Annotated in this window: 54 protein-coding genes; 32 read left to right on the top strand and 22 right to left on the bottom strand. The window is 69.7% G+C overall.

Going from position 1 to position 52,561, the window contains the following annotated elements; genetic code table 11:
- Positions 1-108 precede the first annotated feature (108 nt).
- Entirely contained in the window at positions 109-1,110 is a 1,002-nt protein-coding gene (locus VGZ23_07435) for a DUF4325 domain-containing protein (protein ID HEV2357427.1), read from the top strand.
- 45 nt (positions 1,111-1,155) lie between these two features.
- Here VGZ23_07435 and VGZ23_07430 read toward each other — a convergent pair whose 3' ends face one another.
- Both VGZ23_07430 and nifJ read right to left on the bottom strand, forming a co-directional pair.
- Positions 1,156-2,172: a dihydroorotate dehydrogenase-like protein gene (locus VGZ23_07430; GenBank protein ID HEV2357426.1), complete on the bottom strand. Its 1,017-nt coding sequence runs from the start codon at positions 2,170-2,172 to the stop codon at positions 1,156-1,158.
- Between the two features lie 11 nt (positions 2,173-2,183).
- Positions 2,184-5,825, bottom strand: a complete 3,642-nt coding sequence (gene nifJ / locus VGZ23_07425) for a pyruvate:ferredoxin (flavodoxin) oxidoreductase (protein HEV2357425.1) — start codon at positions 5,823-5,825, stop codon at positions 2,184-2,186.
- Between the two features lie 200 nt (positions 5,826-6,025).
- Between nifJ and VGZ23_07420 the strand changes: the two genes are divergently transcribed.
- Positions 6,026-6,535 carry an intradiol ring-cleavage dioxygenase gene (locus tag VGZ23_07420; GenBank protein ID HEV2357424.1) on the top strand — a complete coding sequence of 170 codons (510 nt, stop codon included), beginning with the start codon at positions 6,026-6,028 and terminating at the stop codon, positions 6,533-6,535.
- On the opposite strand, the gene VGZ23_07415 is transcribed toward VGZ23_07420, so the two are convergent.
- Complete coding sequence (locus tag VGZ23_07415) at positions 6,532-7,401, bottom strand: NAD(P)-dependent oxidoreductase (GenBank protein ID HEV2357423.1); 870 nt, start codon at positions 7,399-7,401, stop codon at positions 6,532-6,534. The genes VGZ23_07420 and VGZ23_07415 overlap by 4 nt on opposite strands.
- 161 nt (positions 7,402-7,562) lie before the next feature.
- Here VGZ23_07415 and VGZ23_07410 point away from each other — a divergent pair, with 161 nt between their 5' ends.
- From VGZ23_07410 to VGZ23_07335, 16 genes are all read left to right on the top strand, one after another.
- A complete protein-coding gene (locus tag VGZ23_07410) occupies positions 7,563-7,772 on the top strand; it encodes a hypothetical protein (GenBank protein HEV2357422.1) in 210 nt (69 codons plus the stop codon).
- Positions 7,773-8,151: 379 nt separating this feature from the next.
- Positions 8,152-8,985 (top strand): pyrroline-5-carboxylate reductase, encoded by an 834-nt coding sequence (proC, locus tag VGZ23_07405; protein HEV2357421.1) that lies wholly within the window; start codon positions 8,152-8,154, stop codon positions 8,983-8,985.
- 289 nt (positions 8,986-9,274) lie between these two features.
- A complete protein-coding gene (locus tag VGZ23_07400) occupies positions 9,275-10,885 on the top strand; it encodes an ABC transporter substrate-binding protein (GenBank protein HEV2357420.1) in 1,611 nt (536 codons plus the stop codon).
- A 69-nt stretch (positions 10,886-10,954) separates the two neighbouring features.
- The gene (locus VGZ23_07395) at positions 10,955-11,959 is read left to right on the top strand and encodes an ABC transporter permease (GenBank protein HEV2357419.1); all 1,005 of its coding nucleotides are present in this window, start codon (positions 10,955-10,957) and stop codon (positions 11,957-11,959) included.
- Positions 11,956-12,834, top strand: coding sequence for an ABC transporter permease (locus VGZ23_07390; protein ID HEV2357418.1), 879 nt, complete (start codon positions 11,956-11,958; stop codon positions 12,832-12,834). The genes VGZ23_07395 and VGZ23_07390 overlap by 4 nt, the downstream gene beginning before the upstream one ends.
- Positions 12,835-12,942: 108 nt before the next feature.
- A complete protein-coding gene (locus VGZ23_07385) occupies positions 12,943-13,368 on the top strand; it encodes a thioesterase family protein (GenBank protein HEV2357417.1) in 426 nt (141 codons plus the stop codon).
- 67 nt (positions 13,369-13,435) lie between these two features.
- The gene (locus VGZ23_07380) at positions 13,436-14,746 is read left to right on the top strand and encodes a S1 RNA-binding domain-containing protein (GenBank protein HEV2357416.1); all 1,311 of its coding nucleotides are present in this window, start codon (positions 13,436-13,438) and stop codon (positions 14,744-14,746) included.
- Between the two features lie 69 nt (positions 14,747-14,815).
- Positions 14,816-15,583: an enoyl-CoA hydratase/isomerase family protein gene (locus tag VGZ23_07375; GenBank protein ID HEV2357415.1), complete on the top strand. Its 768-nt coding sequence runs from the start codon at positions 14,816-14,818 to the stop codon at positions 15,581-15,583.
- Between the two features lie 28 nt (positions 15,584-15,611).
- Positions 15,612-15,803 (top strand): hypothetical protein, encoded by a 192-nt coding sequence (locus tag VGZ23_07370; protein ID HEV2357414.1) that lies wholly within the window; start codon positions 15,612-15,614, stop codon positions 15,801-15,803.
- On the top strand, positions 15,804-16,073 hold the full coding sequence (locus tag VGZ23_07365; protein HEV2357413.1) for an OsmC family protein: 270 nt from the start codon (positions 15,804-15,806) through the stop codon (positions 16,071-16,073).
- 87 nt (positions 16,074-16,160) lie between these two features.
- The gene (locus VGZ23_07360; GenBank protein HEV2357412.1) at positions 16,161-16,397 is read left to right on the top strand and encodes a zinc ribbon domain-containing protein; all 237 of its coding nucleotides are present in this window, start codon (positions 16,161-16,163) and stop codon (positions 16,395-16,397) included.
- Between the two features lie 99 nt (positions 16,398-16,496).
- Positions 16,497-17,891, top strand: coding sequence for a flagellar biosynthesis protein FlgA (locus VGZ23_07355; protein HEV2357411.1), 1,395 nt, complete (start codon positions 16,497-16,499; stop codon positions 17,889-17,891).
- Positions 17,892-17,900: 9 nt separating this feature from the next.
- Complete coding sequence (locus VGZ23_07350; GenBank protein HEV2357410.1) at positions 17,901-18,413, top strand: thiamine pyrophosphate-binding protein; 513 nt, start codon at positions 17,901-17,903, stop codon at positions 18,411-18,413.
- A gap of 188 nt (positions 18,414-18,601) precedes the next feature.
- Entirely contained in the window at positions 18,602-19,207 is a 606-nt protein-coding gene (locus VGZ23_07345) for a thiamine pyrophosphate-dependent enzyme (protein HEV2357409.1), read from the top strand.
- An 18-nt stretch (positions 19,208-19,225) separates the two neighbouring features.
- Positions 19,226-20,143, top strand: a complete 918-nt coding sequence (locus VGZ23_07340; protein HEV2357408.1) for an acetamidase/formamidase family protein — start codon at positions 19,226-19,228, stop codon at positions 20,141-20,143.
- Between the two features lie 25 nt (positions 20,144-20,168).
- Positions 20,169-21,278, top strand: a complete 1,110-nt coding sequence (locus VGZ23_07335; GenBank protein ID HEV2357407.1) for a mandelate racemase/muconate lactonizing enzyme family protein — start codon at positions 20,169-20,171, stop codon at positions 21,276-21,278.
- Here the strand turns inward: VGZ23_07335 and nth are convergent.
- Entirely contained in the window at positions 21,262-21,954 is a 693-nt protein-coding gene (gene nth / locus VGZ23_07330) for an endonuclease III (GenBank protein HEV2357406.1), read from the bottom strand. The genes VGZ23_07335 and nth overlap by 17 nt on opposite strands.
- Before the next feature lie 294 nt (positions 21,955-22,248).
- Between nth and VGZ23_07325 the strand changes: the two genes are divergently transcribed.
- The 4 genes from VGZ23_07325 to VGZ23_07310 all read left to right on the top strand — a co-directional run bounded on the left by VGZ23_07325 (position 22,249) and on the right by VGZ23_07310 (position 24,815).
- A complete protein-coding gene (locus VGZ23_07325; protein ID HEV2357405.1) occupies positions 22,249-22,530 on the top strand; it encodes a hypothetical protein in 282 nt (93 codons plus the stop codon).
- Positions 22,470-23,069: a hypothetical protein gene (locus VGZ23_07320; protein ID HEV2357404.1), complete on the top strand. Its 600-nt coding sequence runs from the start codon at positions 22,470-22,472 to the stop codon at positions 23,067-23,069. Before VGZ23_07325 ends, VGZ23_07320 begins: the two co-directional genes overlap by 61 nt.
- On the top strand, positions 23,027-24,397 hold the full coding sequence (locus VGZ23_07315) for a dihydroorotase family protein (protein ID HEV2357403.1): 1,371 nt from the start codon (positions 23,027-23,029) through the stop codon (positions 24,395-24,397). The genes VGZ23_07320 and VGZ23_07315 overlap by 43 nt, the downstream gene beginning before the upstream one ends.
- Before the next feature lie 226 nt (positions 24,398-24,623).
- The gene (locus VGZ23_07310; GenBank protein HEV2357402.1) at positions 24,624-24,815 is read left to right on the top strand and encodes an SRPBCC domain-containing protein; all 192 of its coding nucleotides are present in this window, start codon (positions 24,624-24,626) and stop codon (positions 24,813-24,815) included.
- On the opposite strand, the gene VGZ23_07305 is transcribed toward VGZ23_07310, so the two are convergent.
- The 8 genes from VGZ23_07305 to VGZ23_07270 all read right to left on the bottom strand — a co-directional run bounded on the left by VGZ23_07305 (position 24,775) and on the right by VGZ23_07270 (position 33,362).
- The gene (locus tag VGZ23_07305) at positions 24,775-27,558 is read right to left on the bottom strand and encodes a GNAT family N-acetyltransferase (GenBank protein ID HEV2357401.1); all 2,784 of its coding nucleotides are present in this window, start codon (positions 27,556-27,558) and stop codon (positions 24,775-24,777) included. The two genes, VGZ23_07310 and VGZ23_07305, sit on opposite strands and share 41 nt — an antisense overlap.
- 24 nt (positions 27,559-27,582) lie before the next feature.
- A complete protein-coding gene (locus VGZ23_07300; protein HEV2357400.1) occupies positions 27,583-28,272 on the bottom strand; it encodes a CBS domain-containing protein in 690 nt (229 codons plus the stop codon).
- Between the two features lie 98 nt (positions 28,273-28,370).
- Complete coding sequence (gene cydB / locus VGZ23_07295; GenBank protein ID HEV2357399.1) at positions 28,371-29,387, bottom strand: cytochrome d ubiquinol oxidase subunit II; 1,017 nt, start codon at positions 29,385-29,387, stop codon at positions 28,371-28,373.
- Complete coding sequence (locus VGZ23_07290) at positions 29,387-30,724, bottom strand: cytochrome ubiquinol oxidase subunit I (protein ID HEV2357398.1); 1,338 nt, start codon at positions 30,722-30,724, stop codon at positions 29,387-29,389. Before VGZ23_07290 ends, cydB begins: the two co-directional genes overlap by 1 nt.
- A 34-nt stretch (positions 30,725-30,758) precedes the next feature.
- Positions 30,759-31,577 carry a response regulator transcription factor gene (locus tag VGZ23_07285; GenBank protein HEV2357397.1) on the bottom strand — a complete coding sequence of 273 codons (819 nt, stop codon included), beginning with the start codon at positions 31,575-31,577 and terminating at the stop codon, positions 30,759-30,761.
- 92 nt (positions 31,578-31,669) lie between these two features.
- A complete protein-coding gene (locus VGZ23_07280) occupies positions 31,670-32,359 on the bottom strand; it encodes a CBS domain-containing protein (protein ID HEV2357396.1) in 690 nt (229 codons plus the stop codon).
- Positions 32,360-32,371: 12 nt separating this feature from the next.
- Positions 32,372-32,878 (bottom strand): universal stress protein, encoded by a 507-nt coding sequence (locus VGZ23_07275; protein ID HEV2357395.1) that lies wholly within the window; start codon positions 32,876-32,878, stop codon positions 32,372-32,374.
- A gap of 94 nt (positions 32,879-32,972) precedes the next feature.
- On the bottom strand, positions 32,973-33,362 hold the full coding sequence (locus VGZ23_07270) for a DUF202 domain-containing protein (GenBank protein HEV2357394.1): 390 nt from the start codon (positions 33,360-33,362) through the stop codon (positions 32,973-32,975).
- A gap of 140 nt (positions 33,363-33,502) precedes the next feature.
- On the opposite strand from VGZ23_07270, the gene VGZ23_07265 reads away from it, so the two are divergent.
- Positions 33,503-33,940, top strand: a complete 438-nt coding sequence (locus VGZ23_07265; protein HEV2357393.1) for a universal stress protein — start codon at positions 33,503-33,505, stop codon at positions 33,938-33,940.
- Positions 33,937-36,279, top strand: a complete 2,343-nt coding sequence (locus tag VGZ23_07260; GenBank protein ID HEV2357392.1) for a plasma-membrane proton-efflux P-type ATPase — start codon at positions 33,937-33,939, stop codon at positions 36,277-36,279. The genes VGZ23_07265 and VGZ23_07260 overlap by 4 nt, the downstream gene beginning before the upstream one ends.
- A 17-nt stretch (positions 36,280-36,296) precedes the next feature.
- Here VGZ23_07260 and VGZ23_07255 read toward each other — a convergent pair whose 3' ends face one another.
- From VGZ23_07255 to VGZ23_07235, 5 genes are read right to left on the bottom strand one after another with little or no spacing between them, the layout of a single operon-like run.
- Entirely contained in the window at positions 36,297-36,581 is a 285-nt protein-coding gene (locus tag VGZ23_07255; protein ID HEV2357391.1) for a metal-sensing transcriptional repressor, read from the bottom strand.
- Between the two features lie 27 nt (positions 36,582-36,608).
- The gene (locus VGZ23_07250; protein HEV2357390.1) at positions 36,609-37,079 is read right to left on the bottom strand and encodes an OsmC family protein; all 471 of its coding nucleotides are present in this window, start codon (positions 37,077-37,079) and stop codon (positions 36,609-36,611) included.
- Between the two features lie 2 nt (positions 37,080-37,081).
- Positions 37,082-37,792 (bottom strand): thioredoxin family protein, encoded by a 711-nt coding sequence (locus VGZ23_07245; GenBank protein HEV2357389.1) that lies wholly within the window; start codon positions 37,790-37,792, stop codon positions 37,082-37,084.
- A 51-nt stretch (positions 37,793-37,843) separates the two neighbouring features.
- On the bottom strand, positions 37,844-38,056 hold the full coding sequence (locus VGZ23_07240) for a DUF2892 domain-containing protein (GenBank protein ID HEV2357388.1): 213 nt from the start codon (positions 38,054-38,056) through the stop codon (positions 37,844-37,846).
- A gap of 17 nt (positions 38,057-38,073) precedes the next feature.
- Positions 38,074-38,499, bottom strand: coding sequence for an Hsp20/alpha crystallin family protein (locus VGZ23_07235; protein ID HEV2357387.1), 426 nt, complete (start codon positions 38,497-38,499; stop codon positions 38,074-38,076).
- Positions 38,500-38,831: 332 nt separating this feature from the next.
- On the opposite strand from VGZ23_07235, the gene VGZ23_07230 reads away from it, so the two are divergent.
- From VGZ23_07230 to VGZ23_07195, 8 genes are all read left to right on the top strand, one after another.
- The gene (locus VGZ23_07230) at positions 38,832-41,129 is read left to right on the top strand and encodes an NADP-dependent malic enzyme (protein HEV2357386.1); all 2,298 of its coding nucleotides are present in this window, start codon (positions 38,832-38,834) and stop codon (positions 41,127-41,129) included.
- Positions 41,130-41,145: 16 nt separating this feature from the next.
- Complete coding sequence (locus VGZ23_07225) at positions 41,146-42,471, top strand: citrate synthase (protein HEV2357385.1); 1,326 nt, start codon at positions 41,146-41,148, stop codon at positions 42,469-42,471.
- 83 nt (positions 42,472-42,554) lie between these two features.
- Positions 42,555-43,841, top strand: a complete 1,287-nt coding sequence (locus tag VGZ23_07220; GenBank protein ID HEV2357384.1) for an outer membrane protein transport protein — start codon at positions 42,555-42,557, stop codon at positions 43,839-43,841.
- Positions 43,842-44,003: 162 nt separating this feature from the next.
- On the top strand, positions 44,004-45,218 hold the full coding sequence (locus VGZ23_07215; protein ID HEV2357383.1) for an ABC transporter substrate-binding protein: 1,215 nt from the start codon (positions 44,004-44,006) through the stop codon (positions 45,216-45,218).
- A 23-nt stretch (positions 45,219-45,241) separates the two neighbouring features.
- Positions 45,242-46,108 carry a branched-chain amino acid ABC transporter permease gene (locus VGZ23_07210; protein HEV2357382.1) on the top strand — a complete coding sequence of 289 codons (867 nt, stop codon included), beginning with the start codon at positions 45,242-45,244 and terminating at the stop codon, positions 46,106-46,108.
- Complete coding sequence (locus VGZ23_07205; GenBank protein HEV2357381.1) at positions 46,105-47,094, top strand: branched-chain amino acid ABC transporter permease; 990 nt, start codon at positions 46,105-46,107, stop codon at positions 47,092-47,094. The genes VGZ23_07210 and VGZ23_07205 overlap by 4 nt, the downstream gene beginning before the upstream one ends.
- Before the next feature lies 1 nt (position 47,095).
- The gene (locus tag VGZ23_07200) at positions 47,096-47,806 is read left to right on the top strand and encodes an ABC transporter ATP-binding protein (GenBank protein HEV2357380.1); all 711 of its coding nucleotides are present in this window, start codon (positions 47,096-47,098) and stop codon (positions 47,804-47,806) included.
- Positions 47,807-47,814: 8 nt separating this feature from the next.
- Complete coding sequence (locus VGZ23_07195) at positions 47,815-48,519, top strand: ABC transporter ATP-binding protein (protein HEV2357379.1); 705 nt, start codon at positions 47,815-47,817, stop codon at positions 48,517-48,519.
- Between the two features lie 70 nt (positions 48,520-48,589).
- Here VGZ23_07195 and VGZ23_07190 read toward each other — a convergent pair whose 3' ends face one another.
- The 5 genes from VGZ23_07190 to VGZ23_07170 form a co-directional block, all read right to left on the bottom strand.
- Positions 48,590-48,928, bottom strand: a complete 339-nt coding sequence (locus tag VGZ23_07190; GenBank protein HEV2357378.1) for a retroviral-like aspartic protease family protein — start codon at positions 48,926-48,928, stop codon at positions 48,590-48,592.
- Positions 48,929-49,007: 79 nt separating this feature from the next.
- Positions 49,008-49,859, bottom strand: coding sequence for a succinate dehydrogenase iron-sulfur subunit (locus VGZ23_07185; GenBank protein HEV2357377.1), 852 nt, complete (start codon positions 49,857-49,859; stop codon positions 49,008-49,010).
- A gap of 1 nt (position 49,860) precedes the next feature.
- The gene (locus tag VGZ23_07180) at positions 49,861-50,223 is read right to left on the bottom strand and encodes a hypothetical protein (GenBank protein HEV2357376.1); all 363 of its coding nucleotides are present in this window, start codon (positions 50,221-50,223) and stop codon (positions 49,861-49,863) included.
- 18 nt (positions 50,224-50,241) lie between these two features.
- The gene (gene sdhC, locus VGZ23_07175; protein HEV2357375.1) at positions 50,242-50,721 is read right to left on the bottom strand and encodes a succinate dehydrogenase, cytochrome b556 subunit; all 480 of its coding nucleotides are present in this window, start codon (positions 50,719-50,721) and stop codon (positions 50,242-50,244) included.
- Positions 50,721-52,433, bottom strand: a complete 1,713-nt coding sequence (locus VGZ23_07170; GenBank protein ID HEV2357374.1) for a succinate dehydrogenase/fumarate reductase flavoprotein subunit — start codon at positions 52,431-52,433, stop codon at positions 50,721-50,723. The genes sdhC and VGZ23_07170 overlap by 1 nt, the downstream gene beginning before the upstream one ends.
- Positions 52,434-52,561 lie beyond the last annotated feature (128 nt).

Raw genomic sequence — 52,561 nt, 5'->3', positions numbered from 1 at the left:
CTCGTCGCTCCCCGTCGGGGGTGGGGGAGCCGGCTGGCCGGCGGGCGGCGTGCGCTTTCGGGTCGTGGCCATGGATAGCGTCCCTCCCGTGTGCCGTCCGGAGAGTTCGTGACCCGCGTGCGCCAGACCTCGGACGTGGTGGCTGCGCTTCGCGGAGAGGTGTCACGCCAGTACGTCCATCGGACGATCCGCGACCTCGCGGCGGCCGGCCTCCTGGTCAAAGCAGGGGCCACCCGGGGTGCCGCATACGCGCTCCCGCAGCACGCCGCGGAGCTTGGGCTAGTGGTCAAGGCGCGTCTGAGGAACGACGCCCTGCGAGAGCACGAGGTGTTCGATGCTCTCCGCGCCAAAGCCCCTTTCCTTCGCGCCTTGCGGGACAATGTCGAGCGGATTTTCGCGTACGCGTTCCAGGAAATGCTGAACAATGCGATCGAGCACTCCGCCTCCCCGACGATTGACGTGGAAGTCGGCAAGGCCCGGGAGACACTTCAATTCATCGTGAATGACGTCGGCGTCGGCGTCTTCGGCAATATCATGGAGAAACGCGGCCTTTTGTCGGAGTTGGAAGCGATCGAAGATCTCCTGAAGGGCAAGACAACGACTCAGCCGGCCCGGCACTCGGGAGAGGGAATCTTCTTCACGTCAAGAGTCGGAGACCTGTTTCTCCTCGACAGCCACGCCCATCGTCTGCGGTTTGACAACGGTATCGAGGACGTGTTCCTGGAGACGCTCAAGCCGTTCAAACGAGGAACGCGGGCAACTTTCTCGCTCGCCACGGCGTCCCCGCGTCGCCTCGACGAGGTCTTCAACAAGTTTCGCGTCAACAGCGCAGAGCCGGCTTTCGATCGAAGCGAAGTCAAGGTCAAACTCTACCTGGCCGGAGCAGCATACCTTTCCCGGTCTCAAGCGCGGCGGATCCTGTTTGGGCTTGAGAAGTTTCGCTCGGTCACCCTGGACTTCGAGGGCGTCGACGGGATTGGTCAGGCGTTCGCCGACGAGATCTTTCGCGTCTACCGCACGGCGCATCCCGGGGTGGCCGTGAATCCGATCAATATGAACGATGCCGTCCGCTTCATGGTGGATCGGGCCGCACGACCCGCCCGCGATTGACGGCCGCGACGACGTGGGCCGAGCCTACCAGACGAACAGGACGGATCAGCGCCCGGCGGCTCCGAGGGACACCGGTTTCCAGCCCTGCAGGACCCGCACGTAGTGGGCCCGCTCGAACGCCGCGGGATCGGGACAACGGGCGAGGTTCATGCTGCCCTGCATCTGACGCAGCGAGGTATACTCGTGCGCGTCCATCCAGCCTTCCATCTCCCGCCGGACGGTGCGCAGATACATCGGGCCCCGGAGCAGCAGCGCGGAGACCATCTGGACCGCGTGCGCGCCCGCCATGACCGCTTTGATCGCGTCGAGGGCCGTGTGGACGCCGCCGGAGACCGCGAGCGACGCCCGCACGTGGTGTGAGAGGACGGCCAGCCAGGGGAGCCGCTGCCGCAGCTCCGCGCTGGTCGACAGCTGCAGAGTGGGGACGACCTCGAGGCTCTCGGCGTCGATGTCGGGCTGGTAGAACCGGTTGAACAGCACCAAGCCGTCCGCGCCCGCCGCGTCCAACTCGGCCGCGGCGTGGGCCAGCGCGGAGCAGGAGGGCGACACTTTCACCGCGACCGGGATCGTGACCGCCCGCTTCACCGCCCGCAGGATGCCGAGGGCTCGGCCCTCCACGATCTCGGCCGTCTCCTCTGGGTCGGTCGCGAGGTGATAGACGTTGAGCTCGAGGGCGTCGGCGCCGGCCTCCTGGATGCGGCCCGCATAGTCGATCCAGCCGCCCGGAGTGGTCCCGTTGAGAGAGGCAATCACCGGGATACGAACCGCGGCCTTGATCCGGGCGATCTGGTCCAGGTACTGCCCGGGGCCCAGGGTGAGCTCGCCCGGGCGCGGGAAGAACGAGAGGGCCTCGGCAAACGATTCCGCGTGGCGTTCCAAGTGATGCGCGCCGGCCAGTTGTTCCTGGAGGATCTGCTCCTCGAAGAGGGAGTGCATGACGATGGCGGCGGCGCCGGCCTCTTCCAGCCGTTTCACCTTGTCCAGGTCGTCCGCCATCGGCGAGGCGCCCGGCATCAGCGGGTGCGGCAGCGGGAGTCCGAGGTACGTCGTGGAGAGGTCCATGCGCTGCTCCCTCAGTCCGTCTTCGGAGCCCCGTCCCCGGGCGCCGCCGCAGTCGTGTCCGTGGCGGTCGCGCCGTGCAGGTGCGCCAGTTGTTCGTAGAGCCGGTAGCGCTGTTGGACGTCCCGTCTTGCCCCGTCCACCAACTCCCGCGCCCGCTGCCGGTCGATGCTTTCCACCATGCGGAAGCGCGTCTCGTTGTAGAGGAACCGGGTCAGATCGACCTTCGGCGGCGGTGAGTCGAGCACGAGGGGATTCTCCCCCGCGGCTGCCCGCCGCGGATCGTAACGGAGCAGCGGCCAGTAGCCGGAGTCTACGGCCAGTTTTTGCTGCTCCGCCCCGTACGCCAGGTCGTACCCGTGCGCAATACACGGACTGTACGCCAGAATCAACGACGGTCCCGGGTAGGAATCCGCTTCGAGGAGCGCGCGCACGGTCTGCGTATCTTTCGCGCCGAACGCCACCCGGGCGACGTAGACGTTGCCGTAGGCCATCGCCAGGAGCGCGAGATCCTTCTTGGCCGTGGCCTTGCCTGCCGACGCGAACTTGGCCACGGCGCCCCGCGGCGTGGCCTTGGACTGCTGCCCGCCGGTGTTCGAGTACACCTCGGTGTCCAGCACTAGGATGTTGACGTCCCGCCCCATGGCCAGGACGTGGTCGAGGCCCCCGTAGCCGATGTCGTACGCCCACCCGTCGCCGCCGACGATCCACACGCTCTTGCGCACGAGGTAATCGGCGATGCTCACGAGCCGGCGCGCTTCGGGCCCGTCGAGCGCCGGGAGTTGTCCGCGCAGCCGGGCGACCCGCGCGCGCTGGGCGGCGATGCCGGCCTCGTCACGCCGGTCGCCGTCCAGCAGGCCGGATGCCAGGTCGGCCTCGAGCCGCGGGGCGAGCCGGCGGACCAGCGCGCGGGCTTCGTCGGCGAGCTCGTCCACCGCGAGCCGGAACCCAACCCCGAACTCGGCGTTGTCCTCGAACAGCGAATTGGACCACGCCGGGCCGCGGCCGTCCCGGTTGACCGTCCACGGCGTCGTCGGCAGGTTGCCGCCGTAGATCGACGAGCAGCCGGTCGCATTCGCGATGAGCACGCGGTCGCCGACCAGCTGGCTCAGGAGTTTGAGGTAGGGGGTCTCGCCGCATCCCGCGCAGGCTCCGGAGAACTCGAACAGCGGGGCGCGGAACTGCGATTCCTTGACGTCGGACTTCAGGCGGACGGGGTCGGGCTCCGGGAGCGTCCGGAAGAACGCCCAGTTTCGGCGCTCCGCCTCCCGCAGCGGCGCCTGTGGCGCCATGTCGATGGCTTTGTGCTTCGGGTTCGCCTTGTCCTTGACCGGGCACACCGCAACGCACAGACTGCACCCAGTGCAGTCCTCCGGGGCGACTTGGAGAGTGTACCGGTGGTCCTTGAAGTCCAGCCCCCGGTAGGCCGCGGATTTGAAGGTGGACGGCGCCCCGTCGAGGTGCCGCGGCTCGTAGACGGCCGCGCGGATGACCGCGTGTGGACAGACGAACGCGCACTTGTTGCACTGGATGCAGATCTCCGGATCCCAGACCGGGATCTCCTGGGCGATGTTGCGCTTTTCCCACTGCGCGGTCCCGACCGGCCACGTGCCGTCGGGCGGGAAGGCGCTGACGGGGAGGAGATCTCCGTTCTGACTCAGCATCACGGCCGTCACGCGCCGGACGAAGTCGGGTGCGTCCGCGGACACCCGCGGCGGTCGATGCCGCGCAGCGCTCGCCGCGGCCGGCACGTGGACCTCGTACAGGTGGGCCAGCGTGTCGTCCACCGCCAGCCAGTTCCGCCGGACGACCTCGTCGCCGGCGCGGCCGTACGTCTGCTGAATCGCCGCCTTGATCTTGGCGACGGCCTCCTCGCGCGCCAGCACGCCGGAAATCGCAAAGAAGCAGGTTTGCATGACCGCGTTGATCCGGCCGCCCATGCCGGCCCGGCGCGCGACGTCCAGCGCATCGATCACGTAGAATCGCAGGCGCCGCTCGACGATCTCGTCCTGCACCTCGCGGGGGAGATGGCGCCAGACCTCCTCGGGGCCGTGCGGGGCGTTCAGGAGAAAGACCGCTCCCGGGGCGGCGTACCGCAGCATGTCGTAGCGCTCGACGAACGCGAACTGGTGGCACGCAACGAAGTTCGCCCGTGCGATCAGGTACGCCGACCGGATCGGCCGCGGTCCGAACCGCAGGTGCGAGACGGTCATCGCGCCCGACTTCTTGGAGTCGTAGACGAAGTAGCCTTGCGCATAGTGCGGCGTCTCTTCGCCGATGATCTTGATGGAGTTCTTGTTCGCCCCCACCGTGCCGTCCGACCCGAGCCCGAAGAAGACCGCGCGCGTCACGTCGTCCGGTTCGATGTCGGCGTCCGGGTCGAACACAAGCGAGAGGCCGGTGACGTCGTCCGTGATGCCGATCGTGAAATGCCGCTTCGGCCGCGGCGCGGCCAGCTCGGCAAACACCGCCATGACCATGGCCGGCGTGAACTCCTTGGACGACAGACCGTAGCGTCCGCCGATGACGGTCGGGCCCGGCGAGAGCGCGCCGCCGGTGTCCTGCGCCTCGTTGAGGGCCGCGAGGACGTCGAGGTAGAGCGGCTCGCCGAGCGCGCCCGGCTCCTTGGTCCGGTCGAGCACCGCGATGGCCCGCACCGTTCGGGGGAGCGCCGCCAGAAAATCCTGCGCCGAGAACGGCCGGAAGAGCCGGACCTTGACCACGCCGACCCGCTCGCCGGACCGCAGGAGCCAGTCCACCGTCTCGTCGACGGTCTCGGCCCCGGATCCCATGAGCACGATCACGCGCTCCGCCGCGGGGTGGCCGCGGTAGTCGAACAGATGGTACTGCCGGCCGGTCAGACCGGCGAACCGGTCCATCTCCTCCTGCACCCGCTGGGGGCAGGCCAGGTAGAAGGGGTTGGCGGCCTCGCGGGCCTGGAAGAAGGTGTCGGGGTTCTGCGCCGTGCCGCGCAGGACCGGATGATCGGGCGTGAGCGCCCGCCGGCGGTGGGCCTCCACCAGGTCCTCGGGGATCATCGCCCGGAGGTCGTCGTCGGCGAGCAGCTCGATCTTGGCCAGTTCGTGGGAGGTGCGGAACCCGTCGCAGAAGTGCAGGAACGGGACGCGCGTGCCCAGGGTCGCGGCGTGCGCGACACAGGCGAGGTCGTGGGCTTCCTGCACAGAGGCGGACGCGAGCATCGCGAAGCCCGTTTGCCGGGCGGCCATGACGTCGGAGTGGTCGCCGAAGATCGACAGGGCGTGCGCGGCCACCGTTCGGGCCGCGACGTGCATGGCAAATGCCGTCAGCTCACCCGCGATCTTGTACATGTTGGGGAGCATCAGGAGCAGGCCCTGGGACGCGGTGAACGTGGTCGAGAGTGCCCCGGCCTGCAGCGCGCCGTGCACGGCGCCGGCGGCGCCCCCCTCGGATTGCATCTCGACGACCCGGGGCACCGCGCCCCAGATGTTGACCCGCCCCTCCGCCGCCCACTCGTCGGCGAGTTCGCCCATCGGCGAGGCGGGGGTGATCGGGTAGATGGCGATGAGTTGGTTGACCCGGTAGGCGACGGAGGCGATCGCTTCATTGCCGTCGATCGTCGCGGCCGCCCGCGGCGACGTTCGGTTCAGACGCTCGATCGACTCACTCAGCAGCACCGGAGCGTTCCCTTCTCCGTCGCGCGCGCGACGCAGTTCGATTGTGTCGTCGTGCTGGCGTGATGATAGGAGTCGGGGCGACCGGACACTATCGGATGGGGAGTCTATCCGCCATCCGCTCGCGCACCGATGGCGCCTCGCCGGCGGGTGGAGGGGTGGGCGGCACCGACGTCGGAAAGGGACATGGGGTGATCCGGATCATGCGTGCGCGGAGTCGCCGGTCGTGGATCGGGTACCTGGGAGGACGGATCGGCGCGGCCCTCGCCGCGTGTGCCGTCGCCGCCCTGACGGCGTGGAGCGGGGGGCCGGCCGGGGCGGCGACGGCGCCCAAATGCCCCGTCACCTCCACCGGTTACATGGACCCCAACTATACGCCGAACCCGCCGCTCCGGTCCCACGTCGGCAACGGCTTCGTGCTGATGGGCGTCATCCGCTCCGGGATCGATTGCGCCGTGCTGCCGCGGGTGCGCGTCGAAATCTGGCACGCGGGCCCGACCGGCGTGTACGATGCCATCCACCGCGGCACGGTGATCACCGACGGGGGCGGGCGGTATCGGTTCGAGACCGACTTCCCGGGCTCGAGCTTCGGCCAGCCGCACATCCACGTGCGCGTAGCCGTGCCGGGGTTCAAGCCGACCGTGGCCGTGTTTCTTCCGAAGCCGGGGACCAAGACCGGCGAACTGGATATCGTGCTGGAACCGGAAGTCTAGCCGTCCCCGATCACCTTGGCGAGCACGGAGTAGTCCATCTCGCCGAGCCCCTCGTTCATCGCGATCTGATAGAGCTGGGCGGCGAGTCCGGCGCCGAGGAGCGGCATCCCGAGTGCCCGGCCGGTCTCTGTGACGATGCCCATGTCTTTATGGTAGAGGCGCGTCCGGAACCCGGGCGCGTAATTTCCGTCGAGCATGCGCTGCCCGTGCAGCTCCAGCACCCGGCTCTGGGCAAACCCGCCGAGCAGCGCCGAGCGTACCTTCGCCGGGTCGACCCCGGCCTTCCGCGCCAGGTGGATCGCCTCCGCCACGCCGAGGATCGTGAGCGACAGGACGAGTTGGTTGCAGGCTTTGGTGACCTGGCCGGCGCCGTGCGCCCCGATGTGGACGATGTTCTTGCCCATCCGCTGGAACGCGGGAAGGACGCGCTCGAAGATCTCCGGCTTGCCGCCGACCATGATGGACAAGGTCGCGTCGATCGCGCCCTTCTCCCCGCCCGAGACGGGCGCGTCCAGCATCTCGATGCCCCGCGCGGCCAGGGCCTCCGCGATCTCGCGCGTCGCGACCGGGGAAATGGTGCTCATGTCCACGACCACGCCGCCGCGGCGGGCACCTTCGATGACGCCGTCCGCGCCGAGAACGACCTGCCGCACGTCGGGCGTGTCGGCGACCATGATGACCGTGATGTCGCTCTGCGCGGCGACGTCTTTCGGCGAGGTCCCCTGCCGGGCGCCGGCCTGTACCAGATCGGCCGTCTTCGACGGTGTACGGTTCCACACGGTCACGGGGTAGCCGGCCTGGATGAGATGTCCGGCCATCGGCTTGCCCATGATCCCGAGCCCGATGAAGCCGATCCGTTCGCTCACCTGATTCACCTCTGTTCGCGCGAGGAGGGTTCGAGGAACCTCGTCGGTGGTAGATTCTTCATGCGCGCGGCACACCCTGTGACCGGATGGCGTCTAAGAGGCGTCTAAGAGGTTCCCCAGACGGGCATGAAAGCGCTCAGAAGCTTCGGGAGGAGTTGCGTATGTCTCACGTGAGCCGGGATACGTCGCTTGCGGGAGCATGGAGTCGCGCCCAGTTCGAGCTTTCGCTGAAGTCGATCAGCACCTTCCGCTTTTCTACTCGCGTCGTTGAGCACTGTCGGGTGCGCGCGCGCGCCACGGGGCGCCTGCCGCACGCACTCATGATCGAGATCGTCGAGGAGGCGATCCTCAGCGCGAGTCGGGCCGTCTGACTGCGCGGGAACCGGCAGCGGCGGGTCGTGCACATGAACTTCGCTTGACCGCTTGGGCCGCGGTTGCTATAATTCGGGCCACATCCTATAGGTAAGGCAGTGACGGGGACGTAGGACGTCCTGCCCGCGGTCGAGAGAGCGGCTCCTCGGGTGAAAGGGCCGTCGCGGGTGCGTCCGAACCCACCCCCGATGCCGTTCCCGAGGTGCGGGCCTTGCGGTCCGCCGAAACGGGAACCGGGTCCGCCCGAGACAGCGATGAGTGCTCTCAATCGACTGCGGCCGGCGGCCTCGGGCGGTCGGGAGAACAAAGGTGGTACCGCGGAAGCGTCCCTTTCGCCCTTTGGCGAGAGGGACGATTTGTTTTCCCGGGGGCATGGCGATGATGTGGAACGGGACCGTCGGAATGATCGGCGCGGGCAATATGGCGGACGCGCTTGTGCGCGGCCTGCTCGGCCGTGGTGTGGTCACGCCGGACCGCTGCCTCATGACGAACCGCAGCAACGACGCGCGCCTCGCGCGGTTTGCCCGCGAGTGGACGGTCACGACCACGCGGGACAAGGCACGGCTCGTGCGCGACGCCGACGCCGTCGTGCTCGCCGTGAAGCCGGCGGATGTGCCGGACGTGCTGCGCGACATCGCGCCTCACGTGGAGGCGCGTCACCTCGTCATCTCCGTCGCGGCCGGAGTGCCGATCGAGACCATCGAGCGGGCGCTTCGCACCGCGGCGGTCGTGCGCGCCATGCCCAACACATCGACCGCCGTGGGCGCATCCGCGACCGCTGTCTGCGCGGGCCGCCGGGCCGGTGACCGGCATCTCGGCATCGTGCGCGCGCTCTTCGAGGCCGTCGGCCGGGTCGTGGTCGTGCCGGAACACTTCTTCGATGCCGTGACGGGACTGTCGGGCAGCGGGCCGGCCTACGTCTATCTGCTCGCCGAGGCCATGGTCGAGGCCGCCCAGCACGAAGGCCTGGACCGCGAGGTGGCGCTCGATCTCGTCGCACAGACGGTGCTGGGGGCGGGTAAGATGCTGGTAGAGACCGGTGAGGACCCGGCCGTCCTGCGCGCGCGGGTCACGTCGCCGGGCGGAACCACGATGGCCGGTGTCGAAGCGCTGATAGAGGGCGGTGTTCCGGCGGCGGTCCGCCGCGCGATCGCGCGGGCGACACGCCGCGCCGGCGAATTGCGCGGCGCTCCACCGGTGCGCAGCCGCTAGCCCGCCCGAATCGCTTCTCGGTCACGAACGGCCCCGTCGAACTGCGCGACGCCGACGCCCGCGCCGGACGGGGCCGTTTCGCTGGCCGCCGTCTCGCCCGCGGAGGGCCGGTTAGGGCAGGGCCAGCCGCCGTCCGGCGCGTATGTTAGCGCTCAGCGACGTGCCGCCGCGACGCGCAGTCGCCGCGGCGGACGCGTGCGTGCCGGCCGGTGGCTCCGACTCTGCCGCGCAACGAGGCGGCCGAGCCCCTCGGAGTGTATGCCGCCGGATCTTGAACGGGGGGTGAGGCATGGGGCGTGCAAGGCCGCAGCGGTGGTTGGTGCTGCTCCTCGTCGCGATGCTGGTGCCGGTCGGGCTCTGGGGTGTGGCCCAGGCGCAGACGGCGAAAACGCTGGTCATCGCGATCGGCGCCGATCAGACTGGCATGGATCCGCAGACCGTCGAGAACAACGAGTCGGGCTTCATCATGTCGACGATCTACGACTCGATCGCGAACTACAAGGTCGGGTCGAGCATCCCCGGCCCGGGCCTCGCGGAATCCTGGATCATCTCCCCCGACGGCAAGGTGTACACGTTCAAGCTGCGGCACGGCGTCACGTTTCACGACGGGACGCCGATGAACGCCCATACGGTCGCGGCCGACGTCGACCGCGCGATCAATCCGCAAAACCCGTGTTACGTCTTCAACCGCAAGTCCGTCGACACGTATGACGACTTCACGTTCGGGTCGGTGAAGGACAACAGCGTCGTCAAGATGGACGCCGTTGACGACTACACCCTGCGCTTTACGCTGTCGAAGCCGAACGCGCCGTTCCTCTCCAGTCTCGCGATGGTCTGGCAGGGGATCGTCTCGCCTGAGGCGACCAAGAAGTACGATTGCGACGCGAGCCAGCATCCGGTGGGGACGGGGCCGTTCAAGTTCGTGGAGGCGGTCCGCAACGACCACGTCACCGTCGACGCCAACGCGGGCTACTGGGGCGGACGGCCCAAAGTGGACCGCATCGTGTTCCAGGTCGTCCCCGAGAGCGCGACCCGGATGCTCAAGCTCGAACGGAACGAGGTGCAGGTGCTCGCCGACGTGCCGCCGTCCGATTACGCGCGGGTGACCGGGAACAAGGCGCTGAAACTGTACTCCCAGGCCGGCCTGACGATTCTCTACGTCGGGATGAACAACGGCCTGGATCCTTTCAAGGACAAGCGCGTCCGCCAGGCGATGAACTACGCCGTGGACAAGGAGGCGATCAACAAGGGCCTCTACGGCGGCGCGACGACGGCGACGCAGGGCATGCCGCCGGTGCTCTGGGGCTACGCCAAGGATGTCAAGGCCTATCCGTACGACGTCGCCAAAGCCAAGGCGCTGCTCAAGGAGGCCGGGCTCGCCAACGGGTTCACCGCGGACATGATGGTGTACGCGAACCCGCGCGGCTACAACCCGATCGGCGGCGCGAAGCTCGGGGAGGCCGTTCAGGGATACCTGGCCAAGGTTGGTGTGACGGCCAAGATCACGCAGTACGAGTGGGGCGCCTATCTCCAGCGGCTCCGCCACACGGAATGGTCGGGCTTCGCGATGTGCGGGTGGTCGGGCGACAACGGCGACCCGGACAACTTTCTGGGCGACCTGTTCGAGTGGAACGAAGCGAACGGCACGGCGCGGACCAACAACTGCACGCGGCATCACAACGCGGCGTTCGACAAGCTGCTGCAGCAGGGCCGCCTGGTCTCCGACCAGGCGAAGCGGGCGCAGATCTACGCGCAGGCCAACCGGATCCTCCACGACGACGCGCCGGGGATCTTCATCAACTACACGAACCAGGTGCGGGCGGCCCGGACGACCGTGCGCGGGTTCACGCTGAACCCCCTGCAGATGTTCTTCCACATGGAGCAGGTGTCGCTGCAGTAGCGGCGGCGCCTCGGGTCCTCGGGCCCGGCGCACCCGTCAGGCGGGGCGCCGGGCCCGGTCTCTTCCAGGATGCTTCGCTACATCGCGCGCCGCCTCGTCCAACTTCTCCCCGTGCTCCTCGGGGTGAGCGTGCTCGTGTTTCTCGGGATGCACCTCGTGCCCGGCGACGTCGCGCAGCTGCTGCTGGGCGAAAAGGGGACGGAGGCCGACCTGGCGCGGCTCCGCCACCAGCTCGGGCTGGACCAGCCGCTCTACGTGCAGTACGGCCGCTTTCTCGCCGGCGCCGTCCGCGGGGACTTCGGCGCCTCGATTCGGACGCGGCAGGCGGTGATCTGGGAGATCGGTCAGGCGCTGCCGGTCACGGTTGAGTTGAGTCTCGCGGCGCTGGTGTTCGCGGTCGCCTGCGGCCTCGCGATCGGCGTGGTCGCCGCGCGCCACGCGCGCACCGCGGTCGACACGATCGCGATGGTCGGCGTGCTCGTCGGCGTCTCGATGCCGATTTTCTGGACGGGCATCCTGCTGCTGCTGGTCTTCGGCGGCATGCTCGGCTGGCTGCCGCTCGGCGGCATCTTCGATGAGGGCATGATGTTTCGCCGCGTCACCGGTATGCCGCTGATCGACGGGCTCCTGACCTGGAACCTGCCCCTGGTGACGAGCCACCTCCGGCACCTCGTCCTGCCGGCGGTCGCGCTCGGCGCCACGTCGATGGCGACGGTGGCGAGGATGTCGCGGTCGACGATGCTCGAGGTGCTCGGCCTGGACTACGTGCGCACGGCGCGGGCGAAAGGCGTCGCGGAGCCGCGGGTGGTCCGGCGGCACGCGCTCCGCAACGCGCTGCTGCCCATCGTCACGCTCGTGGGGCTGCAGCTCGGCCTGCTGCTGAGCGGCGCGGTGCTGACCGAGACGATCTTCGCGCTCCCCGGTCTGGGGCGGCTCGCGATCACGAGCGTGCTGGCGCGCGACTATCCGGTCGTGCAGGGCGTCGTGCTGATCGCCGCCGCGATTTTCGTCCTGGCCAATCTTGTGGTGGACGTCCTGTACGCGTACCTTGATCCCCGGATCCGGTACCAATGACCACGGCCGCGCGCGCGCTGCCCCACCGGCGCGCCGCCGCGCTCTCGTGGCGGCGCATGGCGCGGAGCCCCAATCTGCTCGTCGGCCTGCTCATCCTCGTCCTGGTGGTCGGCGCCGCGCTCTTTGCGGGATTCCTGGCGCCCTACAGTCCGATCGACCAGTCGTTCGCCGACCAGCTGCGGCCCCCGTCGGGAAGCCACCTGTTCGGCACGGACGAGTTCGGCCGCGACATCTTCTCGCGGGTGCTCTACGGCGCGCGGATCGCGCTGACGGTCGGCGTGATCTCGGATGGTATCGCGCTCGCGACGGGAGTCGCGGCCGGGGTCGTCGCCGGATACTTCGGCGGCCTCCCGGATTCGCTGGTCATGCGCACGGTGGACGTGATGCTGGCGTTTCCCTATCTGCTGCTGGCGATGATCGTCGTAGCGATTCTCGGGCCCAGCCTGACCAATGCGATGATCGCCATCGGCATCGTCTACACGCCGCAGTTCGCGCGCCTGGTGCGCGGCGCCGTGCTGGGGATTCGGGAGCAGGAGTTCGTCGAGGCGGCCGGTGCGATCGGCGCGGGCTCGGTGCGCGTCCTCGCGCGGCACGTGCTGCCCAATATCCTGTCGCCGATCATCGTGATGGCGACGCTGACGGTCGGGTTTACGATCGTCGAGACTGCCGGCCTGTCGTTCCTCGGGCTCGGCGCCGCGCCGCCGACGCCGGAGTGGGGCTCGATGCTGGCGACCGGCCGGTCGTACATGCTCACGGCGCCGTGGATCGCGACCTTCCCGGGGCTGGCCATCCTGGTGACCGTCGTCGGCTTCAACCTGGTCGGTGACGGCCTGCGCGACCTGCTCGATCCCCGGCTGCGCGGCCGCGGCTTCTAGGCGCTCCAGAACCCGCGCGTCCCGCCCCTCGTATGAGATGGGCAGGACCCCCGGCGGCGCACCGTCGAAGCGTGAGGTGCCGCGGCGTTCGGGAGGTTCCCTGTGCAGGTGTCGGAGCTCGGAATCCGGGTGCGGTATGCGGAAACGGATCAGATGCGGGTGGCGCACCACGCGAGCTATCTGGTTTGGTTCGAGGCCGGCCGCACCGAGTTGATCCGGGCCTGTGGGCGGTCCTATGCGCAGCTCGAGGAGGACGGATGGCTCCTCGTCGTGATCGAAGCGCATTGCCGTTACCGGCACCCGGCCCGGTACGACGACGTCCTCGCGCTCCGCACGAGCTTCCGAGAGGTCGGCCCGGCGCGCGTGGCGTTTGCGTATGAGCTGCGGCGGGCCGCCGACGGGACGGCGCTCGCGGACGGATGGACGGTGCACGCGGCGGTCGACCGCACGGGCCGTGTGCGCCGGGTCCCGATGGAGCTTCGCCGGCTCCTGGCACGGGCGGCAGGAGCGGTGATCGAGCCGAAGAAGCAATAATATCCCGGCTGTGCACGGCGCGGGTCTCCGGCGCCGGAACCGCGGGATGGAAAGGTGGCTGTTCGCAATGATCGACGACGACAAGGCACCGGAGGTCCAGGGCGACGACATCGACCTCGCCCGGATGCCGGCCCTGGCCGAGCGGCAGATCGTGCAGGGCACGGTGGTGCGGGTGGACAGCGAAGGCGTGCTCGTGGACGTCGGCGCGAAATCCGAGGGCTTCATCCCGCCCAAGGAACTGTCGGCCCGCGGCGACGCCGTCGAAGGCATCACGGTCGGCGACAAGATCGACGTGTACGTGATGAAGGTGGAGGGCGAGGAAGGGAACATTCTGCTCAGCAAAAAGCGCGCGGACCTCGCCCGCGCCTGGGACCGCGTGCAGGACGCGCATCGGGAGGGAACCGTCCTCCACGCGATGGTCGTCGACAAGGTCAAAGGCGGCCTCGTGGTCGACCTCGGGCTCCGGGGCTTCGTGCCCGGCAGCCACGTCGATCTCTCCGAGGCGAAGGGCCGGCAGTTCGAAGCGCTCGTCGGACAGAGCATTCCGCTCAAGGTCATCGAGGTCGACCGCGGCAAGGGGCGGGTCATTCTGTCCCACAAGATCGCGGTGTCCACGGAGCGGACGAAACGCCGGGGCGAGCTCCTGCAGTCGCTCGAGGAGGGCGAGGTTCGGGACGGCGTCGTCAGGCGGCTGACGGACTTCGGCGCGTTCGTCGACATCGGCGGCGTGGACGCGCTCCTGCCGATCAGTGAGATGTCGTGGACGTACATCAAACACCCGTCGGAAGTGGTGCGCCGGGGCCAGCACCTCAAGGTGGCGGTGCTGCGGGTCGATCGCGAGGCCGGACGCATCTCGCTCGGGCTCAAACACATCCTGCCCGATCCGTGGCAGCGCATCGGCGAGACGTACCGCCCGGGGCAGACGGTCTCGGGGAAGGTGGTGCGGACCGTCGCTTCCGGCGCATTCGTCCGCCTCGGAGACGTGGACGCGTTCATCCCAATATCCGAGCTGGCGGAGAAACGCGTCGGGAAGGTGGAAGACGTGCTCGCCGCGGGGCAGACGGTCGAGGCGCTGATCACGGAGATCCGGGCGGAAGAGCGGCGGATGATTCTCAGCCTGAAGCGGCTCGCCCGCGCCCGCGAGCGCGATCAGGTCAAAGAGTACATCTCGAACCAGGAGCCCTCGGGACGCGTCACGATCGGCGACATCGCGGGCGACCTGTTGCGGCGGGCCGTGACCGCGCCGGAGCCGGCCGCGGACGGGCCCGCGCCCGCGGCCGAGGCCGCGGACGGCGAGGCGGGGACCCGCGACCACGAGCCGCAGGAACCCGCGGCCCACACGCCCACGCCGCCCTCCGGCACCGCCAAGGCCCGCTAGGTGCCGCCGGGTCCGGCACCGGAACGACGGACCGCCCCGGCGCCCCCCGCGCCCGCGGATTCTTCGCACATCCTGTTCGACGTCCGGGATGGGGTGGCGCTTCTCACCGTCAACCGCCCCGAGCAGCGGAACGCGATGACCTGGGCGATGTATCAGCGCTTGGTGGATGTCTGCGGGGAGGTGGACCGCGACGACCGCATCCGCGTCCTCGTGATTACCGGCAGCGGCGGCCGCGCCTTCATCTCCGGGACGGACATCTCGCAGTTTCCGGCGTTCCGCGGCAATCCGCAGGCCGGGATCGACTACGAGGAGCGGATCGATGCGGTCATCGGCCGGCTGGAATCGGTGGCCAAGCCCACGATCGCCTCGGTGCGGGGATTTGCGGTCGGTGGCGGCATGACGATCGCGCTCGCCTGCGATCTCCGGGTGGCCGCCGAGGACGCCCGGTTCGGCATTCCCATCATCCGCCTCGGGAACTGTCTCTCCCAGAAGAACTACGCCCGCATCGTCGCGCTGATCGGACCGGCGCGCGCGAAAGAGATGATCTACACGGCGCGCCACGTCGACGCGCGTGAGGCGCTCGGCTGGGGCCTGGTAAACGACGTCGTGCCGGCCGAGATGCTCGAGACGCGGACGCGCGAGCTCGCCGAGGCGATCGCCCAGGCCCCGCCGCTCACATTGCGCGTGAGCAAGGAGGCCGTCCGGCGGGCGATCAACCGCTTGGTCCCCGAGGATCCCGGGCACGATCTCGTCGAAACCTGCTACAACAGCGCCGACTTCCAGGAAGGCGTCGCCGCGTTTCTTGACAAGCGCACGCCTCACTGGACGGGTCGCTGAACGCCCCGGCGTTCTCAGGAGGCAAGAGATGAGCGTCGTGCACCTCGCGCGGGCCCGCGTCTATCAGGAGAAGCGTCCCAACCGGCGGGCCTACCTGGGGGACTTTCCCGATCCGATCCGGTACGGCGTGAACACCGGTATCAAGGCGTTTTATCAGATCGAGCCGGAGGAGGAACTGCCGAGCACGCTGGACCACCTCGTCGGCGCGGCGGCGGGCTGACTGACGGGCACCCTGGCGGGCGCGCTGGAGGCGCGCGGGATCCCGAGTCACCCGGACAAGCTCTGGACCGAAGCGGAGGGCACGATCGAGGCGCCCGACCGGGTCATGCGCCTCACCACCATGCGCGTGACCTACCATCTCCGGATTCCCAAGGGCAAGCGGGCCGAGGCCGAGCGGGCGCTCGCGGTGTTCGAGCGCGGCTGCCCGGTGGCCCAGACCCTCAAGGGGTGCGTGGAGATCTCGCACGCCCGGGAGATCACCGAGGAATGACGGGCGCGGGGGCGCACAGGAGAAGCGCCGCCGGTGGACGAAATCTAAGCCGGCGGCATCGAGGCCGCGGACGATGGAGGATTCCCGATGACGTACGTGTTTCGCTGTGGATCCTGCCGGCATGAGTTCGAGATCATCGCGACCGTGGCCGAGTACGGGAGTCGGGGGCTTCCGGCGTGCCCCAATTGCGGGACGGCGGCCGCCAAACGCGTGTACACGCCGGTCATGGTCATGACCGGGGCCGGGACCGCCGCGCCGGATGTCGGCGGAGGACCGGCGTCGGGCGGATGCTGCGGCGGCGGTATGTGCGGGTGTCAGCACTGATCACCGCGTGATGGCGGAAGCGTTCGCGCGGCCGGCTGGCATCACCAGCCGGCCGCGGCGCGTTTGTGTGCGGACCGGGACAGTGTAGGGAGGGACCCGTTGCTCCGGCAGCGTCTTGCGGCACGCGAACGGGAGGGCCATCCGATCCGGGTCGGCGTGGTCGGCGCCGGCCGGTTTGGAACGATGATCGTCTGTCAGCTCGCGGCGATGCCGGGCATGCGGCCCTCCGTGGTCGCCGATCTCGACCTGGCCCGCGCCCGTGCCGCGCTGGCCCACGGCGGCGTGGCCGGGGACCGCGTCATCCACGCCGATCGGGCCGGCCACGCCAACCCCGTGATTGCGCGCGGTGATTCCGTGGTGACGGCCGACGCGGCGGTGGTGGTCGACAGCGACGTGGACGTGGTCGTGGATGCGACCGGGAGTCCGGAGGCGGCCGCGGCCACCGCGCTCGCGGCGATCCGCCGGGAGCGGCACGTCGTGATGGTGACGGTCGAAGCCGACGTGCTGGCGGGCGCGGTCTTCCGCCGCGCCGCGGACGGCGCCGGGGTCGTGTACTCGGCGGCGTACGGTGACCAGCCGGCGCTCATCTACGAGCTGTATGATTGGGCGGCCGCGCTCGGCTTCGACGTCGTCGCCGCGGGCAAGGGCACGAAGTACCTGCCGGCGTACCGCAAGGGCGTCCCCGACGACGTCTGGGAGCGGTACGGCATGTCGGAGACGGCCGCGACCGGACTCAATCCCAAAATGTACAACTCCTTCACCGACGGCACGAAGTCGGCGATCGAGATGGCCGCCGTCGCGAACATGACGGGCCTCCATCCCGACGTCCGCGGCATGCACTTCCCGCCGGTCGGGACCGACCGGCTGCCGGAGGTGCTGAAGCCCGCCTCCGACGGCGGCATCCTGCGCGGCAGCGGCGTGGTGGAGGTCGTGAGCTCGATCGACCGCGACGGCCGCCCCGTGCCCTACGACCTGCGGTGGGGCGTCTACGTCGTTTTCACGTCCCCGCGGCCGTACGTGCGCGCCGCCTTTCGCGAGTACGGCCTGTCCGTGGATCGCACGGGCCGGTACGCGTCGTTCTATCGGCCGTATCACCTCGTGGGGTTGGAACTGCCGATCAGCGCCGCGCGCGCGGTGCTCGACGGCGTGCCGACGGGCACCCCGCGAACAGTCCCATGCGCGGCCGTGGCGTCGGCCGCCAAGCGCGCGCTGCGGCCCGGCGACATGCTCGATGGGGAGGGTGGCTCGACCGTATACGGCCTGGCCGACGACGCCCTCGCCGCGGCACGGGAGCGGCTGCTGCCGATCGGCCTGTCGCACGGGGCGCGCGTGGTCCGCGCGGTGCCCGAAGACGGACTCGTCCGTCTCGACGACGTGGAGCTCGACACGTCGTCGGCGCTCTACCGCCTGTGGGAGGACCAGCAGCGGCTCCTGGAGGGCGGCGGGGAGGAGATGGAGCGGCCGCGGCGCGAAGCGAATCCGCGGCGTCAGTAGGAGGCGCGCATGAGCGAGTGGCCCGGCACGATGATCAAGTGCTTCACGGACCAGGGGATCCGGCTCGTGACGTATGTGCCGGACAAGGTCCTGATCCCGCTGATCGACGGGTTTCAGACGCACCCCCAGGTGACCGCGTTCTCCGCGACGCGTGAGGAGGAGGCGGTGGGCATCGCGGCCGGCGCCTCGCTCGGGGGAACGCCGTCGGCCGTGCTCATGCAGAGCAGCGGGTTCGGCAACGTCCCCAACGCGCTCGCATCGCTGCTGGTGCCGTATCAACTGCCGGTCGTGCTCGTGATCTCGGAACGCGGCGTGCTCGGCGAGTTCAACGCGGTCCAGGTGCCGATCGCCCGGGTGATCAGGCCGGCGCTGGATGCGCTCGGGATCCCGCACGTCACGCTCGAACGGGAAGACGAGGTGGATTTTCTCGTCACCCGGAGCGTTCATCAGTGCCACCGGACGCAGCAGCCCGCGGCGCTGATCCTGTCGCCGCGGCTGACCGGCGGCAAGATGGAGGGCTAGCGGGGCGATGGACTCAAGAGCAGGAGGCCGCGTAGCGGCCGGAGGTCCCTGGGCCTACGGCGTGAGCCAGAACGCCCAGACGGGGCAGGAGGTCCCTGGGCCTACGGCGTCAGCCAGAACGCCCAGACGGGGCAGGGAGGCCCCTGGGCCTACGCCGTGAGCCAGAACGCCCAGACGGGAGCACGGAGATGCGCGACAAGGTGGTCAGGAAGGCGATGAGCCGGCTCGACCTGACGCGGCGGCTCGTCGGCAGCCTGACGCACGGCGAGATCGTCGTGGCGGGCATAGGAAACGCCAACTTCGATCTGTTCGCGGCCGGCCACCGGCCCGAGAACTTCTACATGCTGGGCAGCATGAGCCTCGCGGTGCCGATCGCACTCGGCGTCGCGCTCGCGCAGCCCTCGCGCCGGGTGTTCGCGATCGAAGGCGACGGCTCGGTGTTGATGAATCTCGGCGCGCTCGCCACCGTCGCCATGCTCGCGCCGCACAACCTCACCATTATCGTCTGGGACAACGGGACGTACCAGATTACCGGCGGGCAGCCGGCCGCCACCGCCGAGGCGACCGATCTCGTCGCCGTGGCGCGCGGCGCAGGGATCGTGCAGAGTGCCTGGGCGCACGACGCGGTGGAGTTCGAACGGCTCGTCGGCGAGGCGCTCACGGGCCGCGGCCCGCGCTTCATCGGCGCCCGCGTGAATCAGGAGCCCGGCGCGGCCCGCCCCGAGCGCGATCCCGTGATCGTGAAGGACCGGTTCATGCGGGGCATCGGCGCGAAACGCGTCGATTCGGCCTAGCGCGGCCCGCGGTTGACGATGGCCCTGCACCGGTTTACCCCGCCCGCCTTTCACACGACGATGGCGACCCGCGACCCGGCGCTCGTCGTCGAGTCCGGCGACACCGTTGAGACGACGACCGTGGACGCCCGCGGGCAGGACGCTTCCGGGCGGCAGGTGACCGAACGCGGCAACCCGCAGACCGGGCCGTTCGCCGTGCGCGGCGCCGAGCCGGGGGACCGGCTCACGGTACGCCTCCTGTCGCTGCGTCCGAACCGGCGCTGGGGATGGAGCAACGGGGCGATCTCGCCGAACGTCCTCGAACCCGAGGCCATCCGGGACGCGCCGGCACCGTCGCCCGCGCGGTGGGACGTCGACGTGGAGGCGGGGACGGCTACGCTCCTCGAGCCCGACACCCGGCTCGGCCGGCTGGTGCTTCCGCTCGCGCCGATGGTCGGCTGCTTCGGCGTCGCGCCGGCGCGGGGACAGGCGATCTCCACCGCGACGTCGTCGACGCACGGCGGCAACATGGACTACCGCCGGTTCGTCGAGGGGGTTACGGTGCACTTTCCGGTGTTCGTGCCGGGCGCGCTCTTCTACATCGGCGACGGGCACGCGGTGCAGGGCGATGGGGAGATCGTCGGCACCGGCGTGGAAATCTCGTTCGACGTGCGCTTCACGCTGACGCTCACCAAAGGGGCGGCGATCGAGTGGCCGCGCGGCGAGACGGCGGACGAGATCTTTACGGTCGGAAACGCGCGGCCGCTCGACCAGTGCGTCCAGCACGCGACGACTGAGATGGTCCGCTGGCTCGTCGGCGACTTCGGCCTCGACACGCGCGGCGCCCACGTGCTGCTCGGCCAGGCCGTGCGGTACGATCTGGCGAACATGTACGACCCCGCCTACACGATGGTGTGCCGGCTCCCGAAGCGATGGCTGCCGCCGGCCCGTACCTAACCACGCGTCCCGCGCGGTCTGACAGGTGAAGATCGCCCGCGTCGAGGTCTACGGCTACGACCTACACTACGTCCACGGCACCTACGTGATGTCCGGCGGCCGCGAGGCGGCCGCCCTCGCGAGCACCGCCGTCCGCCTCGTCACGGACGAGGGGGCGGAGGGGTGGGGCGAGGTGTGCCCGCTCGGGACGACGTACCTGCCGGCCTTTGCGGACGGCGCCCGGGCCGCGATCCGGGCGATGGCGCCGGCGCTGCTCGGCCTGGACCCGCGTCAGGTGGGGGCGGTCGGCGACCGCCTTGATGCGGCGCTCCGCGGGCACGGGTACGCCAAGAGTCCCATCGATGTCGCGTGCTGGGATCTCCTGGGGCAGGCGACCGGCTGCCCGCTGGCGACGCTGCTCGGCGGTCGCCGGCAGGACGCATATCCCCTCTACATCGCCGTGCCGCTCGGGACGCCGGCGGACATGGCCGCCTACGCGGCCGCGCGGCGTGCCGAGGGCGTGCACCGGTTTCAACTCAAAGTCGGCGGCCGGCCGGCGGAGGACCGCGCACGGGTCGAGCGGGTGCTCGAAGCGACGGACGACGACGACATCGTGATCGCGGACGCGAACGGCGGCTGGGCGTTGCAGGACGCGATCGTCGCCGTGCGCCTCCTGGAGCCGCTCCCGCGGGTGTACCTGGAGCAGCCGTGTGCCACCCTCGAGGAATGTCTGGCCGTGCGCCGGCACACGACGCTCCCGATGGTCCTCGACGAGGTGATCACCGACGTGCCGTCGCTGCTACGGGCCGCCGCGGCGGGAGGGCTCGAAGCCTTCAACCTCAAGATCAGCAAGGTGGGCGGCCTCACGAAGGCCCGCGTGCTTCGCGACCTCGCGGAGGCGCTGGGTCTCAGGGTGACGATCGAGGACACCTGGGGCGGCGACCTGGTGACGGCCGCCGTGAGTCACCTCGCGGCGAGCACATCGGCCCGCGCGCTGTTCACCGTTTCCTTCATGAACGACTGGGTGCGGGAGCACGTCTGCGGCTACGCGCCGCGGTCGCGCGGCGGCGTGGGCGCCGCGCCCACCGCGCCCGGCCTCGGCGTCGGGGTGGACCGCGCGCTGCTCGGCGCACCGCTCTTCACGGCCGCGGCCTAGCCGACCCGTAGTCACACCACCGCCGCACCGGGCACACCTCACAGCGCGGCCGCCTCGCCGCGCAGACCTCGCGGCCGTGGCGGACCAGCAGGCGATGGAACGGCCCGTAGCGAGACACGGGGACGACCGCTTCCATCCAGTCGTGGGCGTCCTCGGTCGACATGCGCGGCGGGATGAGGCCGAGGCGCCGCCCGACGCGGTCGACGTGCGTATCGACCGCGAAGGCCGGCTTCGCGAGGGCGAACTGCAACACGATCGCCGCGGTCTTCGGCCCCACCCCGGGGAGGCTGCGCAGCCAGGCCCGCGCCCGCCCGCGGGGCCATCGCCTGAGGAAGGCGAGCGAGAGCCGCCCGCGCTCGCGCGCCACGCGACGCAGCACCGCCCGGATTCGCGGCGCTTTCACCCGGGCCAGGCCGGCGGGACGGATCGCCGCGGCGATCTGCGCTGTCGACGCCCGATACAGCGCCTCCCACGTCGGAAAGCGCGCGCGCAGCCGGGCGAATGCGCGGTCGCGATTCGTGTCGCTTGTGTGCTGGGAGAGAATCGTGCCGACGAGCGTGCCAAGTGGATCGCGCGAGCGCCACAACGGCAGGCGGTGCCGCCGGCGCAGCACGCCGTCGACCGCCGCGGCCTTGCGGCGTACGCGGGGCGAAGGCAAGACTCTATCAGGGGACACGGGTGCGCCCTTCAAGACGAAACACACGAAGCTCCTGCTCGTCCTTCTCCCGGTTCTCTTCACCAGTTCGAACCAAGCCTCACAGTCTCTCCACGTGTTTCGCATGACTCTCCAACAGGTCGTTCACCGCCTCCGGGTATTGTCGGGGCAGAGGAGGAGGTGACCTGTGCAACAACTCATCGCCCTTGTTATTGCGGTTCTTGTCCCGTTCCTTGGACTTAGCGGAGTCAGTCAAGCGCAGTCGGCCGCGGAGATCGACGGAGACATTCAGGCGTCGATTGCCAGAATGGAACCGTGACACTGGACTCAGCCGGCAATCAGGAAACGGTCTATGCGTCCGACACGACCGCGGTGGCGGTCGAGTCGTCCAGCGTGCCGTTCTGCACGCTGGAAGGATATGTCGGCGCGCCGGCGGCGGCCTCGGTGGTGCCGTACGGCAACGAGTTTCTTGCGACACAGATCGCGGTGACCGGTCCGGTTGCCGTCGTCCCGGCTACCACGCGGCGATCGTACCGTTGCCGATCGTCGGTTCCGTCCTCGGTACGGTCCTCGTCGATGGGCTGCTGTATCTTCTGACCCATGCCGGCGATGGCGCCTACTATCGCTATCCTTATTACGGGGCGTACTACCGGCATTACTACAGTGCCCGGTATAGGCCGTACCGGGGATACTATCCGGCGTCGGCTCCGGTCGTCTCGGTGGCGGAAGCATTGAGCGGAGTGGTGCTCGGGATTGTCACGGTTGATCAGTATCAATACCTGGCCGTGCGGGACCGCGATGGACAGCTGCGACGGTATCCGTACTACGGCCCGTACCGCCCTTACTATTACCGGCCCGCCTACCGGCCGTACGCCGGTGCCTATGTCAACATTTCAATTCGAGCACCCGTGGCACAGGGCGATCCGCATTGGGACGCTCCACGATATGCGATGGAGCGCATTAGCCAGACCGTGACGGCCGCAACCAGCATATCAACGGCCGCAGCAGCAGCCCGTTTGCCTGCGGCCCCGGACGGACACCGCCGCGAGGGTCTGCGGCAGGACCGCATGGAAATGAAGCGGAACGGTGCCGGGTGGCGTCCGACGTTGATCTCATCGTCACCGGCGCGGACGTAGTCACCCCGTCGGCGGTTCGTCGGTGTGACATCGGCGTCCGCGACGGCCGTATTATCGCGCTCGGCGTACCGGGGAGCCTCGGGGACGCCGGGACGGTGATCGACGCTTCCGGGAAGGTCGTGCTGCCCGGTGTGATCGATCCCCACGTGCACTGCCGTATCCACAGCCATCACGTCGACGATCTGCCCACGGTCCTCGCGGCGGCCGCGGCCGGTGGGGTCACCACCGCGCTCGTCCACCTCCTGCCGAACGCCGCCGTCGCCGCGACCCCGCGCGACCTGCTCGAGGAGTTCCGCGACCTCGGGCAGCGTGAGGCGCCGATCGACTTTGCGTTCCACGCCTGGTTGCCGGAGCGCGAGGGCACGCTCGACCAGATTCCCGAGTTGCTCGCCGCCGGCGTCCCGTCGTTCAAGCTGTTCTGCGCCTACAAGTCGATCGGCCGCATGGCCTCGGATCCGTTCCTGCTCCGCGCGATGGCGGTGATCGCGCATCACCGCGGCCTGCTCCTCGTCCACGCGGAAGACGGCGAGTTGATCGACGCGCGCATCGCTGCGCGGCGCGGGCTGGGCCGGGTCGCGGCGTCCGACTATCTCTGGACGCACCCGGACGAGGCCGAGTGGCTGGCCATCGCGAAGACCCGATACTATGCCCGGGCCACCGGCTGCCCGCTCTATGTGGTTCACGTCAGCACCCCGCGCGGGCTCGACCTCATCGATGAGGCGCGCCGCGACGGGCAGGCGGTCTGGGCCGAGACCTGCGTGCAGTATCTCGAATTGACGGACGAGGCGCTGACGCGGTGGGGGCCGCTGGCCAAGATCAGTCCGCCGCTGCGCGACCGGGCGGCGAACGAGGGGCTGTGGCACCATCTGGCCTTGGGCCGGATCGACACCGTGGGGTCCGATCACTCGCCTCATTCTCGGGAAACGAAGGCCCCCGGGTATCGCGACATCTTCGAGGCATGGTACGGCGCTCCGGGGGTCCAGACGCTGCTGCCGGTCATGTGGGACGCCTTCCGCCGGCGATCGCTGCCGCTGCCGCTGCTCGCCCGGGTCCTGAGCGAAGCGCCGGCGCGCCTCTTCGGCCTCGACCGCAAGGGCGCGATCGCGCCGGGCCTGGACGCCGACCTGGTCGTCGTCGATCCGGATCGCGAGGTGGAGATCCGCGGCGAAGACCAGCTCGGCAACAGCGGATACACGTTGTACGAGGGCCGGCGCGTCCGCGGATGGCCCGTGACGACGCTCCGGCGCGGCGAGGTGCTGCTCGAGCACGGCATCCTGCCCCCGTCCCGGGGGCGCGGCGGCGGGCGGTTTGTCGCCCGGCGGCCGTAGCACGACGGCCGGCATAGGGGACGGCACCAATGCCCAAGACCATCCGGCAAACGGTTTCGTTGAAGGCCAGTCCGCGCGCCGTGTACGAGGCGCTCGTGGACTCGCACACACACGCGGCGTTTCCCGGGAAGCCGGCGCGGATCGACCGGCGTCCCGGAGGCCGGTTCACCGCGTACGGCGCTACCTCGAGGGGGTCACCGTCGACCTGGCGCCCAACCGGAAGATCGTGCAGCTGTGGCGGTCGCAGAACTGGCCGCCCTTCCATTACTCGACGGTCACCTTCGCGCTGGCCCCCGTGCGCGGTGGCACGCGCCTCCGGTTCACCCAGGAAGGCGTGCCGAACCGGGATTACGCCGCGAAGCGCAGCGGGCGGGTGTCTAGCTACTGGGAGAAGATGAAGCGGTTCCTGGAGCGGTAGACGCCGCCGCGCGCTCGGGTTGCGGCCGCCCCAGCAGCGGCGGCAGTTCGACGGGCGCCACGCGAACGCGGACGTCGACGATCGTGGCTCCGCGCTCGTGGACGATCACGGGGTTGCAATCCAGTTCCGCGATCTGCGGCAGATCCTCGACCATCCCGCCGATCCGCAGCAGCACGTCGGTCAGGGCGTTCACATCCGCCGGCGGCCGCCCCCGGATCCCCGCGAGCGCCGGAGCGATCTTGAGGCCCTCGATCATCTCACGCGCGTCCTCCTCGGTGAACGGAGTGAGCCGCACGCCCACGTCGTGCAGCACCTCCACGAACGTGCCGCCGGCCCCGCATGCGACGACCGGACCGAAGCGGGGGTCGTGGACGACGCCGACGATCATCTCGATCCCGGGGGCGGCCATCGATTGGACGAGCCACCCCGCCGGGGCGTGGCCGGCCGCCGTCAGGGTGTTCTCGAGATCGTCGGCGGCCGCGCGCACCGCCGCCGCGGTGCCGAGGCCGAGCCGGACGGCGCCGAGGTCCGTCTTGTGCAGCAGGCCCGGTCCCACGGCCTTGAGCGCGACCGCCGGGGTCCCGGTCTCGCGGATCAGGTCCTCCGCCGCGGCCGCCGCGGCCGCCGGCGTGGAGGCCGCGTGCTGCGGGGCGAGCGGCAGGCCGTAGCATCGCAGCAGGGCGTAGGTCTCGTCGGCGGTAAGCCACCCGTCGCCGCGCCCGAGGGCTGCGGCGACGACGGCCACGGCGTCCGCGCGCCTCACGTTGGAGAGATGCGGGGGGGTGCCGACCGGCCGGGCCCGCCAGGCGCCGTAACCGGCGGCCCTCGCCAACGCGATCCCGGCGGCCTCGGGGAAGGCGTACGAGGGCAGGCGGACGTCCGGCGCGCGCAACGCGTCCGGCACGCCGCGGGCCGACATGAAGACCGTGACGATCGGCTTGCGCCGGTCGGTCTCCCGGGCGGCGTCGACGAGGGCGCGGGCCACATCACCCGCCTGGGTGACGAGCGGCGGAACGAAGATGACGACCACGGCATCCACCTGAGGATCGGCGGCGACGATCCGGACCGTTTCCCGGTAGTGGTCGGCGGTGGCCGACGCGAGCATGTCCACGGGGTTCTGCACGCTGGCTTCCGCCGGGAGGATGGCGCGCAGTCGGGACCGTGTCTCCTCGCCAAACGTCGGGAGGATGAGGCCCTCCGCCTCGCAGGCGTCCGCGCAGAGAACACCCGCGCCGCCGCCGTTGGTGATCACGGCGGCGCGGTTCCCGGCGGGCGTCGGCTGATTGGCCAGGAGCGAGGCGACGTCGAAGAGTTCCTCGAGCGTGTCCGTCCGGATGACGCCGGCCTGCCGGAACAGCGCGTCGACGGTGACGTCGGAGGCGACGAGCGCGCCGGTATGCGACGAGGTCGCCCGGGTGCCGGCCGGAGAACGCCCGCTCTTCACGGCAATGATCGGTTTCATGCGCCCGACCCGGCGGGCGATCCGGGCGAACCGGCGCGGATTTCCGAACGACTCGAGGTACAAGAGGATGAGGTCCGTCGCGGGGTCGGTGTCCCAGTAGTTCAACAAATCGTTGCCGGAGATGTCCGCCTTGTTCCCCACGGAGACGAACGTAGAGAGGCCGAGGCCGAGCGAGGCGGCGTAGTCGATGATCGCAAGACCCAACGCCCCGCTCTGTGTCGAAAACGCGACGCGTCCGGGCGGCGGCATCTGCGGCGCAAAGGTGGCGTTGAGCCGGATGGCCGGATTCGTGTTCAGAAGGCCCATGCAGTTGGGACCGATGAGCCGCATCCCGCTGGTCCGGCAGATCCGGACCAGCTCGGCCTGGCGCGCCTTGCCTTCGGGGCCGCCTTCGGCAAAGCCGGCCGAAATGACGACGAGGGCCCGCACGCCCTTATCCGCGCACTGGGCGGCGACGGTGGTCACCTGCGCGGCGGGAACCGTCACGACGGCCAGGTCGATCGGGCTCGGGACGTCTCCGACGGTGCGGTAGGCGGGCACGCTCTGCACGACGGAGGCGGCGGGGTTCACGGGATAGACCGGCCCCTCGAACCCGTCGCGCAGCAGGTTGTGGAACACTTCGCCGCCGATCGTGCCCCGGCGGCGGGACGCGCCGATGACGGCGACGGAGCGCGGCGCGAAGAAGGCGCGGAGCGCATTCCCCGCCGCGATCTGATCCCGCTGCTCGAACCGGGCCAGCGCCTCTTCGGTGAGCGACGTCGGAAACGTCACGATCAGTTCGTAGCCGCTGTAGTGCACCTCGACCGGAAACCCCGCCTCTCGGAACACATCGATCATGCGCTGGTTCTCCGGGAGCACCATCGCCTGGAAGGTCTGGATGCCGTGTTCGGCGGCGATCTCCGCGAGCTGGCCGAGGAGGATCGTGGCGACCCCGCGGCCCTGCAGGGCGTCGGCGACGGCGAAGGCCACCTCGGCCCGGTTGCCGTCGGCGGTGTTGTAGGACGCCTGCGCCACGATCTCGGCCCGCGGCCCGGCCGTCGCGACGAGGCCGACGTGACGCACATGGTCCACGGCGACGTCCCGGCGCACCTGCTGGATCAGCGCGGCGTTCGAGAGGGGGGTGAAGAACCGCATGACCCGCGCGTCCTCCGACAGCGCGGTGTAGAACTCCGCCAGTGCGGGCTCGTCGCTGGCCCGAATCGGCCGCACGTGCAGCGTGGACCCGTCGCGGAGGACGACGTCCGTCTCTCGGTGGGCGGGGTACGGAACCGTGGTGGCCATGCGGCGGGTCTGCCGGGCGCCGTCCTAGAGCGCGACCCGCCCGAGCGCGAGATCGTCGACGCGGTAGGCGAGGTCGTCCGCGTGGACGGCGACCACCCCGTCGACGGACCGGATCCACTTGAGCATGATCGCCCGGTCGCTGTGCCGGTCGACCGTGCCCGCGATGGTGACGATGCCCCCGGCGGAGGTGAGCGTCAGCGTTGCCGGGTCGATGTACAGTTCGCGGGCCAGGGTGTCGCGGACCGTCTGGAGGATGCTCTCGTCGCTGCGCAGGAAAACCTTGAGGACGTCCGCGCGCGTCACGATCCCGGCGAGGCGGCCGTCACGCAGAATCAGCACCCGGTTGATGTTGTGCCGGAGCATGAGATGCGCCAGTTCGTGGGCTTTCGTCTCCTCGGTTGCGCTGACGATGTTCTCGGTCATGATGTCGCGGGCGACGGTCCCGGTCGCCTTGCGGTACCGGGTGAACATGCGCTCGAGCCGCAGCGACCGTCCGTGCCAGGCGAGGAGGGGCGGGTCCGGCAGCGGCTCCTCTTCCTTCTGTAGCAGATCCGCCTCCGAGACGACGCCGAGGACCCGGCGGTCGTCGTCGACCACCGGCAGCCCGCTGACGCGGAACCGGAGCATGAGGTTTGCCAGTTCCCGGACCGGGGTGTCCGGCCCGGCCGTCACCACGGGGCTCGACATGATCTCGCGCGCCGTCACCTGCCGCATCACGGCACCTCCCTTCGGTTCCTGGGCTCAGTATGGCAGGCCGCCGCGCCGCGGCCCATCGGGCCGGGGCAGGAAAGGGGCGTCGGGTGCGGAGTGGATCAATAGTGGGCGCCGGCGTCGATCCGGACCTTGCCGGCGAAAACCCGGTAGACGACGACCTGGTAGGCGAGGACGAGGACGACCCCCGGGAGCAGCCACAGCGCGGCGGCGGTGAGGCCGCTCGGCGCCGAGGCGGCGTTCGCCACCGTCAGGCTGCGTTCGGGAAACGGCTGCGACCGGAGGAGGTACGGGTACGCGCCGATGGCCGTGGCCGCGAGGAGCGCGGCGATCAACCCGCCGGAGCCGAGAAAGGCCGCGCCGTAGCGTTCCCTCCGGTGGGCGCGGCGCGCCGTGACCAGGCACCAGGCTGCCGCGAGCGGCACCGCCAGCCAGAGCGGCTGCACCCGGTAGTTCACCAGCGACTCCGGCCGCAGCGCGAACGTCGCGACGGTGAGCACGGCCGCCAGCACCGCCACGGCGGCCCACAGGCGTTCACCCGCGCGCCGCGCGCGCTCGTGCAGGGGGCCGTCGGTCTTTACGCACAGATAGTAGGCGCCGTGGAGCATGAGGAGCGCCAGGCTGAACAGGCCCATCACGAGGGCGTAGGGATTGAGCATCCATCCGAACAGCCCCTGGAAGTACCCGTGCCGGTCGATGGGCACGCCCGTGACCACGTTGCCGACCGCCACGCCGTAGAGGAGCGCGAGCAGCAGGCTGCTGATCGAGAAGACCACGTCCCATGCGCCCTGCCACAGAGGGTCGGTGATGTGATGGCGGAACTCCAGCGCGATGCCGCGGCCCATCAACAGCCAGAGCACCAGCATGAGCGGCAGATAGAAGCCGCTGAACCCGACGGCGAAGGCCCGGGGAAACGCGAGGAAGACGCCGACGCCGAGGCCGAGCAGCCAGACTTCGTTGGCGTCCCAGACCGGTCCGATCGCGTTGAGCGCCGTCCGGCGTTCGGCGTCCGTCCGCGCGAGGGCGAGGTGCAGCGCCCCGACGCCGAGATCGAACCCGTCGAGGATCGCGTAGGCGACGACCAGCACGACAAGAATCACAAACCAGAAGGTGGCCATCAGCGCACCGCCCCCGTCCTGGATTCGTCGGGGCCGCGGAGGACCAGCAGGATGGCGAGAAAGACGGTCAGCACGCCGAGCAGGGCGTACATGCCGGCAAAGCCCAGGACCGTGAAAATGGTCTCGCCGGCTTCCACGTTCGGGGAGACGCCGGCGACGGTCCGCAGCAGGCCGTACACCAGCCAGGGCTGCCGGCCGACCTCGGTTACGACCCACCCGGCCTCGTTCGCGATGTAGGGGAACGGCAGCAGCAGCAGGAGGATCCACAGGAACCACCGGCTGGCGAACAGCCGGCCCCGCCACCACAGTGCCACGCCGAGGAGCAGGGCGGCGATCAGGATCGTCCCCAGCCCCACCATCATGTGGTAGGCGTAGTACGTGAGCTGAACGAGCGGCCATTCCCGTTCGGGGTAGTCGTTCAGCCCCCTGACCTCGGCGCGGAAGTTCCCGTAGGCGAGGAAGCTGAGGGCGTCCGGCACCAGCACCGGGTCCAGCAGCCGGTGCTCGGTCGTAGACGGCATGCCGATAATCGCCAGCGGCGCGCCGTACCGGGTCTCGAAGAGGCCCTCCATCGCCGCCAGCTTGACCGGTTGATAGGCCGTCACGTTCCGGCTGTTCATGTCGCCGGTCGGAAACAGCTGCGTGAGCGCAAAGACGGCGCCGACGCCGACCCCGAGGGCGACGGAGAGGCGGCCGAACTCGAGGTGCCGGCCGGCCAGCAGATAGTACGCGCCGACGGACGCCATGACGACGGCGGCCGAGAGCACCGCGGCGTTCAGGACGTGGGCGTACTGCCACCAGAGGAATGGATTGCCGAGCAACGCGGCCAGGTTCGTCATCTGCACCGTGCCGTCCGGGGCCAGGCGGTAGCCGACCGGATGTTGCAACCACGCGTTCGCCGCGGTGATGAAGAGCCCGGAGAGCCAGGCGCCCGCGGCGACCAGGACCGCGGCGAGCCAGTGCAGGCGCGGGGAGACGCGTCCTTCCCCGAACAGCAGAATCCCGAGGAACGTCGACTCCAGGAAGAACGCGAAGACGCCCTCGAGTCCGAGGTATTGCCCGATCACGCCGCCGGCATAGGCCGAGAACTGTGCCCAGTTCGTCCCGAACTGGAACTCCATCGGGATGCCGGTGATCACCCCGACCGCGAAGTTGAGCGCGAAGATCCGCGTCCAGAAGCGGGCCGCCGCGGCGTACCGTGCCTCGCCGCGGGCGAGGTGCAGGGTCTTGAGGACGACGATCAGCGGCGCGAGCCCCATCGTCAGGATGGGGAAGAGGTAGTGGAACATCACGGTGAACGTGAACTGAATACGGTCGGCGATCACCGCATCAGTCATCTGGTCACCTCTTGACGGCCGCCTGGCCCGGCGGTTACGGTTCGATGAGGCCCTTGCGGATGGCGTAGCGGACGAGCATCGTGCGGTCGTGCAGGTTCAACTTCTCCATGATGTGCGTGCGGTGCGTCTGGACCGTCTTCACGCTGATGTACAGTCGCTGCGAGATCTCCTGGTTGGTGGCGCCTTCGGCGACCAGCGTCAGGATCTCCCGCTCGCGCTCCGTGAGTCCGTCGTACGTCTCGCGGCCCTCGCCAGTCTCCAGGCGCTTGAGGTAGTCGGCGACGACGGCCTTGGCGACCGAGGGGTAGAGGAACGCTTCGCCGCGCCGCACCGCGTGAATCGCCTGGACGAGATCGGTCGCGGCGGCGCGCTTGAGGACGTAGCCGGACCCGCCGGCCTTGAGCAGCTGGAACACGTACGTGTCGTCGGCGTGCATGGTGAGCGCGAGGGTGTGGACGTCCGGCAGCGCCGCCTTGATCTGGCGGGTCGCTTCGATCCCGTTGATGCCCGGCATGCTGATGTCGAGCACGGCGACGTCTGGCCGGAGGGCTTTGGCCATTTCCACGGCCTGCAGTCCGTCTTCGGCCTCGCCTACCACGTCGATGTCGGGCTCCCGCGTCAGGATCATCTTCACGCCCTCGCGAACGATCGCATGATCGTCCGCGAGGAGCACGCGGATCTTGCCGCGGGTCTGCGTCGGCACGTTGGGCACCTCGTCGTGCGATCCCTGACTGGATTCTACCATGGTCCCCGCCGCCTCGCTCCGCCCGCCCCTCGTCGACGGGCGTTCACGGCCGGTGATGGTGTCCGCGTGCCGGCGGCCGGACGGCCGCGGCTTCGTGATCATCGCCATGGTGCCCAGCCTATCAGCGATGGGCGCGTCCCCGCATCGGGCCGCCGCCCGATTGGACCTCGGGCGGCGAGCCGGTTGCCGGGAGGCGGGGGTTAGCGCAGGGTGTCGGTGTGGACCGGGATCCGGCGGTCGTCGATCGCGTAGCGGAGCCCGCGATCGTCGACCCCGACGACCCCCTCGGTCTTTAGGGCCCACCGCCGCACGAGTTCCGCGTCGGCGTGGGTGTCCACGGTCCCGGCGATCGTGACGACGCCGTTGCGGGTCGTGATCTCCAGGGCCTCCGGGTCGATCCAGAGTTCGTGCGCGATGCGCCAGCGCAGATCGGTCGTGATGGCGGCATCCGGGCGTACCAGCGTGCGCAGAATGTCCGCCCGGGTGACGATGCCGACCAGCCGGCCCGTCTCGACGATCGGGATGCGGTTGATGTCGTAGGTGATCATGAGATGCACCAGGTCCTGGACGCTCACCTCGGGCCCGGCGCTGACGACGCGGGTCGTCATCAGATCCGCCACCGACCGCGCCCCGGCCTTGCGCGTGCCGTCCACCACCTTGGCCACAACCGTGAGCAGGCGGGGCAGGCCGGTCTCGGTCTCGTCTTCCATCGTCCCTTCGAGCTTCTCCATGAAGTCCGACTCGGAGACGATCCCGACGAGCGACCCCGCACGGTCGACGACGGGTATCCCGCTGACGCCGCGGGCGACCAAGAGTTCCGCGACCTCCTTGACCGACGCCTCGGGGTGGATGGTGACGACCGGCGTGCTCATCAACTCGCGTGCGCGCATTGTCCGCCTCCTCTACGCGATCGCGGCGCCGACCGGCACCGCCTCGGGGCGCGCCGTCGCCCACGTCTGCCCCGCGCCGCGGAGCATGACGACGGGGCACGGCGCCCGGCGAAGCACCGCCTCGGCCACGCTGCCGAGCACCGCCCGGCGGAAGCCGCTGCGCGCGTGCGTCGCCATCACGATCATCGTCGCGTGCAGCGATTCGGCCACCGCGGGAATCTCATCCTGAGGGTGCCCGACGGCCACCAGCTCCCGCACCTGTATCCTCTGCCGCGCGTCCGCAGGCACGAAGGTCGTGAGCCACCAGCGAAGGTACGCCCGGCCCTCATCGATCTGCTGGTCGACGAACTTCCCCTGCGCCAGCCCGTCCTCGACCTCCCGGGGAAGGACGACTTTGAGCAATACGAGGGTACCCTTCATATTCTGGGCGAGGTCCGCCGCGAACGTCGTCGCGCCGACCGAGGCCTGCGACAGGTCGGTCGGGGCGAGCACAATTGGCCCTGTCACCGGTGTGTTCATACGCACCCCTCCGTCGTCCTGAGTCCAGGGTACGTGCCGGCGGGCCCGGGCACTATCGGCCGGGTGCTTTATTTGGCATCCGGTGCGCGCCGGATCAGAACGAGGCGGCCGTGACGAGCAGATAACCGATCAGGGTCGCGCCGAACAGCGCCACGACGATCGTCAGCAGGGCGCCGGCGCGGCCCGTCGGCCGAAAGTCGTCGCGCTCGATCGCCGCGCGCGTGCGGGCGTACTGAAGCCAGGCGCCGAGGGCGAACAGCACCCCGATCGCGACAAACGCCGCCCCGAGGTACGCGGAACCTACCGGCCGGCCGCTTGGGACGGCTTTGCCGGAGGCCGCGAGCAGCTCGCGCAGCGCGATCCCGAATCGCGCGACGACAAACCCGAAGACGACAATCGAAATGCTGGTGCGGATCCACGCCAGCAGCGTGCGCTCGTTGGCCAGATGGTCGCTGGTCCTCCCGTGATCCTCGCGTCCGGTCATGCTCGTCTGATTCACCGCGGCCGCGCGCCGGTCCCGCGGCGTCGTCGGCCCGCGCGGCGGGGCGCCCTCGAACAGCCCATCCCGGCGGGTTTTCCGGGAGAGGAAGGTGGGAGAGGAAGGTGGGGGAGAAGGGTGATTCCGTGTATCGTCGCATTCTGATCCCCGTCGACGGCAGCGCGTCCAGCGACGCGGCCCTCGACCACGGCCTGCGGCTGGCGAAGGACCAGAACGCCGAGATCAACGTGCTCCACGTCCTGGACACCCAACCCCTCTATCTCCTTGACGAGGGCATGTACGTCGAAGGCGTGGCGGAGAAATGGCGCGAGGCCGGGCAGGCGCTTCTCGAGCGGGCCGCCGGCCGGGCCCGGCAGGCGGGCGTCGCGGTGACCACGGCGCTCATCGAAGAGGGAGGCCGGATTCCGGACGTGATCGTCGCAACGAGCAAGCAGTGGCCCGCCGATTTGATCGTGCTCGGAACCCACGGGCGCCACGGTGTCGACCACCTGCTGCTGGGGAGCGTCGCGGAGGGCGTGGTGCGCACCACCGTCGTGCCGGTATTGTTGATTCGTCAGGCGTGAGGGAACGCTCGGAGCCGGCGTCGTCCCTCCACGTTGTGCCCGACGGGCTGTCCGGCGACGTCGCGCGTGCCCGCCTGCGGGAGTACGGCCCCAACGCGATGCCGGAGGTGCCTTCGCGCCCCGGGCGCGCCCTGCTCGCGAAATTCTGGGCGCCGGTCCCTTGGATGCTCGAGTGCGCGATCGGCCTCGAAGCCCTGTTGGGCCGCGGACTCGAGGCGCTGGTCTTCGCCCTCCTGCTGGTGTTCAACGCCGTTCTGAGTTTTCTTCACGAGCAGCGCGCGCAGCAGGCGCTGGCGTTGCTTCGGACGCGGCTCGCCGTCCAGGCGAGGGTGCGCCGTGATGGCCGCTGGACGCTGATTCCCGCGCAGGATCTCGTGGCCGGCGACGTCGTACGCCTGCGGGCGGGCGACGTCGTTCCGGCCGACGTGAGGATCGTTGACGGGCAGGTGCTCCTCGATCAATCCGCGCTCACCGGCGAGTCCCTGCCCGTGGACGCTGATCCCGGCAGGTCGACCTACGCCGGTGCGATCGTACGGCGCGGCGAGGCCACCGGCGAAATCACCGCGACCGGGGCGCAGACGGCCTTCGGGAAGACCGCGGCGTTGGTGCGCGCGGCGCGGATCCCGGGGCATCTGGAAGTTCTCATCGCCGGGATCGTCCGGTCGCTTGTTGTCATCGATCTCGTCGTGGTGGCCGGGGTGTTCCTCTACGGATTCTGGGCGGGGTTCCCCCCGGGCGAGCTCGTGCCGTTCGCCCTGATTATCCTCATCGCCGCGATCCCGGTGGCCCTGCCGGCGACTTTCACGCTCGCCACCGCCCTGGGGTCGCTCGAACTGGCCGGACGCGGGGTGTTGGTGACCCGTCTCTCGGCGATCGAGGAAGCGGCGCAGATGGACGTGCTCTGCGCCGACAAGACCGGCACCCTGACGCTCAATCGGCCGACGCTCTCGGGACTCTCACCGTTCCCGCCGTACACGGAAGACGAGCTTCTCCGCGTCGCCGCGCTCGCATGCGACGAGGCGACCCAGGACCCGATCGATCTCGCGATCCTCGGCGCGGCCCGGACGCGGGGCCTCGCCGCGGCGGCCCCGGGGCGCATCCGGACCATTCCATTCGACCCGGCGACCAGACGGTCCGGCGCCGTGCTCGGCGAGTCGGGCGGGACGACGCAGGTCCTCAAGGGCGCGTTCCAGGTGATGCTCCCGCTTCTTCAGACCGTACCGGCGGGCGCGCAGCAGGCGGTCGAGCGCATCGCCGCTGGCGGCGCCCGCGTGCTCGCGGTGGCCGTGGGGCCCGAAGGCGCCATGGCGCTGGCGGGTCTGCTCGCGCTGGACGATCCGGCCCGGCCCGATTCCAGGGCGCTCGTGCAGCGTCTTCGCGATCTCGGCATACGCGTGCTGATGCTGACGGGGGACAACGTCGCGACGGCCCGGGCGGTCGCGACGCAGGTCGGCCTGGGCACGCGGGCCTGGGCCCACGGCGACGCGAACGGCCGGCCGCTCGAGCACGACATCTTCGCGAGGCTGCTGCCCGAGGGAAAGTTTCGTCTCGTTCAAACCCTGCAGCGGGCCGGACACGTCGTCGGGATGACCGGCGACGGCGTCAACGATGCGCCCGCGCTCAAGCAGGCCGAGGTCGGGATCGCCGTGGCGCAGGCGACCGAAGTCGCCAAAGCCGCCGCGAGCCTGGTGCTGATGTCGCCCGGCCTCGTCAACATCGTGGCCGCCGTGGAGACCAGCCGGCGCATCCACCAGCGGATGCTGACCTATACCCTCAACAAGATCGTGAAGACGATCGAAATCTCCGTGTTGCTGAGCGTCGGCCTGATCTGGGCCGGCATCTTCGTCACGACGCCGCTGCTGATCGTTCTGCTCCTGTTCGCGAACGACTTCGTGACGATGTCGATCGCGACCGACCGGGTCTCGTTCAGCGCGATGCCCGATCGCTGGGACGTCCGGTCCCTGGTCGGCGCGGCCCTCGGCATCGCCCTGATCTTGCTCTGCTTTTCGTTTGCGGTTGTCGGGGTGGGGCGGTATGCGCTCCGGCTGCCCGTTCCCGCGCTCCAGACCGTCGTCTTTGTCTGGCTGGTCGCGAGCGGGCAGGCCACCGTCTATCTCGTGCGCGAGCGCCGGCGCTTCTGGGGGACGCGGCCGGGCCTGTGGCTGGTCGCGAGCACGGCGGGGGACCTGCTCGCCGTCGGCCTGCTGGCGACCCGGGGCTGGCTCATGGCGCCGGTCGCCCCCACGACCGTGCTGAGCCTTTTGGGCCTCGCCGCGGCGTACCTCGCCGCCGCGGATACCGTGAAGATGCGCGTCTTCCGACGATTCGGGGTGGGCTGACCGGTCGTCCCGCCGGTCTATCTGAACATCAAGAACGTCTGTCTCAGTTTCGCGAGCGCGCCGGCCGCCTGGGGCTTGCCGTCCGCCTCCATCCGCACGCATTGCTCGAGGCCCGCCGCGATGAGGTCGATGGCCACGCGGTCCAGCGCCGCCCGCGCGGCGGCGACCTGCTGGGCGATTTCCGTGCAGTCGCGTCCTTGCGCCAGCATCCGCTGCAGGCCGGCGACCTGCCCTTCGACTCGCCTCAGGCGCGCCTGGATCGCGGCTTCGGTGTCTTTCTCGAGCCGTAACGTCGCGGCCATGCACTCGCTCCTCGGTGACGATGTCGGCTATCCGGCCTGCCCCGCGGCCGGGGCGTGGGCCCGCGCGCCTTCCGAGCCGGCGCTCGTGTCGGTCACGACGACGTCGTAGGTGATGGGGGTGGCCCGGCGCAGCATGGCCGACACTGAGCAGTATTTCTCCTGGGACAGGGCGACTGCTTTTTTCACCTGGTCCGGCTGCAGCCCGCGTCCTGCGGCATCGTAGCGCAGATGGATCGCGGTGAGCACCCGGGGATGCTCCGCCGCCCGGTCGGCGTGTACTTCGATCGTGAAGCGATCCAACGGAGCGCGCATCTTCCGGAGGATCGAGACCACGTCCGCGCCGGTGCACCCGGCAAGCGCGAGGAGCAGGGTCTCCATCGGCGCCGGCCCGCCTCCGGCGCCGCCGTGTTCGGGATGAGCGTCCATCGTCACGCTCAGCCCGTCCGCGTTCGTCCCTTCGAATCGCATGCCGGACGTCCACCGCGCCTGCACCTGCATCGTCACTCACCCCTTGCCGCGGGAGCGGCGTCCGCCGCCGCGGCGGCCATGACCTGTTCGAGGAAGGCCGGCTCCGGCAGCGCGCCCTCGAAGCTCCGGGCCTCGTTGAGTACGATCTTCGGGACTCCGTACACGCCGTACCGGTCGGCGAGCGCCGGGAACTCCATCGACTCGATGACGTCGGCGCGTACCCGCGGCGATTCGAGCGCCATCGCGTGCGCCAGGCGGCTGGCCCCCGGGCAATAGGGACAGGTCGGCGTTACGAACACCTGGAGGTGGACGTCCCGGGCGAGCGTTGCGAGCGCCGCCCTGGTCTCCGGCGCCAGCCCGCTGTCGCTTCGGGAGACGGCGATGAGATCGTCGATCAGCGCCGCAAACTCGTAGCCCGAGGGGATGCCGTAAAACCGGATCCCTGAACTCGTGCCTGAACGCCCGTTGCGGCCGAGGAGAACGGCCGGGATGCGTTCGACCGGAAGCGCGCCTCCGCCGGTTGGCTCGGCGGCGGCGCTGCGGACCTCGAGCTTCAACCTGGGATCCAGCGCCACGAGCTCTTCGAGCAGTTGCCGCGTCATCGGGCAGAGCTCGCACTCCCATCCGGGGACGGCCAGGCCGCTCGACGAGGATGTGAAGAATTCGATCGCCACGTCGTCGCGCAGGCCGTCCTGGAATCGGCGGCGCACCGCCGCCGCGTCCGCGGGCTTGAGCAATGTCATCTGGTTGCCTCCTTGGTCCTTTCGCGACCTCTCAGGGACGCCGGTGTCGCGTTACGCGGGCCTGCCGCACGTGCGCACGCCGAGTACTGCGTACAGCGGGCAGTATCCGGCGAGTCCGGTGAGCAGCGCGATTGCGCCGACGATGTCTGCGACATACGCCCAGCCGGTCCCGATGGTCCCGCGCAGAGCCAGGCCGACGAGAAGCGCGATGATCCCGATCAAGACGCGAACCATTCGATCCCCCGAGCCTACGCAACCTCGCATCGTGGCTTCCTCCTTTTCTAGTCCGCCGCCACCGCGATCCGATGGGGGAGCGCGGCCCGGCTCTTCGGCAGAATGAGTTCCAGCACGCCGTCGCGGAGCGTGGCCCTCACGCGGCCGGCGTCCACGGGGGCGGGTAGCTCGATCTCCCGTGCGAACCGCCCGACCGGCCGCTCGCAGCACACGTACTCGGGCCCCTGTGACTCACCGGCGGAGCGCCGTCCCTTCAGCACGAGGAGGCTGTCACCCTCGACGGAGATCTCGAGATCCTCCCGTTTCACCCCCGGCAGATCAACGGTGACCACCACGCTCTCGCCGGTCTCATGCAGATCCACCGGCGGCGCAAACCGGAACTCGGCGAACGGCTCCCAGCCGGTCTGTGTGCGATGCCGCCACCGGAGACGCGGCCGGACGCCGCCGGCCCACCACGGTGCTCCCCGCATCATGGCCACAGCACTCCCTCCTCACCAATCGAGCGGATTTCGTCGTCCCGTAACGTACCATACTCCCTAGAGTATACACCATCCGGTCAAGGCCTGATCGTAATCCGGGGCGTACGGGGGCGCCGGTCGGGTTCGCAGACGCCCGTGCGCAGGTGCGCGAGTATCGGGCGCGGGACCCACGCGCAATCGTGTATCCGCCTGATATGGCGCGGGAGTGGCGACCGCCATACTCGGTGACAGAGGCGCCGCATGTTCGGGGCGCGGGTGGCCCGCCGGGCGTGCCTGCGCGTGCCGCTATCTCGGCGAATCGCGCGCCTCGTTGAGGGGGGATGGTTATGCCGATTCAGCGTGAGGATGCGCTCGAGTACCACCGGAAGGGCCGGTCGGGGAAGATCGCCATCGCGATCACGAAACCGTGCGCCACGCAGCGCGACCTGTCGCTGGCCTACACGCCGGGCGTCGCCGAACCCGTGCGCGAGATCCACCGGGATCCCCTCGAGGCGTTCGCGTACACGGCGAAGGGCAACCTGGTCGCGGTGATCACCAACGGCACTGCGGTGTTGGGCCTCGGCAACGTGGGACCCGCGGCCGCAAAACCGGTGATGGAAGGCAAGGCGCTCCTGTTCAAGCGGTTCGCCGACATCGACGCGTTCGACATCGAGGTCGACGCCACCGATCCCGACGGCCTCGTGCGCGTCGCGCAGGCGCTGGCGCCGACCTTCGGCGGGATCAACCTCGAGGACATCAAGGCGCCGGAGTGCTTCCTCGTCGAGGAGCGGCTCAGGCAGCTCGTGGACATCCCCGTCTTCCACGACGACCAGCACGGGACGGCGATCATCACGGCGGCCGGGCTGCTCAACGCTCTCGAGTTGGTGGGGAAGCGCATCGAGGAGGTCCGTCTCGTGATCAGCGGCGCGGGCGCAGCCGCCATCGCGTCGGCCGAGCTGTTCATCAAGCTCGGCATGCGCCGCGAGAACATCCTGCTGGTGGACACGAAGGGCGTCGTCTACGCCGGACGCACCGAGGGGATGAATCCGTACAAGGCGCGGCTGGCGGCGGAGACGTCCGCGCGCACGCTCGCCGACGCGTTCGTCGCGGCGGACGTGTTCATGGGATTGTCGATTGCGGGCATCGTCTCCCGCGAGATGGTCCGGTCGATGGCGGAGCGGCCGATCATCTTCGCCCTGGCCAACCCCGATCCGGAGATCACCTACGCCGACGCCCGTGCGGTCCGTCCGGACGCGATCGTGGCGAGCGGCCGCTCCGACGACCCGAACCAGGTCAACAACGTGCTGGGGTTCCCGTTCATCTTCCGGGGCGCCTTGGACGTGCGGGCGCGCGCGATCAATGACGAGATGAAGATCGCGGCGGCCCGGGCGCTCGCGGCGCTGGCCAAAGAAGAGGTGCCGGATGTGGTGCTGCGGGCCTACGGGCTCGAGCGGCTCCGCTTCGGGGCCGATTACATCCTCCCCAAGCCCGTGGACCCGCGGGTGCCGCTGTGGGTGGCGCCGGCCGTGGCCGGCGCCGCGATGGCCTCCGGGGTTGCCCGCCGGACGGTGGATCTCGCCGCCTACCGCGACGAGCTGAGCCGTCGCCTCACCCGGGGCTGGGAAGTCATGGGCGTCGTGATGCGCAAAGCCCAGGCCTCGCCCCGGCGTGTCGTCTTCTCGGAGGGGGAGGAGCCGAAGGTCATCCGCGCCGCCGCGAAGATCGCCCGCGACGGCGTCGGGCATCCGATTCTCCTCGGCCGCGAGGACGTGATCCGCGCGCGAATCGAGGAGCTGGGCGTCGCCGTCCCTATGGAGATCGTCACGCCCCAGGCCTCGCCGAAACGCGCGGCCTACGCCGCCGCCTTCTATGACGCGCGGCGGCGGAAGGGGATCACGCTGCGCGAGGCCCGGTCGCTCGCGGAGCAGCCCAACTACTTCGGAGCGATGATGGTCCGCGCGGGCGACGCCGACGCGTTTGTCGCGGGGCTCACCTACCACTACCCGGACGTGATCCGGCCCGCCCTGCAGGTCATCGGCCCGGCTCGCGGCGTTTCGCGGGTCGCGGGCCTGTACCTCCTCCTGTTGGAAGGCCGTCCGTATCTGCTCGCCGATCCCACAGTCAACGTCGATCCGACGGCGGAGGAGCTGGCCGACATCGCCATCATGGCCGCGGAGAAGGCGAGCGAGTTCAACATCACCCCGCGCATCGCGATGCTGTCGTTCTCGAACTTCGGCTCGACGCGCCACCCGCGGTCGGCCAAGGTGGCCGAGGCGACCGCGCTCGTCAAGGTCCGCCGGCCCGACCTCATGATCGACGGCGAGATCATGGCGGACGTGGCCGTGGCCCCGGACCTGCGGGAGGCGGACTACCCGTTCTCCACGCTCGTGGGGCAGGCCAACGTCCTCGTCTTCCCCGGCTTGGAGGCGGCCAACGCCGCCTACAAGCTCCTGCAGCACCTCGGCGGCGCGACCGCCGTCGGTCCGATCTTGATGGGCATGGCCAAACCCGTGCACGTGCTGAGCCGGGGGGCGGAAGTCACGGACATCGTCGACATCGCGGCGGTCGCCGTGGTCGACGCGCAGAACCTCACGCAGCTGTCCGAGCTTTCCCGCGCGGTGGCCTCCGCGCACGACTCGCGATGATCGAAGGAGGAGCGCCATGAGCACCGATACCCTGACGATTACCGATAACCGGACCGGGAAGACCTACACCGTGCCCATTGTCTACGGCACGTACCCGACGTACGGGGCCGCGATCCGCGCCGCCGATCTGCGGCAGGTCCGGACCTCCGACGACGACTTCGGCTTGATGACCTACGATCCCGGACTGGTGAACACGGCGGCCGCCCGGAGCCGCGTCACCTTTGTCGACGGCGAGCGGGGGATTCTCCGATACCGGGGCTACCCGATCGAACAGCTCGCCGAACGGTCCACCTATCTGGAAACCGCATACCTCGTGCTCAACGGTGACCTGCCCACCCCCCGGCAGTTCGACGAGTGGACGGTGGAGGTTACCCACCACACGATGATCCACGAGTCGATCAAGACGTTCCTCGGCGGGTTCAACCACGACGCGCATCCGATGGGGATGCTGATCGGCACGGTCGGGGCGCTGTCCACCTTCTATCCGGAGGCCGGCCGGATTCACGATCCGGGCGTGCGGCAAAAGCAGATCGTCCGGCTCGTCGCCAAGGTGCCGACGCTCGCGGCGTTCGCCTACCGGCGCAGCCGCGGCCTGCCCTACGCGTACCCCGACAACGACCTCTCGTACACCGGCAACTTCCTCAACATGCTGTTCAAGACGACGGAGCTCACGTACTCGCCGAACCCGGTGTTGGAGCGGGCCCTCGACGTTCTGTTCATCCTGCACGCCGACCACGAGCAGAACTGCAGCAGCAGCGTCATGCGCGGCATCGGCAGCTCGCACCCCGATCCGTACTCGGCGCTGGCCGGCGCGGCCGCGGCGCTCTACGGGCCGCTCCACGGCGGGGCGAACGAGCAGGTCTTGAAGATGCTCACCGAGATCGGGACCACGGACGGGGTGCCCGGCTACATCAAGCGGGTGAAGACCGGCGAGATCCGCCTGATGGGCTTCGGCCACCGGGTGTACAAGCACTACGATCCGCGCGCCCGGATCATCAAGAAGGTGGCCGCGGACGTGTTCGCCGTGACCGGCACCAACCCGCTCCTCGAGATCGCCCTCGAACTAGAGCGCATCGCGCTTCAGGACGAGTACTTCGTGAGCCGCCATCTCTATCCCAACGTGGACTTCTACTCCGGGATCATCTATCAGGCCATGGGCTTCCTCGTGGAGATGTTCCCGGTGCTCTTCGCCATCCCGCGGACCTCCGGGTGGCTGGCACAGTGGGAAGAGCAGCTCCAGGATCCCGACCAGAAAATCGTGCGGCCGCGCCAGATCTACGACGGATCCGACGTGCGGGAGTACGCGCCGCGCGAGCGCCACGCGGTGACGCACGCGGCGTGAGCAGGGCGGGGGGTAGGCCCGCGGGCCCACCCCCCAAAGGACGGATCCGCACCGACGGGATCCGCCGAGGGGGGAGACACGAAATGGCGTTGGGGAGTCGCTCCAGGCTCGCGCTCGTAGTGCTGGCGGTCGCGGTGGTTCTTGCGGCTCCATCGGCGTATGCGACGAACGGATACTTCAGCCACGGCTACAGCCTGTACGAATCGGGGATGGGGGGCGCCGGCGTCGCCTATCCCCAAGACTGTCTCGCCGCCGCGACCAACCCGGCCGGCATGGTGCTGGTCGGCAACTGCACGGTGTTTGGGGTGACCTTCTTCCGGCCGCAACGGAGCACGGTAATCAGCGGCAGCGGTGCCGGGGCGAACGGGACCTATGACGGAAACGGCAACAGCAGCTTTATCATCCCGCAGTTCGGCTACAACCGCATGCTGAACGACAGGATGTCGCTCGGCATCGCCGTGTACGGCAACGGCGGCATGAACACGTCCTACACGACGGCCATCCCGCTGTTTGGGACGTCGCCCGCGGGCGTGGATCTCTCGCAGCTCATCATCGCCCCGACCTTCGCCTGGAAGATCAACGCGTCGAACTCGGTCGGCATCTCCCTAAACTTCGCCTACCAGATGTTTTCGGCCTACGGCCTTCAAAATTTCGACAATCCCTTCGTGTCCACCAGCGCGGGGCACGTGACGAACAAGGGCCAGGACACCGCCACCGGCTGGGGCCTGCGCATCGGCTGGATCGGCCAGATCAGCCCGACCGTGACCCTCGGCGCGACGTACCAGACCGTGACGACGATGAGCAGGTTCGGCAACTATCAGGGCCTGTTCGCCAATCAGGGTGAGTTCGATATCCCGGCCAGCTACGCGGCCGGCGTCGCCGTCGAGATGAACCCCAAGACCACGATCGCCGCGGACGTCGAGCGGATTCAGTACAGTGGGGTGCCGGCCGTGGCGAATCCGATGTCCAATCTCTTCGGATGCCCGGCGTTCGGCGGGACCAACCCATCCCACTGCCTGGGCGGCAGCAACGGCCCGGGGTTCGGCTGGCAGGACATCACCGTGTGGAAGGTGGGGATCGCCTATCAATTGACGCCGGCGCTCACGGTTCGTGCCGGCTACGACCATGGGGACAACCCGATCTCCTCTTCCAACGTGCTGTTCAACGTGCTCGCCCCGGGCGTGGTCACGGACCACGTGAGCGTGGGGGCCACATGGACGGTGGCCACGGATCGGGAGCTGACCGTGGCCTACATGCACGCGTTCACGAACTCGATCACGGGCCCGATCCCGGCCGCGTTCGGCGGCGGGACGGCAAACATCAGCCTCAGCGAGGACTCGCTCGGCGCCGCCTATCGCTGGCGATTCTGAGCGCGACCCCCTGCCCCTATGGGGGGCACCGCGGCGCCCGCATCCGGCGCCGGCCGGCCGCAAGATCGGGCGCCGGCCTGATAGGATACCCCCCAGGGTATTGCTACGGTGACGCTACAGATCGGAACGCGCGGGTCAACCGCGCAACGGAGGTGAAGGGATATGCGGAAGTCGCCCCTGTTTGTGATCGCCATGATCGCGGTATTGGCCGTGTGGGGACCGGGGTCGCTCGCCGCCGCGCCCTCGGGCCAGCCGGTGCGGATCGGCGCCATTTCCTCGCTGACGGGGCAGTTTGCCACCTTCGGCTCGATGGAGCGCGCCGGATATACGCTGGCGCAGCAGGACATCAACGCCGCGGGCGGGATCAACGGCCGGCCGCTCGTCATCGATCTTCAGGACGACACGTCCAACGCGAACACTGCGCTGACCGTGGCCGAGCAGTTTCTCCGGTCGGGGGCGCCGCTGATCCTCGGCGCATACTCGAGTTCCGTGACCAAGCCGCTGGCCGTGTACATGGCGCGCCAGCGCGTGCCGCTCCTGAATTCGAACTCCGCCGACGATTCGATCACAAGGCCCGGCAGCGATTACGTCTTCCGTGTCGGCCAGACGACCGACGCGTACGTGCGGCCCTTCTTCGAGCTGTTCAAGAAGGTGGGCGGGATCCACACGGTCGCGGTCCTCGTGTCGAACAACGCGCTCGGGCATTCGACCGAGCACTCCGTCATCAGCCAGGCGGAAGCCCAGGGCTACCGGGTGGTCTTCGACCAGGCCTACGATGAGGGTCTGACCGACTTCCGCCCCGTGCTGAACCGGATCAAGGACGCGCATCCGGACGTGCTGGCGATGTCGAGCTACGACGCGGATGCCGTGGCGCTGATGCGGCAGATCAAAGAAGTGAACCTGAACGTCAAGGTCTTCGCCGGGGCGGGCGCGACCGGATTCGCGATTCCGTCCTTCATCAAGGGAGGCGGGGAGACGGTCGAATACGTGATTACCTCCGCGGCCTGGAGCCCGGACGTGCACTACCCCAAGGCCCAGGTGCTCTTTGGCCGCCTCAGGGCGTTCCTCGGCGGCAACGACCCGAGCTATCACGCGGTGCGGGCCTACGCGGGGGCGCTAGTGGCCGCCGACGCGCTGCGCCGCGCGAAGACGCCGACCCCGGATGCGATCCGGGACGCGCTCCTCGGCACCAAGCTCGTGACGCCGTTCGGGCCGGTCGCGTTTGCGAACCTCGACGGGTTCCACAACCAGAATCCGCTCCCGTCCATCCTGATGCAGGTCCAGCACGGGAAGTACGTCACCGTCTGGCCGGCGGCCGTGGCCATCGCGCAGGTGCAGTACCCGGCTCCGGCATGGAGCGACCGCCGGGCGTACTGAGCTGGGGCGCCGGACGGCGGGCGATGGTTGAGCTCGTGCAGATCGTGATCAACGGGATCTTCACCGGAGGCATTTACGCGCTCGTCGGCATCGGTCTGAGCCTGATCTTCGGGGTCATGCGGATCGTGAACTTTGCCCACGGCGACTTCGTCGCCGTGGGCATGTTTCTTACGCTGTTCTTCTTCGGGCGCCTGCACGGGGATCCGTTCGTGCTCGCGCTCCTCACGGTGCCGGCGGCGATGCTGCTGGGGGTCGTGCTCGAGCGGCTCTTGGTCGAGCCGATCGCCGCGGCCCCCGAGCACGCGTCGATCCTGCTCACCGTCGGCGTGGGGCTCGTGCTGAGCAATCTGCTCCTCTTTGCCTTTGGCGACGCGCCGCAGATCATCAACACCTGGTACTCGACCAGCACCTGGCATCTGGGGCCGATCACCTTCAGCACGGCGCTGACCATGGCGTTTGGCATCACCGCGTTCGTGGTCTTCCTCCTCGCCTACGTCCTCGCACGCACGGATTTGGGGAGGGCGATCCGCGCGACGGCCCAGAATCGGGACGCGGCGGAACTCCAGGGCATCGACACCCGGGGCGTGCGCGCCGTGGTGTTTGGGATCGGCTTCGGCCTTGCGGCCCTCGCCGGAACCCTCTTGCTGCCGCAGTTGTTCGCCCAGCCCACGGTCGGCCCCACCTACACTCTGAAGGCGTTCGTCGTCACGGTCCTCGGCGGCATGGGCAACGTGGTCGGCGCCATCGGCGGCGGCCTCGTCCTCGGTGTGACCGAATCGCTGGGGGCCGCCTACGTGAGCAGCGGCTACCGCGATGCCTTCGGGCTGGCCGCGTTTCTGCTCGTGCTGCTGTTCCGGCCGGCCGGCCTCTTCGGCCGGACCCGGACGTGAAAGACGCCCCGGGTATTGTGCTCTCGACGCCGGCCCGGCCGGTGCGGGCCCTGGACGCGCACGCGGCCGGACTGGTCGTGGTGCTCACCGCGCTCGGGGCGCTGGTCCTCTATCCGCTGGTGCTTCCCAACGTCCTGAGCCTCGGGATCACCATCGTGCTGTTCGCGGCGATGGCCACGGCATGGGACATTCTTGGAGGCTGGACGGGGCAGCTCTCGCTGGGGCACGCGGCGTTCGTCGGCATCGGCGCGTATACGATGGCGCTGCTGTTTCTGCGGTTCGGGCTGGCACCGTGGTGGGGCGCCCTGCTCGGCGTCGGGGCGAGCCTCATCGTGGCCGGCGTCTGGGGGTGGACGACGTTCCGGCTCCGCGGTCCCTACTTTGCCCTGGCCTCCATCGCGGTCGCCGAGTTAATCCGCATGGTGGCGAACAACTCGGCCCGGATGACCGGCGGCGCGGAGGGACTGTCGCTCTCGACGCTGCCCCGCCTGGCCGGCCTCGACCTGTTCAGCCGGACCGTGGAGTTCTACCTCGCCCTGGCTCTGCTGGGTCTCGCCCTCCTGGTCGCGTGGTGGCTGTCCGGCAGCCGCCTCGGCTACCACCTGCAGGCGATCCGGGAGGATCCGGACGCCGCGACCGCGCTGGGGGTCAACCTCACGCGCGCCAAACTGACCGCCTTTTTGCTGAGCGCCGCCTTGACGTCCCTCGGAGGGTCGTTGTACGGGATCTTCCTGGGGTTTTTCGAGCCGCGCGGGATGTTCAGCCTGGACCTCTCCGTCCAGCTCGTGTTGATGGCGTATATCGGGGGCGCCGGGACCGTGATGGGACCGCTGCTCGGGGCCGCGCTGCTCGTCGGGGGATCGGAGACGCTCCGGGTCCACTTTCCGGGCAAGAGCCTCTTTGTCTACGGCGTGCTGATCATTCTGGTGGTGCTGTTCGCCCCCAACGGCCTGAGCACGGTCGGGCGGCGGTGGCGCCGTGGCTGACCTGCTACAGACCGAACGAGTGCGACGCGTCTACGGCGGTCTCGTGGCGATCGATGACGTCGACCTGGCGGTCGGCGGCGGCGAGATCGTGGGCCTCATCGGGCCGAACGGCGCCGGCAAGACGACCTTCTTCAACCTGGTGAGTGGCGCGGTGCCGGTCTCAGGCGGGCGCGTGGTCTGCTGCGGCAGAGAGATCACTCATTTGCGCCCGCACGAACGGGCCGAGCTCGGTATCGGCCGGACGTTCCAGATCATGAAGCCGCTGCCGAGGCTCAGCGTGCTGGAAAACGTGCTGGTCGGCGCCTTTCTCCGGCACCCCGGCCGCCGCGAGGCCACGCGGTGGGCGACGGAGGTCCTCGAGTTCCTGCAGCTCGGGCGGGTGGCGGCCCAGCCGGCCGGCTCGCTCACCACGGCGGGGCGCAAGCGATTGGAGGTCGCGAAGGCGCTCGCCCTTCGGCCCACGGTGCTGCTGCTGGACGAGGTTGTAGCGGGTCTGACGCCGACGGAGACGGCGGAGATGATCGCCCTCATCCGCCGCATCCGGGACCGCGGCATCACGATCATCATGGTCGAGCACGTCATGCGCGTCATCATGGACCTGTCCGATCGCGTCGTCGTGCTCAATCACGGGCGGAAGATCGCCGAGGGACCACCCGGGAAGGTCGCGGCCGATCCCGAGGTCATCAGGGCCTACCTCGGGTCGAGGCGGTAGCGGACGTCATGCTCACCCTCACGCGGGTGGCCGCCGGTTACGGGGACGTTCCGGTGCTCTGGGACGTAACGGTCGAGGTCCGCGCCGGCGAGCTCGTCGCCCTCGTGGGCGCCAACGGCGCGGGGAAGACGACGACGCTCCGCACCATTGCCGGGCTGCTTCGCGCGCGGCGGGGGGAGGTGCGCTTCGACGGCCGCCGGATCGACCGCCTGGCCGCCCATGCCGTGGTCGGCCTCGGGATCGCGCTCGTGCCCGAAGGACGGCAGCTCTTCGGGTCCATGACGGTGGAGGAGAACCTCCTGACCGGTTCGTTCCTGTCCCGCACCCGTGCGGCCCGGCGGACGAACCTGGAGCGCGTATACGACGCCTTTCCCGTGCTGCGGGACCGGCGGGGACAGGATGCCGGTATCCTCAGCGGCGGCGAGCAGCAGATGCTGGCCATCGGGCGCGCCCTGATGAGCGAGCCGCGGCTCTTGATGCTGGACGAGCCGTCGCTGGGCCTCGCCCCCACGGTGGTGGACAATGTGTTCGAGGTGATCGAGCGTGTGCGCCGGGCGGGTCTCACGGTGCTGCTGGTCGAGCAGAACGTTCAGCGGGCGCTCGACCTGGCCGATCGCGCGTACGTGCTCGAGAACGGCCGCATCGTGTTGGACGGCCCGGGAGCCGCGCTGCTCGAAAATCCGGATGTTCGGCGGGCCTATCTGGGCGTGTAAGTCCCCTCGCGTCTCCCGCCGTAGCGTAGCTATCTGTCGGAGGCCGGCCAGAGGGATGCGAGTAGTGCTGTCACAGGGAGGAGACGTCTGTGGATGGGTCCGGGGCGAGGGCGCTTTCCTCGAGCGTCACCGCCCCAAGGAGCGCCATCGAGCCAGGGTCACCGAAGATGCAGGTCGTGACGACGGTCCGTCCATCGAGACGCACCAGCACTAACCCGGCGTCGCGATCAATCGTTTGGCCATTGGCAAGGCGCAGCGTACGCCGGTCCGTCGGCGTGATGCCGAGGCCGTCGAGGACAGGGCGGGGGATCCCGGTATACGTGGCACCCGTGTCCACCAACGCCTCTACCTTGTCCCAGCGATCGCCGGACAGCGGGCCGATTTCGATCGGATACCCAAACGTTCCCATCTCGGCTCGATTCTACCATGATCCTGCCCCGTCACGATGCGCGGAAAGGCGGCCCGAGGGGAGGCGAACGGCAGGCGTTTTACGAGGCGCTCTCGCCTCCTCCCGGCGTGACGGTCGGCGGCGGGGCGACCGGGCGGTCCTCCGGCGGAGCGCCGGGCGGCCCGACCTCGACGAGCGGCGCCGCGCCGCGATGCGATGGCCCCGTGAGCAGCGCGCGGTTCAGCAACTGAATGGCCAGCGCGGGGTCCACGCCTTTGGGGCACGCTTCGCTGCAGGCGCCGGCGAGATGGCAGGAGACGACGCCGTGGGTGCGGGCGAGGCCGGCCTCGCGCGCGGCGAGCCCGCCGTCGCGGCTGTCGGCGGTATAGCGATAGGCCTGGGCGAGGGCCTGCGGCCCGAGGAACAGCCGGTCGGTGGCGGACACCGGGCAGGCCGCGACGCACAGGCTGCAGGTGATGCAGCCGGCAAACTGGAGATACGCGTTCATCTCGGCCGGCGTCTGATGATACTCCCGCGTCGGACGGTCCATTTCGACCCGATCGTCCCGAATCAGATACGGCTGGACCGCCCGATGCCGCGCGAACGTCGGATCGAGGTCCGGCACGAGATCCTTGATGACGTCGTGGTTGGGCAGCGGTCCGACGACGATCCGCGGGCCCAACTCGGCGACCTGCGTGTCGCAGGCCAGGCGCGGTTTTCCGTTGATGTGCATGCCGCACGAGCCGCACACGCCCATCCGGCACGCCGCGCGGAACGTCAGCGTGCCGTCCTGCGTCTCCTTGACGCGGAAAAGCAGCTCGAGCACCGTCAGGCCGGCTTCCCAGGGCGCCTGCCACTCCTGCCAGCGCAGGCTCCGGTCCCGGTCGGGATCGTAGCGCGCGACCCGGACGGTGACGGCGTCGCCGGGCCGCAGGCCCGCGCGCGCACGCACGCTACGATCCCCCCAGAGCGCGCAGGAGGGTGACCGTGCCGAACGCTGCCACGGCGACGCCCGCGGCCGCCAGGACCGCGGTAATCACGCGGGCCGCGCGCGGCCAGACCTCCAGCAGCATGCCCCGCAGGCCGTAGAGGCCGTGATACAGGGCAAAGAGCAGCAAGAGGCCGTACATGGCCGCCCAGACGGCGGTCCGCCCTCGCGAGGCCACCGCCGTGAAGCTGCGCGCGGGAGGGCCGTGGATCCAGCCGAGTGCGCGGAGCACGGCGTCATAGTGCTGCACCGCCATGTGCGCGCCGAGCAGCACGACCAGCGCGACCGCCGCCGCGAGCGATAGGAGCCACCATCCGCGTTCGTCCATCCTCGATCTGCTCCGTTTCTAACCCCGCCCCAACATCGCGAGGATGATGTCGGCCGCGCTGACGATGATCAACGCGGCGGCGAGCACCATGAGGCCCCACATCAGCACCCGCCCGCGGTGCAGGGCGACCGGGTACGGATACACCGGAAGGATCGGCCGGCCCAGCGTGATGCCGAAGTGCGCCAGGACCAGGCGGATGCCGTTCAGCGCGTGGAAAACGAACGCCGCCAGGATCAGGAACTCGCCGGCCACGAACACGGGGCGGTCGAAGACGCGCATCGTCGCCTCCCACGCCGCCGGGCCGGCCAACCGCTGTGCCGTGATCCACACGTGCACCGGCAGGTACAGAATGAGCGCGACCCCCGAGACCCGGTGCAGCAGAAACAGGTAGCGCTCGACCGTATAGCGGCCGCCGTACGCCCACCCCCGGACGCCGAGATGGTGGGCGAGCCGCGGTGGGCGTGGAACCGTGCTTCCCTCGACCGGCGGCGTGGCCATCAGTACCTCCGTTCGACCGGCTTCCACGTCGTGATCCGGACGGGCAGCCGCTCGAACCGTGGTCCGTCCTCGGCGCGGAACGCCAGGGTGTGGGCCAGCCAGTTGCCGTCGTCGCGCGCCGGATAGTCCCGCCGCGCGTGCGCCCCCCGGCTCTCGCGCCGCTCGAGGGCGCCGGCGACCAGTACTTCCGCGAGTTCCAGCATGTTCTCGAGTTCCAGCGCTTCGAGGAGGTCGGTGTTGTAGACCCAGCTGCGGTCCTGGACCCGGAGCCCGCGTGATGCGGCCCGCAGCGCCTTCACTTCCCCCAGCGCGAGGCGGAGCCCCGCGTCGTCTCGGAACACCCCGACGTGCGCGTCGATGACCTGCTGCAGGTGCCGCCGCAGCTCATACGGGCTCGCGGTCCCCGTGCCCTCGAGCAGCCGTCCCAGCCGGGCGCGTTCCTCTTCCGCCTCCGCGATCGGCGGCGCCGGGAGACTGCGTTCGCCCGCCGCGTGGTGGGCGGCGGCCGCTCCGGCGATGGCGCCCCAGACCAGGCACTCGGCCGTGGAGTTTGTGCCGAGCCGGTTCGCGCCGTGCAGGGACAGGCAGGCGGCCTCGCCGGCCACCCACACGTTGTCCGCGGGGGTCTTCCCGTCGATGTCGGCGTGGATGCCGCCCATTGTGTAGTGGGCCGCGGGCCGGACCGGCAGGGCCCCGTCGACCGGATCGATCCCGTTCAGCCGGATGGCCACCTCGCGGATCTGCGGGAGGCGTTCCACGATCCGGTCGCGGCCCAGGTGCCTGAGATCGAGCCCGATGTAGCGCTGGCCCTCGCGATCGGTCAACCCGCGCCCGGCCTCGAGCTCCGTCGCCTCCGCACGGGCGACGATGTCGCGCGGCGCAAGCTCGAGCATCTTCGGGGCGTAGTCCTCCATGAACCGCCGCCCGCCGGCGTCGACCAGGTGGCCGCCCTCGCCGCGGGCCGCCTCGGTGATGAGAATGCCGGACGGCACCAGGCCCGTCGGGTGAAACTGAATGAACTCGAGGTCCTTGAGCGGCAATCCCGCCCGGTACGCGAGCGCCAGGCCGTCCCCGGTTACGTGATGCGAGTACGTCGTGAACCCGTACACCCGGCACAGACCGCCCGTGGCGATGACCAGCGCCTTCGCCTGAATCACGGCGACCTCGCCGGTCGTGAGGCTCCAGACGGCCAGTCCCGCCAGCGTATGGTCGCGCAGGATCAGGCGCGTCGCCACCCACTCGTCGTAGCGCGTGACGCGACCGTACCGCTGGAGTGTGTCGTAGAGGGTGTGCATCTCGTAGAAGCCGGTCCGGTCCGCGGCGAACGTCGCGCGAGGAAAACTGTGTCCGCCGAACGGACGCTGCCCGAGGCGGCCGTCGGACCGTCGGGACCAGGGGAGCCCCCAGTGCTCCAAATTCAAGATTTCGTCCCTGGCCCGTTCCACGAATCGTGAGACGACGTCCTGATCCGCCAGGAAGTCGCTCCCACGCACGGTGTCCCAGGCATGGAGGTCGAGGCTGTCCCCTTGCTCCGGATACAGCACCGCCGCGGTCCCGCCTTCGGCGGCGACGGAATGCGCCCGCATGAGCTGTACTTTGGCGAGGAGCGCGATATCGACGCCGCCGCGGCTCGCGCGCTGCGTTTCCAGGGCGGCCCGCAACCCCGCCAGGCCGCTCCCGAGAATCAGGACGTCGTGCTTCAAGACGCGCATGGTCACCCGTCTGTTCGCCGCAGAGCGGCGCCGCTCCTAATCAGTGTGGGTCGGTGTGGCCGGGTCTTGGGCGGCCGGGAGGGGGCGGCGGAGGGCCGGGACCCGGGCCCTCCGCCCCCCCCACCGGC

It is taken from the genome of bacterium, assembly GCA_035945995.1.
Lineage (GTDB): Bacteria > Sysuimicrobiota > Sysuimicrobiia > Sysuimicrobiales > Segetimicrobiaceae > DASSJF01.
This window is presented reverse-complemented; position numbering and strand designations above follow the sequence as displayed.

Coding starts and splice junctions, on each gene's coding strand:
- VGZ23_07430 (HEV2357426.1), bottom strand. CDS start 2,172: ATGGACCTCTCCACGACGTACCTCGGACTCCCGCTGCCGCACCCGCTG.
- VGZ23_07420 (HEV2357424.1), top strand. CDS start 6,026: ATGCGTGCGCGGAGTCGCCGGTCGTGGATCGGGTACCTGGGAGGACGG.
- VGZ23_07410 (HEV2357422.1), top strand. CDS start 7,563: ATGTCTCACGTGAGCCGGGATACGTCGCTTGCGGGAGCATGGAGTCGC.
- proC (HEV2357421.1), top strand. CDS start 8,152: ATGATGTGGAACGGGACCGTCGGAATGATCGGCGCGGGCAATATGGCG.
- VGZ23_07400 (HEV2357420.1), top strand. CDS start 9,275: ATGGGGCGTGCAAGGCCGCAGCGGTGGTTGGTGCTGCTCCTCGTCGCG.
- VGZ23_07395 (HEV2357419.1), top strand. CDS start 10,955: ATGCTTCGCTACATCGCGCGCCGCCTCGTCCAACTTCTCCCCGTGCTC.
- VGZ23_07390 (HEV2357418.1), top strand. CDS start 11,956: ATGACCACGGCCGCGCGCGCGCTGCCCCACCGGCGCGCCGCCGCGCTC.
- VGZ23_07380 (HEV2357416.1), top strand. CDS start 13,436: ATGATCGACGACGACAAGGCACCGGAGGTCCAGGGCGACGACATCGAC.
- VGZ23_07370 (HEV2357414.1), top strand. CDS start 15,612: ATGAGCGTCGTGCACCTCGCGCGGGCCCGCGTCTATCAGGAGAAGCGT.
- VGZ23_07360 (HEV2357412.1), top strand. CDS start 16,161: ATGACGTACGTGTTTCGCTGTGGATCCTGCCGGCATGAGTTCGAGATC.
- VGZ23_07350 (HEV2357410.1), top strand. CDS start 17,901: ATGAGCGAGTGGCCCGGCACGATGATCAAGTGCTTCACGGACCAGGGG.
- VGZ23_07345 (HEV2357409.1), top strand. CDS start 18,602: ATGCGCGACAAGGTGGTCAGGAAGGCGATGAGCCGGCTCGACCTGACG.
- VGZ23_07340 (HEV2357408.1), top strand. CDS start 19,226: ATGGCCCTGCACCGGTTTACCCCGCCCGCCTTTCACACGACGATGGCG.
- VGZ23_07305 (HEV2357401.1), bottom strand. CDS start 27,558: ATGGCCACCACGGTTCCGTACCCCGCCCACCGAGAGACGGACGTCGTC.
- VGZ23_07300 (HEV2357400.1), bottom strand. CDS start 28,272: ATGCGGCAGGTGACGGCGCGCGAGATCATGTCGAGCCCCGTGGTGACG.
- cydB (HEV2357399.1), bottom strand. CDS start 29,387: ATGGCCACCTTCTGGTTTGTGATTCTTGTCGTGCTGGTCGTCGCCTAC.
- VGZ23_07290 (HEV2357398.1), bottom strand. CDS start 30,724: ATGACTGATGCGGTGATCGCCGACCGTATTCAGTTCACGTTCACCGTG.
- VGZ23_07285 (HEV2357397.1), bottom strand. CDS start 31,577: ATGGCGATGATCACGAAGCCGCGGCCGTCCGGCCGCCGGCACGCGGAC.
- VGZ23_07280 (HEV2357396.1), bottom strand. CDS start 32,359: ATGCGCGCACGCGAGTTGATGAGCACGCCGGTCGTCACCATCCACCCC.
- VGZ23_07275 (HEV2357395.1), bottom strand. CDS start 32,878: ATGAACACACCGGTGACAGGGCCAATTGTGCTCGCCCCGACCGACCTG.
- VGZ23_07270 (HEV2357394.1), bottom strand. CDS start 33,362: ATGACCGGACGCGAGGATCACGGGAGGACCAGCGACCATCTGGCCAAC.
- VGZ23_07255 (HEV2357391.1), bottom strand. CDS start 36,581: ATGGCCGCGACGTTACGGCTCGAGAAAGACACCGAAGCCGCGATCCAG.
- VGZ23_07250 (HEV2357390.1), bottom strand. CDS start 37,079: ATGCAGGTGCAGGCGCGGTGGACGTCCGGCATGCGATTCGAAGGGACG.
- VGZ23_07245 (HEV2357389.1), bottom strand. CDS start 37,792: ATGACATTGCTCAAGCCCGCGGACGCGGCGGCGGTGCGCCGCCGATTC.
- VGZ23_07240 (HEV2357388.1), bottom strand. CDS start 38,056: ATGCGAGGTTGCGTAGGCTCGGGGGATCGAATGGTTCGCGTCTTGATC.
- VGZ23_07235 (HEV2357387.1), bottom strand. CDS start 38,499: ATGATGCGGGGAGCACCGTGGTGGGCCGGCGGCGTCCGGCCGCGTCTC.
- VGZ23_07230 (HEV2357386.1), top strand. CDS start 38,832: ATGCCGATTCAGCGTGAGGATGCGCTCGAGTACCACCGGAAGGGCCGG.
- VGZ23_07225 (HEV2357385.1), top strand. CDS start 41,146: ATGAGCACCGATACCCTGACGATTACCGATAACCGGACCGGGAAGACC.
- VGZ23_07220 (HEV2357384.1), top strand. CDS start 42,555: ATGGCGTTGGGGAGTCGCTCCAGGCTCGCGCTCGTAGTGCTGGCGGTC.
- VGZ23_07215 (HEV2357383.1), top strand. CDS start 44,004: ATGCGGAAGTCGCCCCTGTTTGTGATCGCCATGATCGCGGTATTGGCC.
- VGZ23_07210 (HEV2357382.1), top strand. CDS start 45,242: ATGGTTGAGCTCGTGCAGATCGTGATCAACGGGATCTTCACCGGAGGC.
- VGZ23_07195 (HEV2357379.1), top strand. CDS start 47,815: ATGCTCACCCTCACGCGGGTGGCCGCCGGTTACGGGGACGTTCCGGTG.
- VGZ23_07190 (HEV2357378.1), bottom strand. CDS start 48,928: ATGGGAACGTTTGGGTATCCGATCGAAATCGGCCCGCTGTCCGGCGAT.
- VGZ23_07180 (HEV2357376.1), bottom strand. CDS start 50,223: ATGGACGAACGCGGATGGTGGCTCCTATCGCTCGCGGCGGCGGTCGCG.
- sdhC (HEV2357375.1), bottom strand. CDS start 50,721: ATGGCCACGCCGCCGGTCGAGGGAAGCACGGTTCCACGCCCACCGCGG.
- VGZ23_07170 (HEV2357374.1), bottom strand. CDS start 52,433: ATGCGCGTCTTGAAGCACGACGTCCTGATTCTCGGGAGCGGCCTGGCG.